The sequence below is a fragment of the Micromonospora sp. MP36 genome (assembly GCF_008119785.1).
GTDB lineage: Bacteria > Actinomycetota > Actinomycetes > Mycobacteriales > Micromonosporaceae > Micromonospora.
The window spans coordinates 1-53,432 of the sequence record NZ_VSFA01000047.1; the positions used below are offsets into that span (position 1 = coordinate 1).

At 71.3% G+C, this 53,432-nt stretch carries 45 protein-coding genes; 25 read left to right on the forward strand and 20 right to left on the reverse strand.

Features of this window, described 5'->3' with window-relative positions; genetic code table 11:
• Positions 1–591 (reverse strand): hypothetical protein (locus tag FXF52_RS42535; protein WP_222870667.1); only part of this gene is annotated, 591 nt, incomplete at its 3' end.
• Positions 592–809: 218 nt separating this feature from the next.
• On the opposite strand from FXF52_RS42535, the gene FXF52_RS25390 reads away from it, so the two are divergent.
• Complete coding sequence (locus FXF52_RS25390) at positions 810–1,580, forward strand: SDR family NAD(P)-dependent oxidoreductase (protein ID WP_148800878.1); 771 nt, start codon at positions 810–812, stop codon at positions 1,578–1,580.
• A gap of 149 nt (positions 1,581–1,729) precedes the next feature.
• Here the strand turns inward: FXF52_RS25390 and FXF52_RS25395 are convergent, their stop codons facing one another.
• From FXF52_RS25395 to FXF52_RS25425, 7 genes are all read right to left on the reverse strand, one after another.
• Positions 1,730–2,182, reverse strand: a complete 453-nt coding sequence (locus tag FXF52_RS25395; protein WP_187413681.1) for a RidA family protein — start codon at positions 2,180–2,182, stop codon at positions 1,730–1,732.
• Positions 2,175–3,785 (reverse strand): gamma-glutamyltransferase family protein, encoded by a 1,611-nt coding sequence (locus FXF52_RS25400; RefSeq protein WP_222870669.1) that lies wholly within the window; start codon positions 3,783–3,785, stop codon positions 2,175–2,177. Before FXF52_RS25400 ends, FXF52_RS25395 begins: the two co-directional genes overlap by 8 nt.
• A gap of 5 nt (positions 3,786–3,790) precedes the next feature.
• Complete coding sequence (locus FXF52_RS25405) at positions 3,791–4,201, reverse strand: non-heme iron oxygenase ferredoxin subunit (protein ID WP_148800842.1); 411 nt, start codon at positions 4,199–4,201, stop codon at positions 3,791–3,793.
• The gene (locus tag FXF52_RS25410; protein ID WP_222870670.1) at positions 4,198–5,634 is read right to left on the reverse strand and encodes an aldehyde dehydrogenase family protein; all 1,437 of its coding nucleotides are present in this window, start codon (positions 5,632–5,634) and stop codon (positions 4,198–4,200) included. Before FXF52_RS25410 ends, FXF52_RS25405 begins: the two co-directional genes overlap by 4 nt.
• Positions 5,631–6,851: an NAD(P)/FAD-dependent oxidoreductase gene (locus FXF52_RS25415; protein ID WP_148800844.1), complete on the reverse strand. Its 1,221-nt coding sequence runs from the start codon at positions 6,849–6,851 to the stop codon at positions 5,631–5,633. Before FXF52_RS25415 ends, FXF52_RS25410 begins: the two co-directional genes overlap by 4 nt.
• Before the next feature lie 7 nt (positions 6,852–6,858).
• Positions 6,859–7,236: a Rieske 2Fe-2S domain-containing protein gene (locus FXF52_RS25420; protein WP_148800845.1), complete on the reverse strand. Its 378-nt coding sequence runs from the start codon at positions 7,234–7,236 to the stop codon at positions 6,859–6,861.
• Between the two features lie 93 nt (positions 7,237–7,329).
• Positions 7,330–8,043, reverse strand: coding sequence for a TenA family transcriptional regulator (locus FXF52_RS25425; RefSeq protein WP_148800846.1), 714 nt, complete (start codon positions 8,041–8,043; stop codon positions 7,330–7,332).
• 241 nt (positions 8,044–8,284) lie between these two features.
• Here FXF52_RS25425 and FXF52_RS25430 point away from each other — a divergent pair, with 241 nt between their 5' ends.
• A complete protein-coding gene (locus tag FXF52_RS25430; protein WP_187413682.1) occupies positions 8,285–8,995 on the forward strand; it encodes a DUF1275 family protein in 711 nt (236 codons plus the stop codon).
• Positions 8,996–9,009: 14 nt separating this feature from the next.
• Entirely contained in the window at positions 9,010–9,222 is a 213-nt protein-coding gene (locus tag FXF52_RS25435) for a matrixin family metalloprotease (protein ID WP_148800848.1), read from the forward strand.
• Positions 9,223–9,297: 75 nt separating this feature from the next.
• Here FXF52_RS25435 and FXF52_RS25440 read toward each other — a convergent pair whose 3' ends face one another.
• Both FXF52_RS25440 and uxaC read right to left on the reverse strand, forming a co-directional pair.
• Positions 9,298–10,977 carry a glycosyl hydrolase family 28-related protein gene (locus tag FXF52_RS25440; protein WP_148800849.1) on the reverse strand — a complete coding sequence of 560 codons (1,680 nt, stop codon included), beginning with the start codon at positions 10,975–10,977 and terminating at the stop codon, positions 9,298–9,300.
• Positions 10,978–11,247: 270 nt separating this feature from the next.
• Positions 11,248–12,675 carry a glucuronate isomerase gene (gene uxaC, locus FXF52_RS25445; protein ID WP_148800850.1) on the reverse strand — a complete coding sequence of 476 codons (1,428 nt, stop codon included), beginning with the start codon at positions 12,673–12,675 and terminating at the stop codon, positions 11,248–11,250.
• Between the two features lie 181 nt (positions 12,676–12,856).
• Between uxaC and FXF52_RS25450 the strand changes: the two genes are divergently transcribed.
• From FXF52_RS25450 to FXF52_RS25495, 10 genes are all read left to right on the forward strand, one after another.
• A complete protein-coding gene (locus tag FXF52_RS25450) occupies positions 12,857–13,846 on the forward strand; it encodes a LacI family DNA-binding transcriptional regulator (protein ID WP_148800851.1) in 990 nt (329 codons plus the stop codon).
• 66 nt (positions 13,847–13,912) lie between these two features.
• Positions 13,913–15,133 (forward strand): ABC transporter substrate-binding protein, encoded by a 1,221-nt coding sequence (locus FXF52_RS25455; protein ID WP_148800852.1) that lies wholly within the window; start codon positions 13,913–13,915, stop codon positions 15,131–15,133.
• Positions 15,130–16,275 (forward strand): ABC transporter ATP-binding protein, encoded by a 1,146-nt coding sequence (locus tag FXF52_RS25460; RefSeq protein WP_148800853.1) that lies wholly within the window; start codon positions 15,130–15,132, stop codon positions 16,273–16,275. Before FXF52_RS25455 ends, FXF52_RS25460 begins: the two co-directional genes overlap by 4 nt.
• Positions 16,272–17,198 carry an ABC transporter permease gene (locus tag FXF52_RS25465; protein WP_148800854.1) on the forward strand — a complete coding sequence of 309 codons (927 nt, stop codon included), beginning with the start codon at positions 16,272–16,274 and terminating at the stop codon, positions 17,196–17,198. The genes FXF52_RS25460 and FXF52_RS25465 overlap by 4 nt, the downstream gene beginning before the upstream one ends.
• Entirely contained in the window at positions 17,198–18,091 is an 894-nt protein-coding gene (locus FXF52_RS25470) for an ABC transporter permease (protein WP_148800855.1), read from the forward strand. The genes FXF52_RS25465 and FXF52_RS25470 overlap by 1 nt, the downstream gene beginning before the upstream one ends.
• A complete protein-coding gene (locus FXF52_RS25475) occupies positions 18,088–18,702 on the forward strand; it encodes a bifunctional 4-hydroxy-2-oxoglutarate aldolase/2-dehydro-3-deoxy-phosphogluconate aldolase (protein ID WP_148800856.1) in 615 nt (204 codons plus the stop codon). Before FXF52_RS25470 ends, FXF52_RS25475 begins: the two co-directional genes overlap by 4 nt.
• Positions 18,699–19,907 (forward strand): D-mannonate dehydratase ManD, encoded by a 1,209-nt coding sequence (gene manD / locus FXF52_RS25480; protein ID WP_148800857.1) that lies wholly within the window; start codon positions 18,699–18,701, stop codon positions 19,905–19,907. Before FXF52_RS25475 ends, manD begins: the two co-directional genes overlap by 4 nt.
• Complete coding sequence (locus FXF52_RS25485; protein WP_148800858.1) at positions 19,901–20,854, forward strand: sugar kinase; 954 nt, start codon at positions 19,901–19,903, stop codon at positions 20,852–20,854. Before manD ends, FXF52_RS25485 begins: the two co-directional genes overlap by 7 nt.
• Complete coding sequence (locus FXF52_RS25490) at positions 20,851–22,371, forward strand: UxaA family hydrolase (protein WP_148800859.1); 1,521 nt, start codon at positions 20,851–20,853, stop codon at positions 22,369–22,371. The genes FXF52_RS25485 and FXF52_RS25490 overlap by 4 nt, the downstream gene beginning before the upstream one ends.
• Entirely contained in the window at positions 22,368–23,855 is a 1,488-nt protein-coding gene (locus FXF52_RS25495; protein WP_222870671.1) for a mannitol dehydrogenase family protein, read from the forward strand. Before FXF52_RS25490 ends, FXF52_RS25495 begins: the two co-directional genes overlap by 4 nt.
• 56 nt (positions 23,856–23,911) lie before the next feature.
• Here FXF52_RS25495 and FXF52_RS25500 read toward each other — a convergent pair whose 3' ends face one another.
• From FXF52_RS25500 to FXF52_RS25510, 3 genes are all read right to left on the reverse strand, one after another.
• Positions 23,912–25,345: a glycoside hydrolase family 28 protein gene (locus FXF52_RS25500; protein WP_148800860.1), complete on the reverse strand. Its 1,434-nt coding sequence runs from the start codon at positions 25,343–25,345 to the stop codon at positions 23,912–23,914.
• A 72-nt stretch (positions 25,346–25,417) separates the two neighbouring features.
• Positions 25,418–26,833 (reverse strand): glycoside hydrolase family 28 protein, encoded by a 1,416-nt coding sequence (locus FXF52_RS25505; RefSeq protein ID WP_222870672.1) that lies wholly within the window; start codon positions 26,831–26,833, stop codon positions 25,418–25,420.
• Positions 26,834–26,843: 10 nt separating this feature from the next.
• Positions 26,844–28,115 carry a glycoside hydrolase family 28 protein gene (locus FXF52_RS25510; protein WP_148800861.1) on the reverse strand — a complete coding sequence of 424 codons (1,272 nt, stop codon included), beginning with the start codon at positions 28,113–28,115 and terminating at the stop codon, positions 26,844–26,846.
• Positions 28,116–28,779: 664 nt separating this feature from the next.
• Here FXF52_RS25510 and FXF52_RS25515 point away from each other — a divergent pair.
• Entirely contained in the window at positions 28,780–29,793 is a 1,014-nt protein-coding gene (locus FXF52_RS25515) for a LacI family DNA-binding transcriptional regulator (RefSeq protein ID WP_148800862.1), read from the forward strand.
• 1 nt (position 29,794) lies between these two features.
• Here FXF52_RS25515 and FXF52_RS25520 read toward each other — a convergent pair whose 3' ends face one another.
• From FXF52_RS25520 to FXF52_RS25530, 3 genes are all read right to left on the reverse strand, one after another.
• Positions 29,795–30,811: a LacI family DNA-binding transcriptional regulator gene (locus FXF52_RS25520; RefSeq protein ID WP_187413683.1), complete on the reverse strand. Its 1,017-nt coding sequence runs from the start codon at positions 30,809–30,811 to the stop codon at positions 29,795–29,797.
• Between the two features lie 39 nt (positions 30,812–30,850).
• Entirely contained in the window at positions 30,851–32,296 is a 1,446-nt protein-coding gene (locus FXF52_RS25525) for a glycoside hydrolase family 28 protein (protein ID WP_148800864.1), read from the reverse strand.
• Between the two features lie 240 nt (positions 32,297–32,536).
• Positions 32,537–36,751, reverse strand: a complete 4,215-nt coding sequence (locus FXF52_RS25530; protein WP_148800865.1) for a HEAT repeat domain-containing protein — start codon at positions 36,749–36,751, stop codon at positions 32,537–32,539.
• A 303-nt stretch (positions 36,752–37,054) separates the two neighbouring features.
• Here FXF52_RS25530 and FXF52_RS25535 point away from each other — a divergent pair, with 303 nt between their 5' ends.
• Entirely contained in the window at positions 37,055–38,026 is a 972-nt protein-coding gene (locus FXF52_RS25535) for an SCO2521 family protein (RefSeq protein ID WP_148800866.1), read from the forward strand.
• On the opposite strand, the gene FXF52_RS25540 is transcribed toward FXF52_RS25535, so the two are convergent.
• From FXF52_RS25540 to FXF52_RS25555, 4 genes are all read right to left on the reverse strand, one after another.
• Entirely contained in the window at positions 38,005–38,931 is a 927-nt protein-coding gene (locus tag FXF52_RS25540) for an SCO2522 family protein (RefSeq protein ID WP_255472331.1), read from the reverse strand. The genes FXF52_RS25535 and FXF52_RS25540 overlap by 22 nt on opposite strands.
• 35 nt (positions 38,932–38,966) lie before the next feature.
• Positions 38,967–39,896 carry an SCO2523 family variant P-loop protein gene (locus FXF52_RS25545; RefSeq protein ID WP_148800867.1) on the reverse strand — a complete coding sequence of 310 codons (930 nt, stop codon included), beginning with the start codon at positions 39,894–39,896 and terminating at the stop codon, positions 38,967–38,969.
• A complete protein-coding gene (locus FXF52_RS25550) occupies positions 39,897–41,738 on the reverse strand; it encodes an SCO2524 family protein (protein WP_148800868.1) in 1,842 nt (613 codons plus the stop codon).
• A 504-nt stretch (positions 41,739–42,242) separates the two neighbouring features.
• Positions 42,243–43,088: an SMP-30/gluconolactonase/LRE family protein gene (locus FXF52_RS25555; RefSeq protein WP_148800869.1), complete on the reverse strand. Its 846-nt coding sequence runs from the start codon at positions 43,086–43,088 to the stop codon at positions 42,243–42,245.
• 129 nt (positions 43,089–43,217) lie between these two features.
• Here FXF52_RS25555 and FXF52_RS25560 point away from each other — a divergent pair, with 129 nt between their 5' ends.
• From FXF52_RS25560 to FXF52_RS25605, 10 genes are all read left to right on the forward strand, one after another.
• The gene (locus tag FXF52_RS25560; RefSeq protein WP_187413684.1) at positions 43,218–44,237 is read left to right on the forward strand and encodes a substrate-binding domain-containing protein; all 1,020 of its coding nucleotides are present in this window, start codon (positions 43,218–43,220) and stop codon (positions 44,235–44,237) included.
• A 2-nt stretch (positions 44,238–44,239) separates the two neighbouring features.
• Positions 44,240–45,835 (forward strand): sugar ABC transporter ATP-binding protein, encoded by a 1,596-nt coding sequence (locus FXF52_RS25565; RefSeq protein ID WP_148800871.1) that lies wholly within the window; start codon positions 44,240–44,242, stop codon positions 45,833–45,835.
• Positions 45,832–46,839: an ABC transporter permease gene (locus tag FXF52_RS25570; protein WP_222870673.1), complete on the forward strand. Its 1,008-nt coding sequence runs from the start codon at positions 45,832–45,834 to the stop codon at positions 46,837–46,839. The genes FXF52_RS25565 and FXF52_RS25570 overlap by 4 nt, the downstream gene beginning before the upstream one ends.
• On the forward strand, positions 46,839–47,957 hold the full coding sequence (locus FXF52_RS25575) for a zinc-binding dehydrogenase (protein WP_222870674.1): 1,119 nt from the start codon (positions 46,839–46,841) through the stop codon (positions 47,955–47,957). The genes FXF52_RS25570 and FXF52_RS25575 overlap by 1 nt, the downstream gene beginning before the upstream one ends.
• A 22-nt stretch (positions 47,958–47,979) precedes the next feature.
• On the forward strand, positions 47,980–49,248 hold the full coding sequence (locus FXF52_RS25580; protein ID WP_187413685.1) for a DUF4380 domain-containing protein: 1,269 nt from the start codon (positions 47,980–47,982) through the stop codon (positions 49,246–49,248).
• A complete protein-coding gene (locus FXF52_RS25585) occupies positions 49,245–50,000 on the forward strand; it encodes an SDR family NAD(P)-dependent oxidoreductase (RefSeq protein ID WP_222870675.1) in 756 nt (251 codons plus the stop codon). The genes FXF52_RS25580 and FXF52_RS25585 overlap by 4 nt, the downstream gene beginning before the upstream one ends.
• Positions 49,997–50,761, forward strand: a complete 765-nt coding sequence (locus FXF52_RS25590) for a FadR/GntR family transcriptional regulator (protein WP_148800874.1) — start codon at positions 49,997–49,999, stop codon at positions 50,759–50,761. Before FXF52_RS25585 ends, FXF52_RS25590 begins: the two co-directional genes overlap by 4 nt.
• A complete protein-coding gene (dgoD, locus tag FXF52_RS25595) occupies positions 50,751–51,896 on the forward strand; it encodes a galactonate dehydratase (RefSeq protein ID WP_148800875.1) in 1,146 nt (381 codons plus the stop codon). The genes FXF52_RS25590 and dgoD overlap by 11 nt, the downstream gene beginning before the upstream one ends.
• On the forward strand, positions 51,890–52,528 hold the full coding sequence (locus tag FXF52_RS25600) for a bifunctional 4-hydroxy-2-oxoglutarate aldolase/2-dehydro-3-deoxy-phosphogluconate aldolase (RefSeq protein ID WP_148800876.1): 639 nt from the start codon (positions 51,890–51,892) through the stop codon (positions 52,526–52,528). The genes dgoD and FXF52_RS25600 overlap by 7 nt, the downstream gene beginning before the upstream one ends.
• A partial coding sequence (locus FXF52_RS25605) for a sugar kinase (protein ID WP_148800877.1) occupies positions 52,525–53,432 on the forward strand: 908 nt, incomplete at its 3' end. The genes FXF52_RS25600 and FXF52_RS25605, both read left to right, overlap by 4 nt.

The window sequence follows — 53,432 nt, forward strand, 5'->3', positions numbered from 1 at the left end:
CACCCTTGGGACGCCTTCCAGCTCGAACACATCCACCGGCAGCCGCCCATTGACGGCAAGGAACCTGGCAGCCTGCCGAGTGCGGGACTTGATCATGCTGGACGGCAGATGCTCCCCGCCCGGAACCGCCTTGCGTACCTGCTCCCACTCCTGCGCGGTGCGCTGACGCGGATCGGCCGGCCACGTCGCCAGCACCCCGGCGGTCAGGTCAGCACGCCACCGCGGCGAACGAAGTGCCCGCCCGGCCTGCTCCTGCGCCATGCGCACGATCCGGTCATTGACCCTCACACCCGCCGGCGCGGTAACCGTCCAGCCCAGACGCCGCAACGCCATCCACGCGTTCGACGGAAGTTTCCGGCCACCCGGGTCCTGTCCGGAGGCCAACACCTCCACATCGCCCGCGTTCCAACGCTCCGCCAACAGGCCGGAGGCCATCCCCGCTACCAGGTCGGCACACCAGCCGATCCGTTGCGCAAGCACCGCCTGCGACAGGACCTCACCGCTCTCCTCGTCCACCGCTGATCGGAGCAAAGCGCGGGCGCAAGCGGTACGGGAAGTCTCGCCGTCGGCCAGCGGCAGCTTCCCGGTCACCGGCTCATCGCATCGACATCGAACCAGGAGAACCCGCGATCACGACCGGCCCACCTCACCGGAATCTCCCCCGAACCAGCCCAAAAGCGAGACGCCACCGTCCACACGGCTAACCTAGGATCACCGACGATTCCTAATCAAGTTGGTCAGCCTCAACGATCTGACACCGACCGCTGAGCCCACCGGCCCGACGGGGTCGCCAACCTTTGGGAGTCCAGATGCCTGTGCCTACCTACGATTTCACCGGACAGGCCGCTCTCGTGACCGGTGCGAGCGCCGGCATGGGCGCAGCCACCGCGCGCGCCTTCGCCGAAGCGGGCGCAATGGTGGCGTTGCTTGACCTCAACGGCGACGCCGTGCACGAGCTCGCGGGCGAGCTGACCGGGCAGGGGCACCAGGCGTTGGCGGTACGGTGCGACGTGTCCGACGAGGCCGAGGTCGCCAACGCGGTGCGGAAGACCGTCGAGGCATTCGGGCGGTTGGACATGGCGTTCAACAACGCAGGCATCATGCTCCCCCCGACCGATGCCGCCGACGAGCCCGTGGATGCGTTCGACGCGATCACCGGTGTGGATCTGCGTGGCGTGTGGACGTCGGTCAAGCATGAGCTGGCGCAGATGCGCACTCAGGGGTCGGGTGCGATTGTGAACTGCTCGTCGCTGGGCGGCCTGGTCGGTGGAGCCGGGCGCGCCACCTACCACGCCACCAAGCACGGCGTGCTGGGGCTCACCAAGAGCGTGGCGCTGCAGTACGCGCCGCTCGGCGTGCGGGTGAATGCGGTGTGCCCCGGCACCATCGCAACGCCGATGGTTGATCGGATGACCGCCAACGGGGAACTGGACCTCGACGACACACTCGCCGCCACCCCCATGCGCCGTCTCGGGCGCCCGGAGGAGATCGCCGACGCGGTCCTGTGGCTGTGCAGCCCGGCATCCAGCTACGTCACCGGTGTAGCGCTGCCCGTCGACGGCGGGTACACCGCCCAGTAGTTGAGCCTTCGGACAGCGCCCAACGGTGTCCGAAGGCTGACCAATTTGATCAGGAATCGTCCGTGATCATAGATGCCAAGGCGCTGACCCTCGACAATGCGCCACAGGCAGGCGGCGGCGCGGGCGGGAAGTGAACCCGACACCAAGGCTCAATCCGCGGTCACGGCGACGGTGAGCTCCACCTCGACCGGCGCGCCGGACGGCAGGCTCGCCACCCCGACGGCCGACCGCGCCACGCCGCCGCGTTCGCCCAGCCAGTTCCGCAGCGCCTCGGACGCCCCGTCGGCGACCGCCGAGTGCCGGGTGAAGTCGGGACGGCAGGCGACGTACACGGTCATCCGCAGGCAGCGGCGCACCCGGCCCAGTCCCCCGACCGCCTCGGCCACCGCGGCGAGGGCGTTGCTCGCCGCGAGGCCGGCTGCGGCCCGCGCGTCGGCCACGGTCAGATCCGCGCCCACCAGGCCACGCACGGCGAGCCGGCCGTCCACCCGCGGGGTCATACCCGCCGTGTACGCGGTGCCGCCGTGCACCACCACCGGCACGTAGTGGCCCTGCGGGGCCGGGGGCGCCGGCAGCGTCCCCCGGGCGAGTGGTTCAGCCACCGAGCGCCACCCCGTCCTGGCGGGGGTCGGCGCCACCGGCGAGGCAGCCGAGCCGCTCGTCGACCGAGACCACCAGGGCACTGCCGCCGGCGTCCCACGGCCCCACCACCCGGACCGGGTGCCCGGCGTCGCGCAGCCCCGCCAAGGTACGCCCGCCCAGCCGCGACTCGCAGATGAGTTCGTCGGGCGCCCCCACCACGTCCGCGTCGCTGCCCGGGAACACCGTGAACCGCGGCGCCGAGACCGCCTCCTGCGGATCCAGGCCGTGGTCGATCAGGTGCGACAGCACCTGCATGTTCCACTGCACCTGCCCGTCGCCGCCAGGGGTGTTGCCCACGTGCCGCAGGGCTCCCCCGGCGTCGGTCACCAGCCAGGCAAGGCAGGTGTGCAGCGGGCGGCGCCGCGGTCGTACCTGGTTGGCGTGGTCCTCGATCAGGTAGGCGCCGCGCCCCAGCCGGTTGTTGAGCATGATCCCCGTGCCCGGGATGGTGATCCGGGCGCCGAAGGTGAAGGCGAGCGAGTGGATGAAGCTGACCGCGCGGCCGTCGCCGTCGACGGCGACGGTCGTCGTGGTGTCCCCGTCCGGCGTCAGCCCGGCCGTGGCCAGAGGCTGCCCGGCGGCCAGCTTCGCCCGCACGTCCGCGACCGCCTCGGGCCGCAGCAGCGCCTGCCAGGCGTCGGTGTCGGCGCCGCACCGGTCCCACCGGTCCCGGAAGGCCTGCCGGGCCGCTCCGGCGAGCCAGCCGATCGCCTCGGCGCTCAGCCACGGCAGCCCGGCGAGCATCCCGTCGCAGACAGCCGTCTGCTGCAGCACCATCCAGCCCGGCGTGGGCGGCGGCGTCGTGTGCACGACCAGGTCGCCGTACCGCACGGCGATCGCCTCACCGTCGAGCGGTACGCCGGAGGCGGCCCACTCGTCGCCGCTGTAGGGAGCGCCGGCCGCCGCCAGTGCGGCCACCGCCCGATCGGCCAGTTCGCCGGTGTACAGGGCGCGGGGATCGGCCGCCAGCAGCCGCAGCGAGTCGGCGAGCTCCGGCTGTGGGAGCCGCTGCCCGACCTGCGGCGCCCGACCGTCGCGCAGGAACGTCCGTCGGGCCCCGTCGTCGGCGCGCAACTGCGTCTCGTGCTCCAGGATGTCCGCGCGGGTTTTCCGGGTGCAGGGCAGGCCGCGTTCGGCCGCGGCGATCGCCGGCGCCCACAACTCGGGGAGGCTGCGCGTTGCGCCGCGGGCGTGCAGTGCGGCGATCGCCGCGACCGCACCCGGAGCCGCCACGGCGAGCGCCCCGGTGAGGGGAATCGCGGGCAGGCCCTGCCCGCGGTAGTACTGCAGGTCGCCGCCGTCCGGCCCGTACCCGCTGCCGTTGATGGTCCACACCGACCCGTCCGGCTCGCGGACCAGGGCGAAGGCGTCGCCGCCGACGCCGCACTGGCCGGGCAGCGCCAACCAGGACATCGCGGCCATCGCCACCGTCGCGTCGATCGCGGTGCCGCCCTCGGCGAGCACCCGGTGGCCGACGGCGGTGACCGCCGGGTGGCTTGAGATCGCCATGTGTTCGCCGGCGAGGACCGCGTTACGGGTCGGTGCTGGCCAGTCCGCACTCATGCTCATCACCTCACCGGTTTGCGTCGGCGCGGGCCACCGGTCGCGATGTCCTCCGGCGTCACGCCCACGTAGATCTGCCCGTCCTCTTCCCGCACCGGGAAGGTCTTGATCGGTTCGGTGGCGGGCGGGCAGACCGGCTCGCCGGTCTCGAGATCGAAGACGCTGCCGTGGCAGGAGCAGCCGATGCCGTCGTCGACCAGTTTGCCCGAAGACAGCAGGCAGTCCAGGTGGGTGCAGTAGTTCGACGTGGCGTACGCCTTGCCCTCGAAGCGGGCGACGCACAGCTCCAGGCTGTCGGCGTAGAAGCGGCGGACGTAGCCGTCGGGCACCTGACCTGAGCGGGCGACGCAGACGAACGTGACGGTGCCCGGCTCCGTTCCCGCCGGCGCGGCGCCGGCGGCCTCTGGCGCGCTCATGATCCCACGTACACGGTCTTGTCGACGGTGTAGAAGTGCATCATCGTCTCCCCTGCCTGTTCCTTGAACGTCTGCGTGCTGGAGTTCTTCAGCCCACCGAAGGGCGCGTTCATCGCCATGCCCGTGGTGGGCTGGTTGACCTTGACCAGGCCACTGTCGACGCGCCGGGCGAATTCGAGCGCACGACCCAGGTCGCGGGTGACGATGCCGGCCGACAAACCGTACGCCGTGTCGTTGGCGAGGCTGATCGCGTCGTCGAAGCTGTCGACCCGAAGCACGCCCAGGACCGGGCCGAACACCTCGTCCTGCGCCAAGGGCGACGAGGGGTCGACGTCGGCGAAGACCGCCGGACGAACGAAGTTGCCGTGCTCCAGGCCCGGACCGAGCGGCTCGTCACCGGCGCGGAGACGGGCGCCGGCAGCCGCGGCGAGGTCGAGGTAGTGCCGGGTCTTGTCCAGTTGGGCGCGGGTCGCGAGGGGGCCCATCTGTACGCCGTCGGCGAGCCCGTCGCCCACGCGGCGGGCGCGGGCGAGTGCGACCACCCGCTCGACGAGCGCGTCGTGCACGGCATCGTGGACGATAAGCCGGCTGGTGCCGGTGCACGCCTGGCCGCTGAGGCCGAATGCCCCGCGGACCACGATGTCGGCCGCCCGGTCCAGGTCGGCGTCCTCCAGCACGATCACCGGGTTCTTGCCACCCATCTCCAGTTGGCAGCGCTGGCTGGGTCCGACCGTGCGGTGGATGGTCGCCCCGACGTCGTAGGAGCCGGTGAAGGTCACCGCACCCACCCGTGGATCCGCGACCAGCGCCGCGCCGGCCTCCCCGCCGCCCTGCACCAGGGCGAGCGCACCGGCCGGGACACCTGCCTCGAGCAGCGCCTCAACCAGCCGCTGCCCCATCAGCGGGGTCACCTCGCTCGGTTTGAACACCACCCCGTTGCCGGCGGCCAGGGCGGGGCCGAGCTTGCGGGACGGGATGTTCAGCGGGAAGTTCCACGGGGTGATGGCCACGACAACGCCGACCGGCTCTCGGGAGGTGTAGACGAGGCTGCCGTCGCCCGTGGCGTAGGTGCGGCCCGCGATCCGCATCGCCTCCCCCGCGTAGAAGCGGAGGTTCGACGGGGTACGGCGGGTCTCGGTGAGCGCCTCCGCAAGCGTCTTGCCCTCCTCGCGGACCAGTTCCCGGGCCAGGTCGTCGGCGCGGGCGGCGAGGATGTCCGCGGCCCGGTGCAGGACGTTCGCCCGCGCCTCCGGACCGCGCTGCGCCCATTCCCGGTGGCCGGCGGCGACCGAGGTCACGGCGTCGTGGGCGTCCTTCGCGTCGGAGTCGGGGAACACGGTGACGACGTCGCGCTCGTCCGCCGGGTTACGTCGCTCGCGGGTACGCCCGCTGGCCGAGCCCACCCACTCGCCACCGATGAAGTTGCCCTTCACAATTGCTCCTCCAATGCCGTCAGTTCCGCCAGGTCGAAGTCCTCGTCGGCGAGGACGCTGGCCTCGACGCTGATCTGCGCGGAGATCAGTTCCTTGGCGACGAGGACGTCCCCGCCGCGGTCGACGGCGAACGCCGCCCGGACCAGGCCTTCCCGCAGGTAGAACGCCGAGAAGTCGCGCTCCTCGACCGAACCGCGCACGACCAGCTCGTCCCAGACCGGGGCGTGGCCGGTGTACTGCAGGTTGTGGTCGTACTGGTCCGACCAGAACCAGTGCGGATCCGCGTACACCGTGCTCCGGCCGATCATGTTGTTGGCGGCGGCGGTCGCTTGCCGGCTGGCGTTGTCGAAGTGCTCGACCCGGATCCGCTCGCCGAAGAGCGGATGCCAGTGGTTGGCCACGTCGCCGGCGGCGTACACGTTCGGCACCGCGGTCCGGCAGTACTCGTCGACGAGGATGCCGTTGTCGACGGCGAGGCCGGACCGCTCGGCCACGGCGGTGTTCGGCGTGATACCGATGCCCACCACCACCAGGTCGCCCTCGATGCGCCCGCCGCTGGTGGTGACGACGACACCGGTCGGTGTCTCGACGACGGACTCGACGGACTCTCCCAGCCGCAGCGTGACGCCCTGCTCGCGATGGATCGCCGCGCAGGTGGTGCCGATCTCCCGGCCCAGTACGCGCTGCAGCGGCACGTCCAGCGCTTCCACCATGGTCACCTCGGCGCCCCTGCCGCGGCTGGTGGCGGCGACCTCGGCGCCGATGAAACCCGCGCCGATCACGATCACGTGCACGCCCGGGCGCAGCTCGGCGCGGAGGCGGTCCGCGTCCCGCCGGGTGCGCAGGTAGTGGACCCGCTCACCCCCGACGTCCCGGAGGCGGCGGGGGCTGCCACCGGTGGCGAGGAGAACCCCGGCGGCGGCGACTTCGGTGCCGTCGGCCAACTCGACCAGCCCGCGCTCCGGCCGGATCACCACGGCCGGCTGGCCGAGCCGCAGGTGCACGTCGTTCGCCGCGCACCACTGCTCCGACAGCAGGTCCAGGCCGCAGTCGTCGTCGCCGGCGAGGTACTCCTTCGACAGCGGTGGCCGCTGGTACGGCGCCTCCGGTTCGGCGCCGATCAGCTCGATCCGACCGTCGAAACCGCGTCGACGCAGCGCGCGAGCGGCCACGGCGGCGGCCTGACCGGCACCGACGGTGACTATGGTCGTCGTCATCGGCGGGTCACCCCGCAACCTCGACCGGGTGCCCTGCGGCGCCGGTCTGCGCGCGCCCGGTGCGCGGTCGCGGGTCAACGTAGACGTTGCCGTCCGCCACCCGGACGTCGTACGTCGGCTGGCACTCGGTCTGGTCCGCCGCCTCGCCGGTGGCCGGGTCGAAGGACCACTGGTGACCGGGGCAGATGATCCGCCCGTGCAGCACCGTCCCCTTGCTCAGGGAGCGCTGCTTGTGCACGCACACGTCGTGCAACGCGAAGACCCGGCCGTTCACGAGGAAGAGCGCTACCGGCGTACCGCCGACTACTACCTGCTTTTTCTTGCGACGCGCGAGCTCGGACAGCTCGGCGACGAGCACCCACTCGACGGGGTCAGACTCGCTCATGTGCGACTCCCTCCGGGTCTGAAGCAGCGGAACTGCGGCCGCAGCTGCCGGCGGGTGGGCCAACAGTCGACCCACCCGTCCGGCGGCTTGCGATCAGGCGGTGATCAGGTCCGGTGCCACGTAGGTGTCGTAGAGCGCCTTGGTGTAGGCGAAGCGCATCTCCGCGCCCCAGCGGACGAACTGCAACGATCGCTGCTGCAGTTCGGGCGTGTTGGCGTGGTCCAGGACGATCTGGTAGCCGCGCTCGCCGTGTACCTCGTCGGAGGTGATGTGCAGGTCGAAGAACTCGATCTCGTCCTCGGTGAAGCCGTACACCTCGCGCAGCGGGACGATCTGCTTCTTGTAGATGCTCGGCACCTGGGACTCCAGCCCCACGACCAGTGCCGCGGTCGCCACCGCGAAGTGCTCGCGCATGGCCGTGGCGTAGCACCACGCCTGCAGGCCGCGGGTCACCGCGTTCATGTTGTTCGGGTCCTCGATCCGCTCCCGCGTCGTCCCGCACGCCTCGGCGAAGCGGATCAGCAGGTCGGTGTGGCGGATGTCGGCCAGTTCCTCCTCGTACATGTTCTGCAGCAGGAAGTCCTTGGCGTCGGTGCAGGTGTCGGGGGTGTTGGCGTAGACGTAGGCCAGGTAGTCGGCGAACGGGCCCACGTAGTGGTAGTGGTTCTCCGCCCAGCGGGCGAAGTGGTGCCGCTGCAGCTTGCCGTCGGCCCAGGCCTGGCTGAACGACGCGTTCTTGGCCTCTCTGCCCTTGATCGCGTCCTCGAGGGCAGCGCGGAACTTGTCGCGGGAGAGCAGCTCGGTCATCTTGTCGCCTCTCTCTGTGATGCGTCGGGGCGGTCCCGGCAGCTCGGCGTAACGCCATGGGTGTCTGGGGTGCCACCAACGCTAGGGAGCCCACGACCAGCGCCCCACGGCCAAGGTGCACATGCTTCGCCGCGCTCTTCTGTGCAACCAGCCCACGGCTTCCCGTCGGCCGGTTTGTCATCGTGGACCAATGCCCACGATCAAGAGCACGCTTCCGCGCCGAACCAGGTGGACGCCAACCATGGGGGCGCGGAGCAGGGATCAGCAGCGCCGGTGGCGGGAGGTGCTGGCCGTCGTGCTGGCGGTGAACAGCGGAGCCACCGACGCGATCGGTTTCCTCGCCCTAGGCGGCGCCTTCACCAGCGTGATGACCGGGAACATGGTTCTGCTCGGGATCGCCGCCGCCGGGGCCGACGGTGCGCTGGCCGTGCACACCGGCGCGGCGATCGCCTGTTTCATCCTCGGCTGCTCGCTCGGCACCCGCATCGCCGGCACCCCCAGACCCGACGACCCGATCTGGCCGCCGGCGGTGACCCGCGCACTGGCCGTCGAGGGCGTGGTGCTCGGAGCGTACGCGGTGGGCTGGTGGTTGAGCGGCGCCCACCCGTCGGGGCAGCTGCAACTGTTGTTGCTGGTCCTCAACGCGATCGCGCTCGGCATCCAGAGCAGCACCGTGCAGCGCTTCGGGGTGGCGGGGCTGTCGACCACCTATCTCACCGGAACGCTCACCACGGTGATCGCGCGACTCACCTCCGGGCACCGGCTGCGCGACGTCGCGCAGAGCATCCTCACTCTGCTCGGGCTGATCGCGGGCGCGGCGCTCGGCGGGTTGCTCGCGGTACGCGCGCCGGCATGGGCGCCCCTGGTGCAGCTGGCAAGCCTCGGCATCGTGCTGGCTGCGGCCGTTGCGGTGATCCAACCGGCGCGCGACCGCGACCTCCGGGTCACGTGACCGGGCACAGCGGGATGACGGGGCTCTACTACGCCGGTGCGACGGTCCAGCTGAACACCTACTGCAGCGGCACCGAGTACGAGCGCTGGAACACCGCCTGCCACGAACTCGGGCACGTGCTCGGCCTGGGGCACAACACGTCCACCAGTAGCTGCGTGTACGCGTACCGCAGCTCGCAGCGGTATCCGAACACCGACGACTTCAACCTGTTGGAGCGCTACTACTGAGCGGTCGCGTGCGGGCCCGGCCAGACTCGGTCGGGCCCGTCGCCGTCGCGGTGCATCAGGAGCCCCGGCCCTGTATCAGCGCCGTCCGCGCTGCGCGACATACAGGTCCTCGACCGACGGCGCCGTCCCCTGGAGGGCGAGCAGCGATTCGAGATCGCCGGAGAAGTCGCGGGGCAGCCCGCTGCTGGTGTCCTCGACGCCCTGCACGCCCACCGTGACGCTGCGCGGTGCCACGTCGGCGATGGTGACCGCGTACTGGCGGCCGTTCGTGATCCGGACGTTCCAGTGCACCATCCGTGCGCCGAAGAGGGGACCTGACGCGGCGGAGCCACCGACCCGTCCGTTGTTCTCGAGCGTGATGTTGGTCCGGGCGTTCTCGAAGGGCATGGCCCGATGGGAGTCGAACGTCCCCTCCGCCATGCGCCCACTGAGGTAGACGTTGCCAGCGGACAGTCCCTCCAGGTTCAGCCCGTGATGGATGGCACCGGCGGGAACCGGGACGGTGAACCGTTCGATCTCGAAGTCTTCCACCAGGTTGTCGTTGGACTGCATGCGGCAGGCGAAGCTGTGGTGGGCGGCCCGCCCGCCGACGGTCACGCACGTGATGGTGACCGACTTGGCGGAGGTGAGCCCGAAGCCGAGGTCGCAGTTCTCCACGCGTACGTCCCGCGCCCAGCAGTCGTGGACCGCTTGGAAGCACACGCCGTTCGAGCCTGGATGCCTGTTGTGCGCGGTCTGTGGGACGAGTTCGTTCCTGATCGTGAGGTGCTCGACGCCGGCGTCGTGAACCGTGGGGCCGATGGCGCGCAGCCGGGCCGGCCATCCGGTCCGGAGGTCGTACTTGAGGGGCTGGGCCAGCCGGACGATCCGCTCGCCGAGCACCGCGTCGACCCGCACCGGCCATTGCAGGGTCGCGTACTGCACGTACTGCCCGCCGGATCCGGTGACGAGTTGGGGCGCTCCGCGTGGCCAGTCGTAGTCCCGGGTGCCGGGAACGTCGCCGGCGAGGTGCTTCAGCAGGCTCGCGTCCGGCGGGTTCTGGCACTCGAGGACGATCATGTCCCCAGGAGTCAGCCGGGTCGTGCTGGACACCATGAGGGTCCGCTGGCCGCGGGAGGCGACGCCGACGTCGGCGAGCACGTCACCGAGCAGCCACCCTTCGGTTCCCGCGTAGTCCTCGGCCTCGGACCGGGCGCGGCGCTCGGGCGAGACGAACCAGATCTGGCCGCCGGTCCAGGACCAGCGGCTGTTTCCGTTGGACTGGCGGTTCGGTCGGTAGCCGTCCTCGAGGTGACGGGTGAAGTGCAGGACGGTGGAGTCCCGACCCGCGCCGCGCAGCACCACTGCGGACCAGTGCATCCAGACCGGCCCGGAGAGCGTGTAGGTCCCCGGCGGCACGAGTACCACTCCCCCGCCGTGCTCGCCCGCGTGAGCTACGGCGGCGTTGAATGCCGCGGTGCAGTCCGTCCCGTCGGGGCGGGCGCCGAAGTCGGTGACCTTCGCGATGACCCGAGGCGCCGGCGGCCGCTCGCCGAGCCGGTAGCCGGCGGCGGAAACGTCCGGCACCAGCGGGTGGCAACCGGGGGCCTCCCGCCACTGTTGCAGCAGATCGGTGGACACGTCCCCCGGCGACCCTGCGGCCTCCGCGGCTCGCGCCGGCCGAGCGGTGCCAGCGAGCGTCGTGGCGGCGGTGGCGGCCGCCCCCAGGCCGAACAGCCCTCGTCGGGTGATGGCGGGCTGCGTGATCGGCGGCATGGCAACTCCTCCACGCGTACGGGTGAAACCGTTTGCGGTGCGAGGTTCACGACACCAAAGGGTTGGCCGACGGTCAATGCGTCACGAGACTGAAACTTGTTTCAATCTCGATCTTCCTCCGCGGCGTCGTCGGTCCGCAGGGCGGCAACGCACGGCTACGACGCCCGATCTGCCGCCCTCGCTCTCGTTGCCGCGCACCCGGCCCGGCTCACCTGAATCGCGCGAGCCGGGCCGCGCGGCGTTGAGATGCCAGGGCCCGGACGACCGCGGCTACTTCCCGAGAGCGGCAGGGGCGTACGCCTGCTGCGGCAGGCGGTACGCCAGGTCGATCGCGGTCTCCACGGCCTCGTCATCCGACAGCCGGTGCTCCAGCACGAGACGGGCCAGGTAGCCGGCGTCGATGCGCCGAGCGAGGTCGTGGCGGGCGGGGATCGAGAGGAACGCCCGGGTGTCGTCCACGAAGCCGGAGGTGTTGTAGAAGCCGGCGGTCTCGGTCACCAGCTCACGGAAGCGACGCATCCCGTCGGGGCTGTCCAGGAACCACCACGGCGCTCCGAGCCGTACCGAGGGATACACGCCGGCGATCGGGGCGAGCTCGCGGGAGTAGACGGTTTCGTCGACGGTGAACAGGATGAGCCGGAAGTTCGGGTCGCGCCCGAACGCGTTGAGCACCGGTCGCAGCGCCCGGGTGAACTCGGCGCTGACGGGGATGTCGAATCCCTTGTCGGGGCCGAAAGCGGTGTGGATGGCGGTGTCGTGGTCGCGCAGCACGCCGGGGTGGATCTGCATGACAAGGCCGTCGTCACGTGACATCCGCGCCATCTCGTACAGCATGTGGCCGGCGAAGACGGCCGCGTCGTCCTCCCGCACGCCGCCCTGGAGGGCCTCGGCGTAGATTCGCCTCGCCTCCGCTGGCGGCAGGGGTTCGGCGGCGGCGGTGAGGTGACCGTGGTCGGTGGCCCGCGCCCCGGCCTGCAGGAAGGCTTCGCGCCGGTGGCGCAGCGCGGCGACGAAGCCGTCGTAGTCGCCGGTGTCCACTCCGGAGAGCTCCTGAAGCCGCTGGACCCGGTGGGTCCAGCCGGTGGAGTCGACGTGGGTCAGGGCGTCCGGGCGGAACGTGGGGATCACCCGTGCGCCGAGGCCCGCCGCGGCGAGCCGGGCGTGGTCGTCGAGCGTCGAGGTAGCCGGGTCGGTGGTGGAGATCAGCTCGATGTTGAAGGTGTCGAGCAGCGCCTGCGGCCGGAAGCCCGGCTCGGCCAGGCGGGCTTCGATGAGGTCGTAGAGCAGATCGGCGGTGTCCGGACCGGGGGCCACGTCGATCTTGAGGACCTCGACGATCTCGTGCTCGAGCCAGTAGCGGCTGGGCGTGCCGCGGAAGAGGTGCCAGTGGGCGCAGAAGCGCCGCCAGATCTGCCGGGGGTCGCGCTCGACCGCACCCCCGTCGACCCTGGGAACGCCGAGCTCCTCCAGCCGCACGCCCTGGGACACGAGCATCCGGGTCACGTAGTGGTCCGGCACCACCAGCAGCTGTGCCGGGTCGGTGAAGGGCTCGTCGTCGGCGAAGACGGCCGCGTCGACGTGCCCGTGCATGCAGAGCAGCGGCAGTGCCTGCGTCGACTGGTAGATCCGGCGGGCGACGGCACGGATGTCGTCTCCGGCTGGCAGGGCTCGGTCGGGGTGCAGACGCAGCTGTGCCACGCAGGTCTCCTCGGGCGGCTAGGGCTGAACAACTCTTGCAAAGGATTGCATTGACCTCGTCCGCCTTCAAGGGGAAGGTGCGTCGGTCTCCTGGAAACATTCACGTAACCGAGTATTGACACAGAACTGCAATCGGTTTCAGACTGCGAGGCACGCGCTTCACGGAGCAGGGAGGTGAGCCGTGCGAGCGACGATCCGCGAGGTGGCCCGCGAGGCGGGTGTCTCGGCATCGACCGTGTCGCGGGCGTTGTCGACGCCCGAGATGGTCAACGCCGCCACCCGGGAACGGGTCCTGCGAGCAGCCGAACGACTGGGCTACGCGCCCAACCGCGCTGCGCGTGGTCTGATCACCGGCCGCACCGGCAACCTGGGACTGATCGTCCCGGACCTGACCAACCCCTTCTTCCCCAGCGTGGTCAAGGGGGTGCAGGCCAAGGCGCGCGAGGCGGACTACGCAGTCTTCCTCGCCGACACCGACGAGGACCCGGCTGCCGAGATCGGGCTGGTGCGGGTCCTCGCCAAGCAGGTCGACGGGCTCATCCTCTGCTCCCCTCGGGCCCGCGAGGAGGAGATCCGCGAGCTGACCGAGCACACGACGCTCGTCATGGTCAACCGCCGCTTCGGCAACCTTCCGTCCGTCGTCTTCGACAACGCGGAGGGCATCCGGCAGGCGATCGCCCATCTCCAGGCACTCGGCCACCAGCGGGTCGCCTGGGTCGGGGGGCCGCGGACCTCATGGTCCACCCGGGACCGGATGCGTGCCCTGCGCGCGGCGACCGGCGCCGCCGGCATGGAACTGTACGTGGCCGGTCACTTCCCGCCCTACTTCGAGGGCGGGGTCGCGGCGGCCGATCTCGTCATCGCCTCCGGCGTCACGTCGGTCATCGCCTACAACGACGTCATGGCCCTCGGCCTGCTCAGCCGGCTACGGGACCGTGGCGTCGACGTGCCGGGTGACATCAGCGTGATCGGCATCGACAACATCCAGATGTCGGCGATGTCCTCCCCGGCCCTCACCACCGTTTCGCTCACCAAGGAGCAGGCCGGCCGCGCCGCGGTCGACCTGTTGCTCGCCCTGCTGTTGCAGCCCGACAGCGTGCGCAACACGCGTCGGGAGCTGCCCGCTCAACTTCTCGTGCGCGGCTCCACCGGGGTTGCGCGGACCACCTGACCACCACCTCCCCGACTGCAGGGCCACGGCCGCGACCTTCGGGGTGACCGAGGAAGGGATGTTTTCATGGGTATCACCCGGCGCAGTGCCTTGATCGCCACCGCATCGTCCGTACTCACGTTCGCCATCGGCTGCGGGGCGCCGAGCGGCCCCGGCGGGGACAGCGGCGACAGCAGCGGGCCCGTGCCCGACAAGCCGAAGAAGGCCGTCACGCTCAACGTCCTGGACGTGGCGGGCAACCTGCAACTGACGCAGGGGATGATCGACGAGTTCGTGCAGAAGAACCCGGACGTCATCTCGCGGGTCACCTACTCCAAGTCGCCCGCCCCCGAGCTGGCTGGCAAGATCAAGGCGCAGCAGAACGCCAACCGGGTCGACATCGGCCTGGTCCTGACCGGCGTGGACGGCCTCGCGGCCGGCATCGATCAGAACCTGTGGATGGACCTGCTGCCCACGTACGCGGACCGGCTGCCGGGGATGAACGACTACCTGGAACCGGCCGCCGCGATGCAGAAGTTGGCCGGCAACGCGGGCGTGACGGTCACCTACTACCCGTCCGGCCCCCTTCTGGAGTATCTGCCGGCGAAGGTGCCCAACCCGCCGACCAGCGCCGAGCAGCTTCTCGCCTACGCCAAGGCGCACCCGGGCAAGGTCCAGTACGCCCGCCCCTCCAACTCGGGCCCCGCCCGGACCTTCCTGATGGGACTGCCCTACATCCTCGGTGACAAGGACCCCAAGGACCCGGTGAACGGGTGGGACAAGACCTGGGCCTACCTCAAGGAGCTCAACCAGTACGTCGAGTACTACCCGAGCGGCACCAGCGAGACGATGAAGAACCTCGCCAACGGGTCCGTCGAGGTGATCGCCTCGACCACCGGGTGGGACATCAACCCGCGGGTGCTCGGCACGGTGCCCAAGGAGGCGAAGGTCAGCTCGCTGCAGGGCTTCCACTGGGTCACCGACGCCCACTACGCGGTCATCCCCAAGGGCGTCTCCACCGACACCCAGGCCGCGGTGCTGGCCCTGCTGAAGTTCATGCTCACCCCCGAGCAGCAGGCCAAGGCGTTCGACCAGGGCTACTTCTACCCCGGGCCGGCGGTGAAGGGCGTCGACCTGTCGATGGCGCCGCAGAAGAGCCAGGACGCCATCAAGGAGTTCGGCCGCCCGGAGTACGAGCAGCTCATCGCCAGCAACCCGACCGAGGTGCCGCTGGACGCGAAGGCTCTCGTCGCGGCGTTCGACCGCTGGGACCGCGAGATCGGCAGCGGAAAGGTGAAGCAGGGATGAGCACCGCGACCGCAGGCTTCTCCGAGCTGCGGCTGGACGGCGTGTCCCGCCGCTTCGGTAGCCAGGACGCGCTCAGCGACCTCGACCTGACCATCCGGGCGGGCGAGTTCATCGCCCTGCTCGGCCCATCCGGTTGCGGCAAGTCCACCGCGCTGAACTGCCTCGCCGGGCTGCTGCCCCTGACCGCCGGCAGCATCTGGCAGGACGAACGCCGGGTCGACACCCTGCCGCCCGAACGCCGCGGGTTCGGGATGGTGTTCCAGAGCTACGCGCTGTTCCCGCACATGTCCGTCCGCGGCAACATCGCCTTCGGTCTGCGGATGCGGCGGCTGCCGAAGGACGAGATCCGCCGGCGTACCGCGGAGGCGGTCCGCCTCGTGCGACTGGAGGAGCACGCCGACAAGCTGCCCGGGCAACTCTCCGGGGGACAGCAGCAGCGGGTGGCGATCGCCCGCGCGGTCGTGCTCGAACCGTCGCTGGTGCTCATGGACGAGCCGCTGAGCAACCTGGACGCGAAGCTCCGCCTGGAGATGCGCACCGAGATCCGCCGACTGCACCAGTCGCTGGGGCTGACCACGGTCTACGTGACGCACGACCAGGAGGAGGCGTTGTCCCTGGCCGACCGCCTGGTCGTGCTCCGGGGCGGCCGGGTGCAGCAGATCGGGTCGCCCGAGGAACTGCACACCCGGCCGGGCAACTGGCACGTCGCGGACTTCATGGGCTACCGCAACCTCTGGCCGATGCGGGCGCAGTCCGTACGCGACGGCCTGGTCACGGTGGAGGCCGACGGGCTGCGGCTCGTCGGCGACCCGGTCGGTGAGATCGCCCCGGGCGACGCGGTGGTCGCCGGGGTGCGCCCGGAGGACGTCCAGGTCGACCAGCCGGGCACGCCGGACGGGGTGCCCGCCGAGATCGAGGTGGTCGAGTACCAGGGCCGGGAACTGGCGGCCGAGGCCCGCACCGCCTCGGGGCTGCAGGTCCACGTCCGCACCGAGAAGCGGCTCGCCCCCGGCGACGCGGTCTCGTTGCGCGTGTCACCACGGCGGCTGCTGATCTTCCCGACCGACCCGCACGAGCGGCCCCCCGCCGCCCCCGGCGACCCGGCGGACGCGGTGGTCAAGGAACCGGGGCTGGTCGGATGAGCGTCACGGCAACCCGCCCCACGGCGTCCGCCGGTGCGCCGCAGTCTCCTCGGGCGCACTGGCGGCACCGCCTGGCCGAACGGGGCGTCGACGCGCAGCTGTGGCTGCTCGCGCCGGCGGTGCTCTTCGTCGTCCTGCTGTTCCTGTACCCGTTCTTCTACGGCCTCGGCCTCTCCTTCCAACCCACCGAGGGCGGCCCGTTCAACGACTACGCCCGCTTCTTCGGCGACGCCTACCAGCGGGACACGATGTGGATCACGCTGCGCCTCGCCCTGCCCGCGGCCCTGCTGAACGTGCTCGCCTCGGTGCCCATCGCCTACCGGATGCGGGGGCGGTTCCGCGGCAAGCGGCTGGTCACCATCCTGCTGGTCGTACCCATCACGCTCGGGACCGTGCTGACCGCCCAGGGGCTGCTCAACTTCCTCGGTCCCACCGGCTGGTTCAACCGCGTGCTGCTGGCACTGCACCTCACGGATGAGCCGGTACGGCTCGTGCACAACTACTGGGGCGTCTTCTTATCCCTGGTCATCACCGGATTCCCGTTCGCCTTCCTGCTCGTGCTGTCGTACCTCACCGGCATCGACCCGACGCTGGAGCGGGCGGCGGCCACCCTCGGCGCGGGTTGGTGGCAGCGGTTCCGCATGATCACCCTGCCGCTGCTGGCGCCGGGGCTCGCCACCACGTTCTGCCTGACGTTCGTGCTGGCCTTCAGCGTGTTCCCGTCCGCCGTGCTGGTCGGCAACCCGGCCGGCGAGACCCGGGTCATTTCCATCGCCGCGTACCAGGCGGCCTACGAGCAGTACGACTACCCGTACGCGTCCGCGATCGCCATGATCATGGGCCTGATCGAGCTGGTCGTCATCTCGGTGGTGCTGCTGGGCCGCACCCGCCTCTACACCGGATCGACGGGAGGTAAGGGCTGATGAGCACCGTCACCGTCATCCACCACGGCGACGCGCCCGCCGCCGGCGAGACCCGGCCGCGACGGCGGCTGGTCGCGCGCCCCGCCGCCTGGCTGGTCTGGGGCGTGGTGGTCTTCTTCTTCCTCAACCTGCTCGGGGTGGTCGGCTCCGTCCTGGTCAGCTCCTTCGGCCAGCGCTGGTTCGACACCTGGCTGCCGGACGGCTACACCGGGAAGTGGTACGGGGAGGCGTGGCACGAGTTCGCGCTCTTCGACGTCATCGTCGTCACCCTGCAGGTCTCCCTGCTGGTCGTGGCGCTGTCGCTGGTGATCGGGGTGCCAGCGGCGTACGTGCTGGCCCGGCACAACTTTCCCGGCAAGCGGCTGGCGTACCTGGTCTTCCTGCTGCCGATCCTGATGCCGCCGATCACCTACGGCATTCCACTGGCGACGGTGCTCTACAAGTTCGGCCTGGCCGGTCACCTCTCCGGCGTCGTGCTGGCGAACCTCGTGCCGTCGGTGCCGTTCGTGATCCTCACCATGACGCCGTTCATCGAGCAGATCGACCCGCGGATCGAAAGCGCCGCCCGGATGTGCGGCGCCGGGCTGTGGTCGGTGTTCCTCCGGGTGCTGGCGCCGCTGCTGCTGCCCGGAATGCTCGCCTCGGCCATCCTCGTCCTGGTACGCACCGTCGGCATGTTCGAGCTGACCTTCCTCACCGCCGGCCCGGACTCCCAGACCCTGGTGGTCGCCCTGTACTACTCCATGTCCGCGGCGGGTATCCGCGCCCAGCAGTCGGTGGACGCCATGGCCGTGATCTACACCGCCATGATGCTGGTGCTGCTCGTGATCAGCCTGCGCTACGTCAACCCGACCCAACTGGTCGCCCGGGTCAAGGAGGAGCCGGACTCGTGAGCGAGCTGATCACCCTGCTGCGCGGGCAGCGGGTCCTCCCGGTGCTCCGACTGCCGACCGCGGCCGAGGCCACGGCCGCCACCGCCGCCATGTTCGGTCACGGCCTGCGGGTGGTCGAGTTGACCGCGACGACCCCGGACTGGGCCGCCGCGCTACGCGACGCGCGCCGCTTGGCGCCCGACGGCACAATGGTCGGCCTCGGCACCGTCACCAGTGGGGCGCTGGCCACGAAGGCGGTGGAGGCGGGCGCGCAGTTCCTGGTCAGCCCCTGGCCGGCGCCCGACGTCCGGGCGGTCGCGACGAGCGCCGGGCTGCCGTTCCTGGAGGGCGCGTTCACCCCTGGCGAGGTGGCGGCCGCCGCCGCGCGCGGGCCGGTGAAGGTGTTCCCCGCCCACGTCGGTGGCCCGGCCTTCCTGACCAGCCTGCGGCAGCTGCTGCCGGACGCCGAACTGGTGCCCACCGGTGGGATCGCGCTCGACGCGGTGCCGGACTGGCTACGGGCCGGCGCGTGTGCGGTCGGCGTCGGCAGCGACCTGCTGCGGCCGGGCGCGGCGGACCGGCTGCGGTCGCTGCTGGACGCATTCGAGGACGGAAACGAGGAGCCGTCATGAAGATCGTTGACGCTCGGGTGATCGTGACCTGCCCGGGCCGCAACTTCGTCACCCTGAAGATCATCACCGATGAGGGCGTCACCGGCGTCGGCGACGCCACCCTCAACGGCCGCGAGCTGGCCGTCGAGTCGTACCTGCGCGACCACGTCGTCCCGCTGCTGATCGGGCGCGACCCGGCGCGGATCGAGGACACCTGGCAGTACCTCTACCAGGGGGCGTACTGGCGGCGCGGTCCGGTGACCATGAGCGCCATCGCCGCCGTGGACACCGCCCTGTGGGACATCAAGGGCAAGGTAGCGGGGCTGCCGGTCTACCAGCTGCTCGGCGGCCGCTCCCGCGAGGGCGTGACCGTGTACGGCCACGCCAACGGCGAGACGGTCGACGAGGTGCTCACCGAGGTGGCGCGGTTCGTCGACCTCGGCTATCGGGCGGTGCGGGTGCAGTGCGGCGTCCCGGGTCTGGCCAAGACGTACGGCGTCAGCGGCGACAAGATGTTCTACGAGCCGGCCGACGCGGCGCTGCCCACCGAGGCGACCTGGTCGACCGAGCGGTACCTGGCGCACCTCCCGTCGGTCTTCGCGAAGGTGCGCGACGAGTTCGGCCCGACCCTGCGGCTGCTGCACGACGTGCACCACCGGCTGACCCCGATCGAGGCGGCCCGGCTCGGGCGCAGCCTGGAGCCCTACGCGCTGACCTGGATGGAGGACCCGATCCCCGCCGAACTGCAGGACGGCTTCCGGCTCATCCGCCAGCACACCACCACCCCGATCGCCACCGGCGAGATCTTCAACTCCGTCTGGGACGCCACCCAGCTCATCCGCGAACAGCTCATCGACTACATCCGCACCACGGTGGTCCGCGCCGGAGGCATCACCCACCTGCGGCGCATCTTCGACTACGCCGCCCTGCACCACGTCCGCAGCGGCTCCCACGGCGCCACCGACCTCTCCCCCGTCTGCCTGGCCGCCGCGCTGCAACTCGACATCGCCATCCCGAACTTCGGCCTGCAGGAATACATGCGGCACACCGCCCAGACCGACGAGGTGTTCCCGCACGACTATCACTTCGCCGACGGCTACCTGCACCCCAGCGAGGCACCGGGGCTCGGGGTGGACATCGACGAGGAGGCGGCCGCCCGCTTCCCCTACTCCCCCGCGTACCTGCCGGTGAACCGGCTCGAGGACGGCACGGTGCACCCATGGTGAGCACCACCCCGGACGTACTCGTCCTCGGCGAGATCCTCGTCGAACTGACCGCGCTCGAACCGCTACGCGACGGCGCGGCGCTGCGCCTGGGCTTCTCCGGAGACGCGCTGAACGCCGCCGCCGCGGCCGCCGCCGCCGGCGCGCACACCTGCCTGCTGGCCCGGGTGCCCGAGGACGAACTGGGCGACGAACTGGTGGCCCGGGTGGCCGCGCTCGGCATCGACACGTCGTGCCTGATCCGCACCCCCGGGCAGCACGGCCTCTACCTGCAACACGCCGACCCGGCCGGGCAGCGCGAGTTCGTCTACGTCCGGCGCGGCAGCGCCGGCTCCTGCCTGTCCCCCGCCGACGTGCCACAGGACCTCGCCGCAGGCGCGGGCGTGGTGCTCTCCAGCGGCGTCGCCTGCGCGATCTCGACCACCACCTTCGAGGCGGTACGCGTGGCCGCACACGCCGCGAACCGCTTCGTCTACGACCCCAACTGGCGGCCACGACTCGTCGACGCGGACACCGCCGCCGGCCACCTGCGAGCGCTGGCCCCGCACGCCCGGCTGGTCACACCGGCGTGGCCACGCGAAGCCGCCGCGCTGCTCGACGCCGCGGTCACGGATCCCGCCGAGGCGTGCGCCGCGTTCCGCGCGCTCGGACCGGCCGCGGTCGCCCTCACCCGGGGCGCCGACGGCGTGCTGCTGGACGACGGCGGACAGCGGACCGAGGTGCCCGCATATCCCGCCGAGCGGATCGTCGACCAGACCGGCGCCGGGGACGTGCTGGCCGGCACCGTCGCCGCCCGGCTCGCCCTCGGCGACGACCTGCCCGACGCGATCCGGCTGGGCGCGGCCGCGGCGGCGCTGTCGCTGGGCGGCCACGGCGGCACGGGATACCTGCCGGCGCTCGACGAGTCCCGCCGACTGGTCGCACAAACCGAAGTGGAGGTGCCGGGATGAGCCTGGTGGTGTTGCACGAGGGCGACGACGTCGCGGTGGCGACCACGGCGATGGCGCGCGGGACGTGCGTCGCGGTGCGCGGGGCCGGCGAGGTGACGCTGCGCGGCGACCTGCCCGCCGGGCACAAGGTCGCCCTGCGGGACCTGCCCGCCGGGGCGCTGGTGCGCAAGTACGGCCAGGTGATCGGACGCACCCTCGCCGAGGTCCACGCCGGGGAACACGTGCACGTGCACAACCTCGGCATGCCGGAGAACGCCGCCGTCCGGACGGCGCAGGGGGAAGCAGGTTCGGCCCCTGCGCTCCCCGCCGACCTGCGGCGGACGTTCCACGGCTACCGCCGGCCGGACGGTCGCGTGGCCACCCGCAACTACGTCGGGGTCCTGACCACCGTCAACTGCTCGGCGACCGTGGCACGAAAGGTCGCCCGGCTCACCGAGGACCTGGCCGAGGAGGTCGACGGAGTCGACGGGGTCGTCGCCCTGACCCACGGCACCGGCTGTGGCATGGCCGCCCAGGGTGACGGCTGGGAACTACTGCGCCGCACCCTGGCCGGCTACGCACGCAACCCGAACATCGGTGGGCTGGTCGTCATCGGACTCGGCTGCGAGGTCAACACGGTGACCGGCCTGATGGCGGACCTCGGCGTGGCCGACCACGTGCCGGTGTCGTCGTACACCATCCAGGAGCTGGGCGGCACGTCGTCGGCGGTGCAGCGCGGCGTGGCACTGGTCCGGGGCATGATCGACGACCTGGCCGGCGCGGCACGTACCGAGGTCGACGTGGCGGAGCTCGTCCTCGGCCTGCAGTGCGGGGGGTCCGACGGCTGGTCCGGCCTGACCGCGAACCCCGCCCTGGGCGTCGCCTCGGACCTGCTCGTCGCCGCCGGCGCGACCAGCGTCCTGGGTGAGACGCCGGAGGTGTACGGCGCGGAGCACCTGCTGGCCGCCCGCGCCACCGACCCGGCGGTGGCGGACGCGCTGATGGCCCGCATCCGCTGGTGGGAGGAGTACACCCGGCAGCAGGGCACGACGCTGGACGCGAACCCCTCACCGGGCAACAAGGCCGGCGGCATCACCACCATCCTCGAGAAGTCGCTGGGCGCGGTCGCCAAGGCAGGCCACAGCCCGCTCGCCGCCGTCCGCGAGTACGGCGAACCGATCCCCCGGCCGGGCCTGGTGTTCATGGACACCCCCGGCTACGACCCGGTCTCGGTGACCGGGATGGTCGCCGGCGGGGCGAACCTGATCTGCTTCACCACCGGCCGCGGCTCCGTCTTCGGCAGCCGCCCCGTGCCGACGGTCAAGCTGGCCACCAACGCCGAGCTGGCCACCCGGATGGCCGGCGACATCGACCTGGACTGCTCGGCGGTGGTCGAGCCGGGCGTACCGCTGCCGGAGATGGGCCGCCAGGTGTACGACCTGCTGCTCGACGTGGCGTCGGGCCGGCGCACCGCCAGCGAGGAGATGGGCCTCGGCGGCGAGGAAATCGTGCCGTGGCAACTCGGAGCGGTGCTGTGACCGCCGGGACCGCGCAGCGGCTGCGCCTCGACACGTTGGAGCGCATCACCGGACCGGGCCAGGGCTGGCGCGGCCCGCAGGTCGACCCGCGCGCGCTGCGGGTCGGCATCGTGCACCTGGGCATCGGCGCCTTCCATCGGGCCCACCAGGCCGTCTTCACCGAACTGGCCGCTGCGGCCACGGGCCGCGACGACTGGGGCATCACCGGCGTCACCCAGCGGTCGGCGTCCGTGCGCGAGCAACTGACGCCGCAGGACGGCCTCTACTCGGTGCTCGAACGGGCCGCCGACGCGGCGTCGCTGCGGGTCATCGGCAGCGTCCGGGAGGTCGTCTTCGGCGGCGCCGACCCGGCGACGGTGGTCGACCGGATCGCCGACCCCGCCGTACGCGTGGTCACGCTGACCGTGACCGAGAAGGGATACCGCCGCGACGGCGCCGGCGGCCTGGACCGCTCCGATCCACAGGTCGCGGCCGACCTCGCCGGCCGGCCGCCCGGCACCGCCGTCGGCCAGCTGGTACGCGGGCTGCAGCACCGCCGGTCGCGAAGCGGCGCACCGCTCACCATCCTGTCCTGCGACAACCTGACCGGAAACGGACAGGTGCTGCGCGCACTGGTGCACGACTTCGTGGACGCGCTGCCGCCGTCGCAGGCAGCGGGGCTCGCCGAGTGGATCGCGACGTCGGTACGTTTCCCGTCCTGCATGGTCGACCGGATCGTGCCGGCCACCACCGACCAGGACCGCGCCGACGTCCACCGGATCCTCGGCCTCGAGGACCAGGGCGTCGTGGTCGCCGAACCGTTCAGCCAGTGGGTCATCGAGGACGACTTCGCCGCCGACCGACCCGCCTGGGAACGCGCCGGCGCCGTCCTCACCACTGACGTCGCCGGGTGGGAGGCGGTGAAGCTGCGCAACCTCAACGCGAGCCACTCGCTGCTCGCCTACCTGGGCGCCCTGTCGGGACACGACACCATCGCGGGCGCGCTGTCCGACGACCGGCTCGCGGCGGCCGCCGAAGCCCTGATGGTGCAGGACGTGGCGCCCACGCTGCGGGTGCCGGACGGGCTGGATCTCGACGACTACCGGCGTCAGGTGCTGACCCGCTTCGCCAACCCGGCGCTGCGGCACCGCACCGTGCAGGTGGCGATGGACGGGTCGCAGAAGCTGCCGGTGCGGCTGCTGGGCACGGTTCGGGACCGCCTGTCCGCCGGCGAGGTGCCGAGGCACGCGGCGCTCGCGGTCGCGGCCTGGATGGTGTACGTCGCGCGGGGCCGCGACGTACGGGGACGAGAGCTGCCGCTGGACGATCCGATGGCCGACCGGCTGCGTGCCGCGGCGGCGCCGGCCGACGGTGACCCGCACCGTCTGGTCGACTCGCTGCTGCGCGTACCGGAGATCTTCGGCGCGGACCTTGCCGAGCACGACGGCTTCCGGGCGGCGCTGATCGACCACGTCGCGCGGTTGACCAAGGGCGAGGCGGTCTGACCCGACGGCGCCGCTGGTCCCTGCGGGATCCCCGGCGCCGTCGGTCGTCCGACCGCTCAGCGGAGCTGACGGGGATCGGTGATCTGGGTGCCGTTGACCCGGAAGTTGTGGAAGGCGATGTCGACGTCCTGCAGGGTGCTCGGCTGGGCGATCTCCTCGAACGTGCAGTTGACGATCCGGACATCCTCGATCGGCGAGCGGGGGTAGCCGGTCATGGAGAAGGCGTTGCGGGCCCGACCCACCCGCACGTTGCGCAGCTCGACGTTACGCACCCGCGGCGTCAACGGGCCGGTGTCCCCCTCGCCCCGGTAGAAGTTGCAGGAGATCACTTCCTTCGTCAGGTTCGAGATCTCGATGTCCTTGACAAAGATGTTCTCGGCGAAACCGCCCCGGTGGGAGTTCGTCTTGATGTACAGCCCGAAGTAGAGGTTGGGCCCGCCGATCCGGCAGTTGCGTACGAACACGTTGCGGACCCCGCCCGTCATCTCACTGCCCAGCGTGATCGCGCCGTAGCGGATGTTCATGGTGCACTGCTCGATCAGGATGTCCTCGGAGGGCACGTTGACCCGCAGCCCGTCGGCTTCCCGGCCTGACTTGATCGCGATGCAGTCGTCGCCGACGTCGAAGGTGCAGCCGCGCACGATCACATACCGGGAGGACTCGACGTCGACCCCGTCGTTGTTCGGTCCCCGGGTGTCGATGTGCAGGTCCTCGATGGTGACGTTGCGCGACAGCACCGGGTGCACCTCCCACATCGGGGAGCGGACGATCCGGACTCCGGAGATGAGCACGTTCGTGCACCGGTAGGTCTGGATGAAGCTGGACCGGAGGTAGTAGCCGGGACCAAAAACCCGCTCGGAGACGGGGACGCCCTGCTCGGCCAGCTGCCCGAGCCGGGTCACCCCCTCGCTGGCCCGGCTGCCCCAGGCCCACCAGTTGTCCCACGACGCCTGCCCGTCCAGGGTCCCGGTGCCGGTGACCGCCACGTTCGTGCAGCCGCTGGCGTAGATGAGGGGCGAGTAGTTCATCAGTTCGACGCCCTCGAACCGGGTGAGCACGACCGGGAGGTAGTCGCGGGGGTCGGTGCTGAAGAGCAGGGTCGCGCCGTCGGAGACGTACAGGTTGACGTTGTCGGCCAGGTGCACGGCACCGGTGAGGAACGAGCCGGCGGGGACCACGACGCGGCCGCCGCCGCTCGTGGTGCAGGCCTCGATCGCCGCCCGGATGGCGGCGGTGGCGGGCGTGACACCGTCGCCAACCGCCCCGTAGTCGGTGATGTCGAAGTCGCGCAGCGGAAACCGCGGCGGCTGCACGTTGCGTAGGACGCGGCCGACGTCGCTCCAGGCGTCGGCGCCGGTGCTGGCGCCCGGCCCGGACTCGGTGGTCCCGGACGCCTCCGCCGGCGCGCCGCCGGCCAGGGGCAGCAGGGTGGCGCCGGCCGCGGCCCCGGCCAGTCGCAGGAAGTCCTTACGGCTCCATCGGGTGGACACGCGCATGCTCCTTCATCTCGTGTGCTGGGGGCCGGCCGGGTCGGCGGGCGAGGCCGCCGACCCGGCTCCGGCTCAGGTGTCGATGCGGGTCCCGTTGACCCACACCTGGTCGAGTGCCAGCGCGTCGACGTCGCGGGCGACGTTAGGTTGCGTCACGCCGTCGAACCGGCAGGCGTGCAGCCGGATGCCGCGCAGCGGGTGGCCGGGGTTGCCGAGCAGGGTGTACGCCTGCGGCGTGGAGGCCGCGGTCACCTGGCTGAGCACGATGTCGTGCACGTCCGGGTGGTGGTCGCCCGTGGTGACGTTGGCGTAGTTGAGCACCATCTCGACGGCGACCCCGCGGGCCACCCCGACGTCCACCCGGTGGATGTAGATGTTCTCGATGGCGCCGCCGCGTTGCGGGTTGCTCTTGAGCCGGATGGCGCGTTCCAGGCGGGGGCTGCTCATCCGGCAGTCCCGGACGAAGACGTTGCGGATGCCGCCGGTGGTCTCGCTGCCGAAGGTCACGCCGCCGTTGCCGTCGGCCATCTCGCAGCCCAGCACGACGACGTTCTGGCAGGGCACGTTGACCCGGCGGCCGTCGGCGTCCTTGCCTGCCTTCAGTGCGATGCAGTCGTCGCCGGTGCTGATCCGGCAGTTCTCGATCACCACGTCCGTGCAGGACTCCGGGTCGATGCCGTCGTTGTTGGGCCCGTGCGGGCTGTCCACGGTGACCGAGCGAATGGTGACGTTGCGGCAGAGCACCGGGTGGATGTTCCACATCGGCGAGTCGCGTACGGTGACGCCCTCGATCAACACGTTCTGGCAGGAGTAGAGCTGCACGAGGTTGGGCCGCAGGTAGTACCCTGCGCCGAAGACCCGCTCGACCACGGGCACACCGTCGGCGGCCATCCTGGTCAGGATGGTCTTGTCCGGTCCCTCGTTAGGTGGCGGGCCGCCGGTCCAGTCCCACCAGTGCCCGGCATCGGCGCGGCCGTCGAGCACACCGCTTCCGGTGATCGCCACGTTACGCTCGTCGTAGGCGTAGACGAGAGCCGAGTAGTTGAACAACTCGACACCCTCGTAGCGGGTGTATACCACCGGCAGGTACGCCGCCGGGTCGCGGCTGAAGGCGAGCGTGGCGCCGTCGGCCAGGTGCAGGTTGACGTTGCTGAGCAGGTGGACGGCGCCGGTGGCGTAGGTCCCGGCGGGGACCACCACCCGGCCGCCGCCGGCACGGTGGCATTCGGCGATGGCGGCGCGGATGGCGGCCGTGCAGTCGCTCGTGCCGTCGCCCACCGCGCCGAAGCCCGTGATGTCGTAGTCCCGGTCCGGAAAGGTGGGCGGTTGGACGCGCCGCAGGATCCGCGCGGCTTCGTCCCAGGCGCGGTCCGCCGCGCCGGCCTGGCTCGGTACCGCCGTCGCTGCCGACGGGCGGATGAGCGCGCCTGCGGTCAGGGCGAGGCCGGTCGCGGCCAGCAGGTCCCGACGTCGGAGGTGGTGAGCCATGCTGCGGCGCCTACTTCCAGTCGAGGTTGCCGTCGACCCGGTCGCCGTTGATCATGAGGTTGTCGAAGCGGAGTCGCTCGACGTTCTCGAGGACGAACGGCTTGTCCGCCTTCTTCACCACGATGTCCTTGAGCAGGACGTCCCGCAGCGGCGCGGCCTGCGGGCCGTGGGCTTCGAGCACCTGGCCGGCGGCTTCGACGGTGATGTCGGAGAACACGATGTCGCGGTACACCGGCGGGAAGTTGCCGCCCAGTTCGCCGGGGTAGTTCAGCTGGAACCAGATGAAGGTGTCGAAGGACTCGACCGTCATGTTCCGCACGCGGATGTGCTCGACCGTGCCGCCCCGGTCGAGGTTGCCCTTGAACCGGATGGCGGAGGCGCCGGTGCGCAGCACGTTGTCGGTGAAGAAGACGTAGCGGATGTCGCCGGACATCTCACTGCCGAGGGCGATGCCGTCCTCGCCGCCCATGTCGTTGTTGCGCACGACGACGTATTCGCTCGGCCGGCCGATGGTCCGCCCGTCGAGGTCTCTGCCCGACTTCACCACCACGGAGTCGTCGCCCGTACGGAAGGTGTTCTTCTCGATGAGCACATACGTGCTCGAGTCGACGTCCACGCCGTCGTTGTTCGCCCGGTGGCTGTCCACGACGAGGTTGCGCACGATGGCGTCGTCGGTGTAAACGAGGTGGTTGATCCAGAATGGGGAGTTGTGGATCGTGTAGTCCTCCAGGAGCACCCGGGTGGCGTGGAAGAACTGGATGGCGCTGGGCCGTAGGTAGGTGCCGGCGCCGAAGATCCGCTGCTGGACCGGCACGCCGGTGAAGCCCATCTGGCGCAGCCTCAGCTGGTCGTTCTGCTGCTTCCCCGTCCAGCTGTGGAACTCGTGCTGCTCGTTGCCGTCGATGACGCCCTTGCCGGTGATCGCCACGTCGTGCACGTCATTGGCGTAGATCAGCGGTGAGTAGCCGAACAGCTCGGTGCCCTCCCAGCGGGTGTGCACGACGGGGAGGTAGTCCTTGGCGGCCGGGCTGAACAGCAGCGTGGCTCCCTCGGCCACGTGCAGGTCGATGCGGCTGGCCAGATGGATCGGCCCCTTGCTGAACCAGCGTCCGGCGGGCAGGACCACCCGCCCGCCGCCGTCGTGGGAGGCGCGCTTGATGGCGGCCATGATGGCCGGACGCGCGTCGGTGCTGCCGTCGCCCACGGCGCCGAAGTCGGTGACGACATAGTCCCGCCTCGGGATGGCGGGTGTCTCGATCTTGTCGACGATTCGCTGGATCATCGCCGAGTCGGCGTTGGCGCTGGCTCGGGGGCTAGCGTCGGCTGCGGCAGCCGCGGTGACTGTCGAAGCGAGGGCCAGGGTCAGTAGGACCAGGGCGGCACGGGGACGTCGTGGGCGTCGTGATGCTCGCCTCGATCCCGACGATGAGGTCGTCACGGCATTCCTTTCGGTTCGGGGGAACGGACAGGTGGTGACGGTGGTGCGTGTCTCGTACGGCGTCGATCCGGCCCTGCCCCTGCGGCACCGGTCGGGATCTGCTCATTGCCCGGGGGGCTCGGGAGTCCGGAGGTGACCGTCCGCCGACGATCGAGCATGCAAACGTTTGCATGGATTATTCGACCGCCACCGAGCCTTGTCAACGGTCCTGAGGCGACAGATCCGCCGGCCAGCGCGGATCAGGGCCGCCCGCCCGGGCGCCGGGGCATACGGTGCTCTTGACGGGCCGCAGCCCCTTCCGCCGATCCGTGCAAACGTTTGCAGGGAACTGAGGGTGCTCCGCACATCGGTCGCCCCGGTCGTACAGTGGCGACCAGCAACAGCCGGTTCGACGTGACCGGCGCCGACGCGGTCGACCGGAGGACCTGACGGCGCACCACATCCGGACCGGCGGCGACCGCGTCCGGATTAGCCGAAACTCGGCCGGCCACGATCAGGAGGAGCGGGTGTGACGAGCGGAAGGCGGGTACGTCTCGTCGACGTCGCACGCGAAGCGGGCACGTCGGTGTCGACAGTCTCCCGAGTCCTCAACGGCTCGGAGCAGATCTCGTTCGAGGTGCGCAACCACGTCCGCTCGGTCGCCGCGCGGCTGGGTTACCGGGCCGACGGTGCGGCGAAGGAACTCAAGCTCGGCCGGGTCCGCACCGTCGGAGTGACCGTGCCCGACCTGGCCAACCCGTTCTTTCCCGAGGTGCTCAAGGGCCTCGGCGCCGGAGCGCGCGGGGCGGGCTACCGACTGCTGATCAGCGAGAGCGGAGAGGATCCGGACGAGGAACTGCGGCTCGCTGAGGAGCTGACCAGCCATGCGAGCGCCCTGGTGCTGTGCAGCTCGCGGCTGCGACCGAAGCACCTCACCAAAATCCTCGACGGGCCGATCCCGGTCGTCTGCGTCAACCGGACGGCGGAGCAGGCCGGCGTGGTCTGCGTCGACTACCGCTCCGGCAGCCGACAACTGCTGGACCACCTGGCTACCCTCGGCCACCGGCGGATCGCGTACGTGGGTGGGCCACCCGCCTCCTGGTCGGACGGGCAGCGGCGCCGCACGTTGCGCACCCTGACCCGGAAGATGGGCATGCGGCTGGAGGAGATCACCGGGGGATGGTCCGGCGACCACGGGTACGCGGCCGGGCCGGAGGTGCTCGCCACCGGTGCGACGGCGGTGATCACCTTCAACGACCTGGTCGCGATCGGGCTGCTGAGCTGGCTGCACGACACCGGCGTCGAGGTGCCTGGCGCGGTGTCGGTGACCTCGTACGACGACATCCCCGTCGCGGCGTACGCGCGACCGCCGCTGACCTCGCTGCGCAACCAGCGCGCGCAGCTCGGCCGGCTGGCCTGGGGTCACCTGTCGGCGCGCCTGGCCGGTGACCAGTGGCCACCGCCGGTCATGCTCACCCCGACGCTGACGGTCCGCGCCAGCACCGGGCGTCCCCCGGCGGACGGCGGGCCCGATACCCGCTGAGCTACCGGCGCCCCCGCCGGGGTGGGGCGGTGGAGCCGCGGACGGCGAGCTCGACCGGCACGTTGATCGCCGTCGTCGACGCTCCGGTCCCCTCGGTGGCAAGCCGCTGCCAGGCCAGCCGCCCGACCGTCCGCTTGGGCACGGCGACCGTGGTGAGCCCGGGCGGGGTGAGGGCGCTGAGCGGGATGTCGTCGAAACCGGTCACCGAGACGTCGTCCGGCACCGCGACGCCGAGTTCGGTGAGCCGGCTCAGCACGCCCAGCGCGACGTAGTCGTTGAAGGCGACGATCGCGGTCGGCTTGTGCCCCAGTGCTTCCTCGGCCACCCGGTGGCCGTCCGGGGCCGTCGAGCCGCACGGGATCTGCACGAGGTCGAGCCCCCGGCCGGCGGCGGTACGCAGGGCCCGCCGACGCTGCCCGTCGGACCAGGCGTGGGGCGGCCCCTGCAGGTAGACGAGCCGCCGGTGCCCGAGCGACGCGAGGTGGGCGCACAGCTGGGTCATCCCCTGGTGGTAGTCCACCAGCACCGCCGCCACCGACGGGCGTCGTACCAGGCGGTTGACCAGGACGAGGGCCGGGAGCTTGGTGGCCAGTTCCCGGAGTCGGAAGGTGCTCATCCGGGGTGAGCACAGCATCACGCCGTCCACCCACCGGCCCAGTTCGCTGGCGGCCCGGTACTCGACCTCGGGGTCCTCGTCGGTGTCGGCGACGAGGGTGCGCCAGCCGTGCTCGGCGGCCGCCGGCGTCGCGCCCTTGAGCACCTCGGCGAAGTAGGGATTCGCGAGGTCCGGGACGACGACGCCGACGGTGTGCGAGCGTCCGCTGAGCAACACCTGCGCCGCGGGGTTGGGCCGGTAGTCCAGGCGCGCTGCGGCGTCGCGTACCCGTTGGGCCAGGTCGGCCGAGACCGGCTTGGCGCCGGTCAGCACCCGGGACACGGTCGCGGTGGACACCTGCGCGAGTCGGGCCACATCGTGGATGGTCGAGCGGGGCGGTGAGCTGCGGGGCGTTCGCTGCACCGCCACATTTGACCATGCGGCCGCCGGCGCTTCGGACACTCAGGCCGTGGCGGACGCGAGTTCGAGCGGCTGCCCGTTCTCGACGACGTTACGGAGTACGAGGTTGTCGACGTACTGCACCACATTGGGGCTGCTGGTGATGCCGAAGTCCACGTCGGTGAGGGTCACGTCGGTGATGTGGTCGTCGGCGTAGCCGCGCAGGTTGAGGGCGCGCCCGGCCTGGCCGACGGTCAGGTTGCGTACGTCGATGTTGCGCACGACCGGGTTGAACCCGTGGCCGGGGCCCTCCTCGTAGTAGAAGTTGACGTCGATGACCGCGCCGGCGACCTCGCCGATGCGGATGTCGCGGGCGTAGATGTCGGTGATGTACCCGCCGCGGACCGAGTTCGTCTTGAACCGCAGGGCGATGTCCAGGTTGGGGCTAGACATCTCACAGTTGCGGGCGAAGACGTTGCGTACCCCGCCGGACATCTCGCTGCCGATGGTCACTCCGCCATGGCCGTCGCGCATCAGGCAGTCCTCGATGAGGATGTCCTCGCTCGGGACGTTGACCCGGCGCCCGTCGGCGTTTCGCCCGGCCTTGATCGCGATGCAGTCGTCGCCGGTGTCGAAGGTGCAGCCGCGGATGACGACCATGCGGCTGGACTCGGGGTCGCAGCCGTCGTTGTTCGGGCCGTGGGAATTGACGGTGACGTTCTGCACCAGCACGTTCTCGGACAGGGTCGGGTGGATCTCCCACATCGGCGATCGAACGAGGGTGACTCCTTCGATGAGCACGTTCCGACAGCGGTAGGGCTCGATGAACGACGGGCGCAGGTAGTCGCCCTCGCCGAACACGCGCTGCTCGACCGGGACGCCCTGCTCGGCCATCGCCAGCAGCCGGGTTCGGGCGGCGTCCTGCTTCGGGTCGCCGGGCTTCCACCCGTACTCGGTCTTGCCCTTCCATGGCCACCAGTGGCTGTTGTCGGCCTGGCCGTCGAGCACACCCGAGCCGGTCACCCCGATGTTCTCCTGCCCGTAGGCGTAGATGAGCGGTGAGTAGTTGTAGAGTTCGACGCCCTCGAACCGGGTCAGCACGGCTGGCAGGTAGTCGGCGGGGCGCTGGCTGAACAGCACCACCGCCTCGGCGGTGACGTGCAGGTCGACGTTGCTGAGCAGGTGGATCGGCCCGGTGCGGAACCTGCCGGCCGGCACCACCACGTGCCCGCCGCCGGCGGCGTGACACGCCGCGATCGCCCGCCTGATCGCCTCCGTGTTGTCGGTGGCACCGTCACCGACGGCGCCGAACGTGCGGATGTCGAACCACCGCTGCGGGAAGTGCGGGCGGCGTACCTTCGCGCTGATGTACTCGGCACGGGCCCAGGGGTTGCCGGGAGGCGTCGGATCGGCGCTTGCTCGGCCGGCGGCCAGCGGTGCGAAGGCCGCGGCGGAGGCAGCCACCCCGGCCCATCGGAGGAAGTCACGTCTGCTGTGTTCGGTCGTCATGGAACTCTCCTGGTCTGGCCGGGACGGGTGGGTAAAGCTTTTCCTACCGGCCAGACGCATCGGCGTCAACGGATGAAGGGGACGCGAGACCTGCGACGGTGAGTGCGGGACAAGGTTCGCCTCCCGTTCGACGCGCGGGCGTACCTCGACGACCCCATCCACGGCTGCGCCGCTACCGGCAACACCTGACGCGCCACGACGATCGGTGCCGCGGCTGCCCGCCCCCGCGGGGAGTCACGGTCACGGGAAGTCGTCGGGGTTGGTACTGGGCAGCGCGGCCAGCAGTTGCCCGGCCAGCCGCCGCACGGTGCCGTCGTCCTCCTGATGGGCGAGCCGGACGAGCACCTCCCGGGTCCGGGTGTCCCCACGGTAGTGGGTGGTCAGCGCGAGCAGCGCGGTCCGGCGGATCTCCCAGTCGTCGTCGTCCGCGAGCCGCAGCAGCAGGTCCCGTACCCCCACCCGGCCGGCCAGCGTGGCGCCCAGCTGCTCCACGGCCCGGCGCCGGACCTCGAGGTCCGGGTCATCGCGGACCAGACCCACCAGCAGTACGCGGACCTCCGGATCGGCCCCGAAGTGTTCGCCGAGGGCGGCGGCGATGCGGGCGCGGATCGCCGGGTCCTGGTCGGCCAGGCGGCGCATCAGCCGCAGCGTCACCGCCATGGACGCCGAGCCCCGCTCGGTCAGGCAGCGCACCGCCGCGTCGAACACGGCCGGGTCGGTGTCCGACTCGACGCACTCGAGCAGCACATCGGTCACCACGTCGGGGCTCCCGTACGCGCACAGGCTCTGCACCGCGGCCAGCCGGATGCCGGCGTAGCTGTCCCGGCGGGCCCGCCGGCACAGCGTCTCCACCAGACCGTCGGTGTCGCCGTGGCGGGCGAGCGCCTGCGCGGCCGCGCGCAGCACGTTCGGGTCGGGGTCGCGGCTGAGCTGCTCGGCCAGGCACTCCCGCACCTCAGGGTCTGGCGGATCGGCGAGGCGGGTCAGGCTGCGGGTGACCCGCAACCGGACGATCGGGTCCCGTTCCTGGGAAGCCCGGCTGATGAGCAGGTCGCGGGTGGCGTGGTCGACCAGTGGCCGGCCGGTGAGCAGGTCGACCGCGGCGAGCCGGACGCTCGCGGTCGGGTCCCGGCGGGCCCGTTCCAGCAGCAGTTCCCCGGTGCGGTGGTCCGGGTAGGCCTCGGCGAGCGCGCGCACCGCGGCGAGGCGCACGGTCGCGTCCTCGTCGGCGCGCGCCACCTGCGCCGCCACCGTCCATCCGGTGTCGTCCACGCGGTCCTGGTCGAGCAGCGCGGTCACCGCCGCGGCCCGCACGGATGCGTCCTCGTCCTGCTCGATCTGGTCGACCAGCCGGGCTCGGCAGCGCCCCTCCGGGTCGGGTACGAGCGCCAGCCGCTGCACGGCGACCGTGCGCAGCCGCGCGGAGGAGGTGGAGCCGGCCAGCTTCAGCAGGAGTTCGGTGCTGTCCGGGCTGGGCCTGCCGGGCAGCAGCTCGGTCACCAGGCAGCGGCGTACCTCGTCCGGGGCGTCGCCGGCGACCCGCTCCAGCGCCCGCGTGCGGGCCGCCTCGGCGTGTTCCGGCAGCGCCGACAGGCCTTCCAGCGCGCACTGCACCACTGCGGGGTCGGTGTCGGTGACCAGCAGCCGCCGCAGCGTCTCGGGCGCGTCGGGCAGGTCGGCGCTGCGCGCGGCGAGCACTGCGGCGGCGGCGCGCCGCACCGCGGTGGCGGGGTCTGCGGTGGCGGCCACCAGCAGGTGCCGGACGTGCTGGGGCAGCTCGGGTCGGCCGCCGAGGGACTGCGCGGCGAGCGCGCGTACCGCGGGATCGGGTGCCTCGGCGAGGTCGGACAGCACGTCGACGAGATCGGGGTCGGCGCTGAAGTGGGCGACCAGGGCGCGTACGGCGGCCTGCCGTACCGCGGTGGAGACCTCCGCCTGGGCCTGGGCGAGCAGCAGGTCGCGCCAGCGGCGGCGGCTGCGGCTGGTGGTGTCCAGCCGGCCGGCGGCCTCGGCCAGCCCGGCGACCAGGGTGAGGTGGGCCTGTCGCTCGCGGCCCTGGCCGAGTTCCCGGACCAGCAGGTCCTCCAGTTGCTCGGCCGGGGTGGACAGCACCGCGGCGATCCGGGTGGCGAAGGCGGAGCCGGAGCGCCAGCTGGTCCGCACCCCGCGGCGGCGGTACCAGTGCAGGAAGGCGCCCCGGCCGGGCCAGTGCGGCCCGAGTGCCCGGATGGAGGACAGCAACTCCTGCTCGGTGAGCTCGACCAGGTTCGGGTCGTCGGCGGAGATACCGTGCTCGACCAGTAGCACGATCTGGCGCAGCACGGCTTCGCCCGCGCCGGCGAGCTCGGCCGGCTGCGGCGCCTCCGCCACGCACTGGGCGGCCAGCACCAGGTTCCATGGCGGGCCGGCCAGGTTCAGCGGCGGCCAGGGTTGGTTGACCTCGGTGGCGAGGAGCGTGACCAGGTCGTCGGCGGCCGGGGCGGGCAGCGCGCTGGCGACCAGGCGGAGCACCTCCCGCCAGGACGGATCGGCCCAGTGGTCGCGGAAGAGCGTGCGCAGCTGGTCGAGGCTCCAGGCGTCCGGATCGTGCTCGAACCTGTCCACGATCTCCTCGGCGCAGAAGAACTCCAGGAACGTGCGGTGCACGAACCCGAACAGTCGCAGTCCGTACCGTTCCAGGATGAAGCTTCGCTGGCGCAGTTTGTCGATCATTGAGTAGGCCATGGCGAGTGCCCGCTCGTTCTCGAAACCGTAGAAGTCCACCAGGTGGTCGCGGAAGATGCGCGCGAGCTCGTCGGATTCGATGTAGTTTCCGGCCGGGCCGGACTCCCGGAACTGCATCCAGAACGCCAGGTGGCGCAGCAGCCGTCGCTTGGCCTGGGGGTCCAGCGGCGGCACGTCGCCGTGGCTTTCCCGCAGCTGCTTGGTGACGTCCCACTCGGAGATCAGCACGTCGGTGACGTGCGCATACAGCCGGCGACGGTTGCGTGGCAGCGGGTGGCCCCGGCCGACGATCGCCATCAGCATCAGCAGCAGGGGGTTGCCGGCGATCTCGTGCATCGCCCGGGACCCACGGACCACGTCGAGGATCTGCCGCCGCTGCCGGTCCGCCTCGGGCGCCGGCGTGGGCATCACGTAGCGGTACCAGTTGCCGAGGAACCGGGCGATTCGCTCGTCGTCGAGGTCCTCAAGGGTGAAGTGGTCAAAGCCGGCGTTGGCGAAGGTGTGTCGCAGGTAGCCTGCCGCCCGGGAGGTGACCACCGTCCGCACCCCCGGGTACTCGTTGGCGAACGTGGCGATCTGCGCGGCGACCTCCTCCCGCTGCGCCGGGTCGAACACCTCGTCCAGGCCGTCGAACAGGAACAACGCCTGGCCGCCCTGTCGCAGGTACGCCTCCAGCACGTCCTGGTCGATTCCGGCCAGGCCCTGCTGGTGGCGGTGGCCGACGTAGTCCAGCAGGCCGTCGCACCGGCCGTCCCCGCAGTGTGCCGCGTACGAGCGCAGCTCGATCAGGACCGGCAGGTGGCGGTCCAACGCCGCCAGCCGGGGCTCGGCGCAGACTCCGGCCAGCGCCAGCGCCAGGTAGCGGGCGGCCGCGGACTTGCCGGAGCCGGGGTCGCCGAGCAGGACGATCGCCCGCCGGCCCGGGTCGCACACCACATCGAACAGGGCCTGCGCGTCCTTGGCCGCGTACTCCTCCCAGAGCCGCTCCACCTCCTCCGGGTCGACCACACCGGGCAAGCCGCCGGCGTCACCGTCCGGTGTGGAGCCGGCCCAGCGCCACCATGCCAGCGGCATCTCCGGCCGGGCGTCCTCGTGCACTCGCGGCTCGACGAACACCTTCGGCAGGCCGACCGTGAGGTATCCGATGGTGGGTCGCGGGGAGACGCCGTCCAGGGGTACGGCCTGGTACCTCAGCGCCAACTGCTTGTAGTAGTGGCTGCGTACGGCCTCCGGCAGGTGCGTGTCGGGGTCGGCGGGCTCGCGTGCCGGGGACCGGCCGCTGCGCACGTCGGCCAGCGCCACGGTCACCTTGGCCGACAGGTCGTCCACACTGGAGAAAAACGCGCACAGGTGGCGTTCCTTGAGTTCCCGACGCAGCGCGACGACCTGCTGCCAGTCGGCGTCCCGGTCGATCATGTCCACCGGCCACGGCGTGTCCTCGGCGAGCAGGAAGATCAAGCAGGGCTTCCCGGCCGCGAGCGCCTCGCGGTACTCCAACTCGGTGATGGAGGACTCCTGGCCGGGCGGCCGGAACCCGTACCGCCACGCGAACAGCCCCACGTAGAGGTCGCAGCGGCGCACGTCGGCCAGGCAGCGTTCCAGGGGTGGCCTGATGTCGGCCCCGTACGCCTCCATGGCCACGTCCTCGATCTCGAGACGACGGGCCACGGCGTGCACGGCGGCGCGATATTCCAGCAGGTCCTTTTGGGTGGCCGAAATATAAACCTTCATGGGACGGCAAACTCCAGGGGGTGGCTGGGGACCGCACCATCGAAAATATCAGTAGACGTCACATCCCTCTGACCCTCGAACCCCCGGGAACCCCGGCCGCACATGGGATTCCCGTCAGCGCGGGGCCTATGATGGCCACCGGACAGATACGGATCCGGTACGGGACCGAACCCCGTACTTGCAGGTATTTCGGTAATTCCATGCGGATCCGTGTCGGTGCGGGTCACGGCGGCGTACGTCAATCACCATGGGACCGGATTCGCGGGGCGACCGCGGACCGGTGGCGGCGATGCGGAGGAAGCCATGCTCACGGTGGGTGAGGTGCACACCAGCCTGCTGCAGCACAGCACGGCGCTGGCACAGGAGCAGAGCGCCGAGGTGCTCAGCCTGGTCGAGGGCGAGTCCGTGCTGACCTCCCGGCGCCCGTCGCTGTACGCGGTGTCGCCCGACGTCCGCACCGGTGTGGACTGCTGGCTACCCAGCGCCAAGAAGCGCCAGCTGCGCGGGGTGGGCGCGGTGGTCACCCGGGCCATCATCACCGGCGGCCGAATCGGGCAGGCCAGCTCCGTCATCCAGATCGTCGCCGGAGAGCGCCGCCGGCCGTGGTCGCACTACCTGGCCAATCCCGGCGTCCTGGAGACGGTCGGCAAGCTGGACGCCGCGGACCTGACGGCGGGCTTTCTGCACGGCAACGCCGCCGACGTGCTGAACCTGGAGGCGATCACCGGCCGGGTGCTCGACGGCGTGCAGATGTCCGACCTGCTGGACCGGCGCCCGCCACTGCGCGCGGCGCGCACCCGGCTGCGCTGGGCGGCGCAGGTCGACCCGGACCGGGACGCCGCGGCGGTGGTCACCGTGGAGTCCCCGACGCTGCGCACGGTCGAGCTCGTGGTCGGCCCGCAGGACGTGCCGACCGCCGTGGCCGGCCTCTGCGAGGACCTCGCCCTGCACGACTGGCTGCTCACCATGCTGTCCGCCCTGGTGGAGGCTGCGGTGACCCGATCCGTCTCCGGGCGGGAGCACGTCGAACGGCTGCGGCCGGTGCTGGAGCACCTGCTGCACCTGTGGCTGCCCGGCGCGCGGGTGGACCCGCGGCTGCGCCCGATCTGGGACCGGCTGGAGCAGGTGCCCGGGTTCAGCCGGCAGTGGAAGTCGTCGGTCAATTGGATCCGTGATCAGATCAGCGTGAGCAACATGGCCCTGCTGCGCGACCTGGCCGGCCGGGTGACGGTCAGCCAGCGCGCAGACCACGCTCACTCGCCGATGAACACGTAGCTCAACCGGTCGACCAGCTCGCTGGGCAACTGCAGGCCCTCACCGCCGGCCCGCTTGGCGACCTGCTCGGCGACCGGCGGTGGCACCGCCACCTGGCCGAGGATGGTCCGCACGGCCAGCTCCACCGGCAGGTACTGGGTGTCCATCAGGGTCAGCGTGCGGTACGCGCAGAACGGCGCGGCGACCGGGTTCAGCTGCACGACCGACGGCAGCTCGTCCCAGTCGTTGGGCAGCTCGCCGGCGAGCCGGGACGGCTGGGTGATCGTCTCACCTCGGTGCCGGAGCACGCCCAGCCGAGTCATCTGCCAGACCGAGGCGAGCAGCGCGCAGGCCCACACCCGCGTTTTCGGTTCGTCGGACCACAACTCGACGTCGACGAAGATGGAGTGGCGGGGGTCGCCGGACTGCACCGGCGGGGACCATGGCCGAGGCAGCGTCATCGCCGGCGCGTCGACATGCCCGGGCGAGCGCTTACCGTTGGACAGCCAGCCCGACTCGCTCAACGGGGGGCGACTCCCGTTCGTGTGCCGGGGCGGTTCCACCACCAGCGTGTCCACCACCAGCTGGGCCAGCTCGACACCGTCGTACCGGGCGAAGCTGGACTCCCGCGCCACGTAGTCCACCATCAGGCCGTGCTCCGCCGCGGCGCTCTGCACCTGCGGGATCACCTCACGCGGGGTGCCGAACCGGTGGAAGTAGTCGTCCACCAGGAAACAGGTGCTGATGCGCGGTTGCCGGTGCGGGGGCAGCCCCCGTCGCGCCAGCGCCGGGATCGCCCCCGCCCAGTCCGCGATCCGCTCGAACTTGCGCCGAAGCTCCTGGCACCCGTCGCCGAAGTCCTCCGCGTAGAAGTGCCCCAACTCCACCGACAGGTGCGAATACGCCACGCTCTCCGTTCGACGCACCGCAGCTGCCTCCTGGAACCTGACATCCACGCCAATCACACGGTCTCCCATGCCGTTTCATCAAAAAGCTTCTCGGTCAGATCCACGAAGGCGTCCACGGTCTTCGCGTTCGCAATCTTCGTCTGCACGTCGTGGTCCGAGATGAGCTGCTCCCGCCACTGCAGCAAGGGGTCCAGCGGCACCGCGCCGAGCAGCGTGGTGCGCCCGACCCCCCGCCGCCGGGCCAGCTCCGACAGCTCCGCGTCACACTTGCGCAGGAAGGCCTGCTGGGCGAGATCGAGGTGACCGACCTCGGGACCCCGCGAGTCGATCACCGCGGTGCGGATGAACCGCAGCGACTCGCGCAGTCGCTCCGGCTCGTGGCCGTACTCCTTGCCCATGGCCACGATCCCACCGGCCTCGAAGGCCAGGTCCGCGGCGGCCGTGACGTGCTGGGGAGTCCACCGGTGGAAGACCAACCAGCGAACGTTCACCTTCCGCAGCGTCGACGTGGCGGTAGCGGCCAACGCGATCTGGCTGGCGTAGGACCGACCGGCGCTGAGATCCACCAGCGTCAGGTCGAACTCCTCCTCCAGACGAAGGAAGAGCTCGGCGCAGCGCTTGGCGATGTCGTTGGTGAAGCCGAACTCACTGCCGTTGCGCTGCCCCGGCAGCAGCACCAGCGGACCCGACCCGATCGGCCGCTGCCGCAGGCTGGCCCGCTCCGAGGTGCCCCACACGTCCAACTGCTCCGGGGACGGGATCTCCCCGCGCAGGTACCGGTGCAGGCCACCCCCGTTCGGCCCGGCGCCCTCCACCCCGTTGACCGCCTGCGGAATCTGGAACGTGATACCCGCCGTCGGCGAGCCGAAATCGTAGTCCAGATAGCAGGTGGGACGGCCGGACAACGCGCTGCGGTAGGCGATGTTCGCCGCGGTCACCGACCGCCCGGTGCCGCCCTTGTGCGACGTGACGAAGACCAGCATTCAGATCCCCTCGCTGGCTTTCTGCTGCCCGGTGGTGACGTCGTTGAGCAGCAGCAGCAGGGTGTTCGCCAGGGCGGCCGCCGTGCCCGGACGCTCGTCCACCAGCATCTGCGCCCGGCGCAGGCTGGCCCGGATGCTGCGCATGCTGCGCTGCATCGCCTCACCGGCGAACGTGCCGCGCATCAACTCCCGGTCGAACAGGTACTCGGCCTCGTCGATGAGGTCCTGCGCGTACGCGGCGAGCCGGCCGGCCCGCGGGAACGGCCGCTCCCAGAGCAACTGACCGGCGCTGACCAGCGCCTGCACCACCCGCTCGGTCAGATACCAGGAAGGCGCTTCCGGCTTCGGCGCCAGCCCCGGGAAGGCGCCACCGGCGTGATCCCACAGCCCCCGGTGCCGGCCGTCCGGCATCCGCCGCAGCAGCAGGTGATCCCACACCTCGTCGGCCAACTCCAGCAGCTCACTGCGCCCGCGGGCGTTGCTCAGCAGACCCGCGACGGTGGCCGCCCGCTGCAGCAGCACCGTGGAGAATTCGTTGACGTTCCACGTCATGATCGGCTTCGACGTGTCGTCGTTCAACGTCACCCGCTTGCCCGGCGCGTGCACGATCAACGCCGACTCGTCAGGCGAGGCACGCCGGGTGATCCGCGCCCGCTGCGCCAACTCCACCAGCACCGCGGCGATCCGCCCGAGCTCCTCGTCGGCGCCACGCCCACCGGCGAGCAGCCCCTTCACCGCCAGCGAGGTGGCCTGCAGGGTGTAGTAGTCGGTCCGGTCACCGTCGGTGGTCCGCCACGGAATGTCCTCGATGGGCCACCGCCGCCGGTTGTCGAAGGTCGCCACCGTCGCCCAGTAGGTGCGGGTCAGCTCCCACCGCAGTTGCAGTGCCCGCGACAGCCGCTGCTGCTCCTCGTTGAGCAAACCGAGCAGGCGGGTGCGCTCGGAGTTCAGGTCCTCGATGGCGTCCATCGCGATGACCGTGAAGTAGAGGTAGGGAGCGTTCTCCGCCGCGCCCTCGCGTTGCAGGCCGATCGGTTCGCTGGTCGGGACCTCCTCGGCCCCGGCGATGACCCCCCACGACCAGCCGCACTCGAAGAGCATCTCGCTGTTGTCCAGGTCCTCGGTCACCCGGCCGGACCCGATCACCACGCTGCGCAGGCTGGCCATGGTGTCCCGCAGCTGCTCGCGCAGCGCCGCCACCAGTTCGCGGCGCGGCAGCTCGTCCTGGTTGACCATGTCGCACAGCCGCACGCCGTACTCGTCGGACGCGGTGAAGACGAAGGTACTGAAGCTGCGCAGCAGGCCCACCATGGCCGCGGTGAGCCGCGCGCTGGCCATCGCCTCCAGCGTGTCGAGTTGCGCGAGCAGGTCGCGTCGCTGGGTGGAGCCACGGTAGACCTTGACGAAACCGATCGTGGCCAGGGTGAGCGTGACGGACACCGCGAACGAGTCGACGATGTCCAGGGAGCGCTGCTCCTCGGTGAGCTCCGGACCACCCTCCACCGGGTTTAGGTAGCTGCCACCGCCGAAGAGCGGGGTGCCGGTGTCGTCGGTGTACCGGGTGAAGTAATCGATCATCACGCCGACCAGCCGGCGGGGGATCTCGATCGCCCCGCCGATCGGGTTGAGTGCCTCGATGACCTCTTCGTCGGTGCGGTCCGGGTCGTCCAGCGACAGCACCGGCACCTTGGCCGCCGGGAGCAGCAGGGTCAGCAGTTGCTCCGCGTCGCTGATCGAGTTGCTGCCGCTCCGGCCACCCCAGTGCCATTCACCGTTCTGCCAGCAACTGCGCACCGTGGCCCGCCAGATGTCGAGGATCTCCTGGCGCGGCTGTATCCGCATGATCCACCGCCGTCTGCTGTAGTCGTCGACTCGAAACTGCTGGTGTTGCCGTACGCACGATGATCCACGGTGATCCACAATGGTGTGCAACAACATCGTAGCGGCCCCGTCGAGTGCCGGTAGGTCCCCATCGATGGCCGCGTGTCGGCGACGGCCTCCGCCCCTCCAGGTGCTGCTCGCGCACTGATCCACCAGGGACGGCCCACAGCCGTCGTCTTCGGCGTCGTCGGGTGGACGGAGATGAGTGAGCCGGCCTCATGTGAGTGGGGTCGTCTTCGCCGCGTTGGCCGACGGCGATCTTCTGAAACAGTGGGGTGGCGCGGTGCGCGTCACGGTGCAGCTTGGTCAAGAAGGCAGCCGGCCGACCCTCGCCGGCAGGCGCGCCCGCTTACGACTCACTGGTGGACCGCTCCCACCCGAAGGCGATCGCCATCAGGGCGAGGGCGGGCATCGGCCGCCGGCCCGTCGATGTGCGGCGGACGGCGCACCGCATGGCGGCCGCGCTCAGCCGGCGAAGGGCCGCACGGCCTGTCCGGGTATCCCCACCGCCGCCTGGAAGAGGCAGCCGGCCAGCGGATCTTCATCGGGCCGCAGACCCTCTCGCGACGTGGTGATGATCAACTCGTCGCCGCGCGGCCCACCGAGGGCACATGCCGTGACCTGACGCGCCGCGACGGTGACCACCGCGTCCAGCCGGCGGTCGGGGGTGTACCGGCGTACGGCGGAGCCACCCCACAGCGCGATCCACACGCCGCCTTCGCTGTCGACGGTCAGCCCGTCCGGAGCACCCTCATCGGGCGGGATCTCGACGAACGTGCGCCGGTCGGTCAAACCGGTCTCCGGCGCCCAGTCGAACATGTCGATGCGACCGGTGGGCGTGTCGACGTAGTAGGCGGTGGTGCCGTCAGGACTCCAGTCGAGGCCGTTGGAGATCGTTACTGCGGTGAGTTCGGGGGTCACGGAGAGGTCGGGCGCGAGCCGGAAGAGCGTTCCCCGGCCGGGGCGCGCGTCGTAGGCCATCGATCCGCACCAGAAGCTGCCGTCCGGAGCGCAGCTGCCCTCGTTCATTCGTACGCCGGGGTCGCGCCACAGCGGGTCCAGCGGCCGCAGGCTCCCGTCGGGGTCACAGAGCGCGAAGCCACGCTCGAGCGCGACGACCGCACCGCCCGCGGCGCGGGGGCGCAGCGCGGCGGCGACCTGGCCGACGTGCCGGCGTTCGACCCGGCCGTCGCCGTCGAGGCTAAGTACGTCCCCGGCGAGCATGTCGACCCACCGCAGGGTCCCGTCGGGCCACCAGGTCGGCCCCTCGCCGTGATGGGCGACGGGTCCGGTCAACGTCTGGGCTCGCACGCCGGCCTCCAGATTTTTTCATAAATTATGTTGACCTGCTGTGTCGGTCAGGTTAACACTGGTCAGCGCCTCGCTCGAGGCGGTCGGCGAGCCCTCGGGGGCTCCTGTCTGTTGGAGGTTGGGTTGGGCATGCGTCCCCGACGCTGGGCCACGGTCGCGGCGGCCGCCGCCGCGTTCGTCGTGACCCTGTCGGCGTGCAGCAGCGGCACGTCGAACAGTGCTTCCACCGGTCCGGTCAAGCATCGGTCGCTGCGTGTCGGCGCGGTCTTCATGGACTCCCAGGGCTTCTACGGCGGAGTCAAGGCCGGATTCCAGAGCGCTGCCTCGACGTCCGGGGCCAAGCTCAAGCTCGTCGAGAGCAACCCGGGCGGCGACGTCTCGAAGGAGGCGTCGTTCGTCTCCACGCTGGTGAGCTCCAAGGTCGACGCGTTGATCATCTCGGCCAGTTCCGCGACCGGCTCGGTCCCCGCGATCCGCTCCGCCGCCAAGGCGGGCATCCCGGTTGTCTGCTACAACACCTGCGTCGGCGATGCCGACATCAGCAAGTACGTGTCCGCCTACGTACAGGGCGACCCGGTCGCCTTCGGCCGGGACACCGGCAACGCGGCGGCCGACTACTTCCTCAAGGCCGGGATCACGAACCCGAAGATCGCCGTCGTCAACTGCGAGTTCGTCGAGGTGTGCAAGCTGCGGCGGCAGGGCTTCGAAGAGGCCCTGAAGGCGAAGGTGCCCGGCTACCAGATCGTGTCGAACCAGGCCGGCACCACCCAGGACAAGGCCGTCAGCGTGGCGGGCAACCAGATCCAGGCCAACCCGGACCTCGACGCGTTCTACGGTGAGTCCGGCGGCGCCACCTACGGCGCGTACAAGGCGATCCAGGCGGCGAACAAGTCCGGCAAGATCGTGGTGTTCGGCAGCGACATGACCACCGACATCGCCAACGCCCTCGCCGACGGCACGGTGATCAAGAGCATCACCGACATCTCCGGCAAGGTCACCGGCAAGCTCGCCTGGGAGCAGGTCCAGCGGATCCTCGAGGGCGACAAGTCGCTGGGCAAGATCGTGGACGACCCGATCACCGGATACACCGCCGACGACAAGGCCACCGTGCAGGAATGGCTGAAGGTTCACGCGGACGGTCTGCCGTAACCATGGGATCGCTCAACGATCAACGCAAGGTCTGGGGCGCCGGATCGGAGCACGGATCCGACCCGGTGGCCCAGACCCGGGCAGTGGTCCGCCGCTATCCCGGCGTGCTCGCCCTCGACCACGTCGACTTCGAGATGCACGCCGGTGAGGTGCGCGCCCTGCTCGGCAAGAACGGCGCCGGCAAGTCGACCCTGATCCGGCTGCTCTCCGGCGTCGAGAAGCCCGACGAGGGGACCGTCGCGATCGGTGGCACGGTCCTCACCGGCGGCGGCAGCCGCGAGGCGAGCCGGCTCGGCGTCGCCACCGTGTACCAGGAACTCAGCCTGGTGCCACAGCTCAGCGTCGCCGAGAACTACCATCTGGGCGCGCTGCCGGTCGGCCGGGGCGGCCTGGTCCGGACCGGCTGGATGAAGGACTCGGCGGAGGCCGCGCTGGCGAAGCTCGGCGTGCGGGTCGACCCGAACGCGCCCGTCGGCGCCCTGCCGGTGGCCGAGCAGCAGATGGTCGAGATCGCGCGAGCCCTCCAGGGATCGCCGAAGCTGCTGATCCTGGATGAACCCACCAGCTCCCTCGCCGCCGCCGAGGTCGACGTCGTACTCCAGGCCGTGAACCGGATCGCCGCCGCCGGCGTCGGAATCATCTACGTCAGCCACCGGTTGGGCGAGATCAGACAGATTGCCCACAGCGCCTCGGTGATGCGGGACGGCCGCCTCGTGGAGACCGTCAGCACGAGCGGCGCGAGCAGCGACGACATCGTCGCCCTGATGCTCGGCACCGCGGCGGACGCCACGGTGTCGATGAGTCACCAGTCCCCGGCGCCGGCGACCAGCCGGCCGGTCGCGCTGGCCGTACGCGGCCTGTCGGTACCACCCAAGGTGCGCGAGGTCAGCTTTGACCTCCACGAGGGCGAGATCCTCGGCATCGCCGGGGTCCGGGGAGCCGGTCGCACGGAACTCCTCCGAGCGATCGCCGGTCTCCTGCCGCCCGCCGCCGGCACCCTCACCCTCTTCGGTGAGCAGCTGCGCCGCTGGTCGATCCGCGGCATGATCCGCCGCGGCGTCGGCCTCACCCCCGAGGAACGCAAGACCGACGGGATCGTCCCGCTGCTCGGCGTCGACGAGAACATCGTCCTCGCCGATCGCAGCACGGTACGCCGCGGACCGTTACTGTCCAGCCGACTGCAGCGCGGCGCGGCCAGGAAGCTCGTGTCCGCCCTGTCGATTCGCACCCCCGACGTGACCGTGCCGGTCGGCGCGCTGTCCGGCGGCAATCAGCAGAAGGCCGTGATCGCCCGGTGGCTGCATCGCGGTAGCCGGGTCCTGCTGCTGGACGAACCGACCCGCGGCGTCGACGTCCAAGCCAAGGCACAGATCTACGAGCTGGTACGCAAGCTGGCCGACGACGGCGTCAGCATCCTGTTCGTCTCGAGCGAACTCGAGGAGCTGCCGCTGGTCTGCAGCCGGGTCGTCGTGCTGCGCGAGGGCGCGATCACCGCCGAATTGACCGGCGACAACATCACCGAATCGGCAATCTTCGCCGCCACCCTGGCAGACGGAACCGGGAGCGCGGCCCCGTCCACAACTGGGGAGTCAGTGTGAGTTCGACCGTGCAGACGGCACCCGCGCCCACCGAGGTGCAGCAACAGGTACGCCGCATGCGACTGAGCCGTGGTGTCAACGAGCTCGGACTGCTCGCCGCCATCGTCGTGTTGTACCTCGTGCTCGGCACGCAGGCGGGCGGCTTCCTGACCGGCAGCAACCAGCTGGGGATCCTGCGCGACGCCGCGCAGATCGGGATCGCCGCGTGGGGCATGACCCTGGTCATCATCGCCGGAGACATCGACATCTCCATCGGCCCGGCCGTTGCCTTCGGCTCGGTCATGGTGGCCAAGGCCGCGACGGACTGGGGCCTGGGCATCCCGCTGGCCGTCGTCCTGACCCTGGTGATCGGCACCGCCATCGGCGCGTTCGCCGGGTTCCTGCGGGCGCAGTACAACGTGCCGGCGTTCATCGCCACCCTCGGCGTCTACAGCGCTCTACGCGGCCTCGCCCAGTTCATCAGCAACGCGCTGCCGGTCCCGCTGCCGGAGTCGCGGTTCTTCGACTTCCTGGCCGGCGAGGTGGCCGGGGTGCCGACCCCGGCGGTCGTGATGATCGTCCTGCTGGCCGTCTTCCTCGTGATCGCGCTCAAGACCCCGTACGGCCGCGCGGTCTACGCACTGGGCGGCAACGCCCGCGCGGCCGAACTGGCCGGCATCCCCGTCAAGCGGATCCGGATCTCGCTGTTCGCCGTGAACGGCCTCCTCGCCGCCATCACCGGTGTGCTCCTCGCGGCCCGCCTCGGCTCCGGCAACGGCGGCTCCGCGATGGGCCTGGAGTTCGACGTCATCGCGGCGGTGGTGATCGGTGGCACGGCGCTGGCCGGTGGGTCCGGATCCATCCTGGCCACCGCCCTCGGCGTCATCTTCATCACGCTGATCGGCAACGGCCTGGTCCTGATGGGCGTGAACCAGTTCCTCCAGGACGTGGTGCGTGGCGTGATCATCGTGCTCGCCGTCCTCATCAACGTCCTGCTCGGCCGCCGCCGGAGGTTGACCTCCTGATGGCCCTGAGCAACACCGAAACCACGGAAGGCATGAGCATGTCCGGCATCCCGCAGCGCATGCGCGGCGTCTACCTGCCCGGCGACTGCACCGCGGTCGTACGCGACGTCGAGGTCCCCGAGCCCGGGCCGGGCGAACTCCTGGTGCGCGTCGGCGCCTCGGGTATCTGCGGCAGCGACATCGGCTACATCTACCGGGGCTACAAGGGCCACCGCGGTGAGGAGGGCGCCGCCTACCGCGGCGTCGTGGCCGGGCACGAACCGGCGGGGACCGTCGTCGCCTCCGGCCCGCAGGTACGCCGCTTCGGTCCGGGCGACCGCGTCCTGGCGTACCACATCGTCGGTTGCGGGGTCTGCCACAACTGTCGGGGCGGCTGGATGATCAGTTGCACCTCCCCGGTGCGTGCCGCCTACGGGTGGCAGCGCGACGGCGGACACGCCGACTACATCCTGGTGGACGAGCGCACCGCGATCGCGCTGCCCGACGAACTGTCGTTCGTCGACGGTGCGCTGATCGCCTGCGGCTTCGGCACCGCCTACGAAGGCCTGCACCGGCTCGGCGTGACGGGCTCGGACGACGTGGTCGTGGTGGGACTGGGCCCGGTCGGCCTGGCCGCCGGGATGATCGCCCGGGGCATGGGCGCCCGACGCGTGATCGGCGTCGAGCCGAGCGCCGCTCGGCGCGGCTGGGCCGAGGGCCTGGGCCTGTTCGACGCGACAGCCCATCCGGACGACTCCGGGGCGGCGGTCGCCGAGGCGACGGCGGGTGTCGGCGCCCAGGCGGTGATCGACTGCTCGGGCAGCCGGGCGGGCCGCAGCACGGGGATCGAACTGACCGCCGAATGGGGTCGCGTCTCGCTGGTCGGCGAGGGCGGGACCCTCGAGACTGAGGTGTCCGACGCCCTGCTGCACAAGCAGCTCACGCTCTACGCGTCGTGGGTGACCTCGGTGCGGGGGATGGAGCGGATCACCGCCGACCTGGTGCGCTGGGGGCTGCGCCCGGAGGCGGTGGTCAGCGACCGGTTCGACCTCGACCAGGCCGATGAGGCGTACCGGCTCGCGGCGGGAGAGAGCCGCGGCAAGGTCGTGCTGCTCCCCGGGCACCGGGACCATGAGTGACCTGCTCCCCCACGCTGTGGAGGTGACCGTCGACGAGGCCGGACCCGACGAGGTGGTCTGGCTGCGTGCCGGCGCGGTCGAACTCGGCGCGGTGCCCGCCCTGGGCGGTCGCATCCTCGCGCTGCGTCTCGCCGGTCACGAGACGCTGTACCGCAACGACGCGTTGCTCGACGAGCGCCTGCACCGCCGGGCCGACCACGGTCCCGCGCCCGACGGGACGATGGCCACCTGGCGGAACTACGGCGGGGACAAGACCTGGCCCGCGCCTCAGGGCTGGGACGGCCCCGGGCAGTGGGCCGGCCCGCCCGACGCGGTACTGGACTCCGGCCCCTACACCTGGACGGTGGCCGAGCACGGTGGCCGGGCGCGGCTGACCATGAGCAGCGCGGCCGATCCGCGCAGCGGACTGACCATCCGGCGTCTCGTCGACGTCGTTGACGGCAGCACCACGGTCACCATCACGCACCGGCTGATCAACACCGGTCCGCATCCGGTGCGGTGGGCGCCGTGGAACGTGCTCCAGTTGCCGGGGCCGGTCGCCGGCACCGGTGACGGCTGGTATGCCGGGGTCGACGACAGCCCGGTGCCGATCCGCGGGCTGCTCGCCGGTACCGGCCTGCCGTCGTGGGCCCTCGCCGACGGCGTCGTCCACGTGACGGGCCAGGACGTCGTCGGCAAGCTCGCGGTGCCCGGCGCGTCCGGCTGGCTCGCCACGGTCAGCGGTGGCCACCTGGTCACCCAACACTTCGCCGTCGATCCGGCCGGACGGTACCCCGACGGTGGAGCGCGCGCAGAGGTGTGGCTCGAGTGCCCTCAGGAGCGGGGCATCGAGTCACTCGGGGGCCTGCGGCCGACCGCGCGGATCCTGGAGAGCGAGGTGCTGGGCCCTCTGGTCGACCTCGCCCCCGGCGAACACACCGACCTCATCGTGCGGCTGTCCGTGCTCCGCTGCGGCGCGCCGCCGCGTCGGGTCACGCCCGGCGGTGTCGTGCTGCGGCACCTGCACGCCGCGCGTACGGGCCACGGGCTGCAGCTCACCGGCGCCTTCGCCACCTTCACCGACGGCACGGTGCGCTGCCGCCTCCTCGGCAGCGACGGCGCGCCGATCGCCGACCGACCGGTCACGGCCGCCGTGGCCGGTGGCGAGCTGGCGCTGGACGTGCGCACAGAGGATCACCCGGACGCAGCCGCCGTCGAGCTGGCGGTGGTACGTCCGGGGAGCCCTGACGCGGTGCTGGACACGGCCGTGATCAGCCCGCCGCCGGTGGGCTCTGGAAGGATCTCATCGTGACATCCCCGAATCTTGATCGGCGCGTCGCCGTGGTGACCGGCGCGGCCGCAGGCATCGGAGCGGCGGCCGCACGCCACTTCGCCGCCGAGGGCGCCGCCGTACTGCTGTGCGACATCGACCCGCGCGGCGAGCAGACAGCGGCCGACATCAGGGCCGCCGGTGGCACGGCCGCCTACGTGGCCGCCGACGCCGCCGCCGAGGCGGACTGGCAGCGGGTGGTCGCCACCGCTCGCGACCGGTTCGGTGGCGTAGACGTCCTGGTCAGCAACGCGGCCACCGTGGAAGTGTCGCCGGCTGACCAGCTCAGCCTGGCATCGTGGGACCGGCAGTTGGCCGTGAACCTGACCGGAACGTTCCTCGGCGTCCGGGCCTGCCTGCCACTGCTGCGTGAGCGGCGCGGCAACGTCGTCGTCGTGTCGTCCGTACATGCCGTGGTCGGGCTGCCCGGGCATCCCGCCTACGCGGCCGCCAAGGGCGGGCTCACCGCCCTCGCCCGCCAACTGGCCGTCGAGTACGGCCCGGAGGTGCGGGTGAACTGCGTACTGCCCGGGCCGATCCTGACCGGCGCGTGGGACCGGGTGCCCAAGCCGGACCGCCAGGCGAGCGTCGAGGCGACCGTGCTGAAGCGGTTCGGGCAGCCCGAGGAGGTGGCCGATGCGATCGGTTACCTCGCGTCCACCCGAGCCTCCTACGTCACCGGCGCCACCCTCACCGTCGACGGCGGGTGGACTGTCGCAAAGGACTCGGCATGAGCGCGCACACCCCGACGCCCGACCGGGCGGACCGTGCCACGAGGCACCGCCCGGCGCGCCGCCGTGGGGTGCACGGCGAGGTCGTCGAGATCATCGGCCACCGCATCGTGAGCGGAGCGCTGCCCGAGGGCGCCACGTTGAACGTCAACGCGCTCGAGCAGGAACTCGACGTCAGCCTGACGGTGGTACGCGAGGCGCTCAAGGTGCTGGGCGCGAAGGGCCTGGTGGACGCCCGGCAGAAGCGGGGCACCTTCGTCCAGCCGCGCCGCTACTGGCATCTGCTGGACGCGGACGTCATCCGGTGGCGGTTCGTCGACGGCGTCGACCACCGCTTCCTCGCACAACTCGACGAGGTACGCGAAATCATCGAACCGGCGGCGGCCCGGCTCGCGGCCGAACGCCGCACCGACACCGACCTCGAGCATCTGGACGTCGCTCTGCAGGCGATGGCCGCAGCCGACGCACCTGAGCACGTGGTGTCGGCTGACCTGGCCTTCCACCGCGCGCTGCTGGTCGCAGCCCACAACGACCTGCTCGAGCAGATGGAGGTCGTGCTGGAGGCCGGCCTGGCCCAGCGGGACCGGATCGTGCACGCCGCCGGCCACATCGACGACCCGATCCCCAGCCACGCCGCCGTGGTGGCCGGGGTCCGGGACGGAGATCCGGACGCCGCCGAGCGGGCGGTGCGGGCACTGCTGAACAAGGCGCGCGTCGACTCGCACCGGGCAATGGCAACAAGGGAGACCCGACGTGAAGATTGAACGGATCGAGACCTTTCTCGTTCCGCCACGGTGGCTGTTCTGCCGCGTCGAGACGGACGACGGGGTGGTCGGCTGGGGCGAGCCCGTTGTCGAAGGTCGCGCCGAGGTCGTCCGCACCGCGGTCGACCTCTTCGCCCAGTACCTGATCGGCCGGGACCCGCTGCGCATCCAGGACCACTGGCAGGTGATGACCAAGGGCGGCTTCTACCGCGGCGGCCCGGAGGTCTCCAGCGCGGTCGCCGGGCTCGACCAGGCCCTGTGGGACATCGCGGGAAAGGCACTCGGCCAGCCCGTGCACGTGCTGCTCGGAGGTCACGTCCGGGACCGCGTCCGGATGTACTCGTGGGTCGGCGGCGACGAGCCGGCGGAGTTGCGCGACGCGGTCCAGGAACAGATCGAGCACGGCTTCACCGCCGTCAAGCTGAACGCCACCGGCCGCTTCCCCGCCGCGGCGTCGGCCGCCGACACCCGCGCCGTCGTCGCACGCGCCGAAGCGGTCCGCGAGGTGCTCGGACCGACGCGCGACATGGCGCTGGACTTCCACGGCCGGGTGAGCGTCGCGGACGCCAGACGACTGCTCACCGCCCTCGAGCCGCTGCATCCCCTCTTCGCCGAGGAACCCGTGCTACCCGAGCACGGCGAGCGGCTCGCCGAGGTCGTCGCCTGCAGCAGCGTGCCGGTCGCGTGCGGCGAGCGGCTCTACTCGCGGACGGACTTCCTGGGGCCACTACGTGCCGGCATCGCGGTGGCGCAGCCGGACCTGTCCCACGCCGGCGGCATCACCGAGGTCCGCCGGATCGCCGCGCTGGCCGAGACCTTCGACGTACGCCTGGCCCCGCACTGTCCACTGGGTCCCATCGCGCTGGCGGCGAGCCTGCACGTGGCCTTCACGACGCCGAACTTCCTGATCCAGGAGCAGAGCGCCGGCATCCACTACAACCGTGGCGCCGACCTGCTCGACTACGTCACCGACCGGCGGCCCTTCAACTTCGCCGGCGGATACGCATCCCTTCCCACCGGTCCCGGCCTCGGCGTCGAGATCGACGAGCAGAGCGTCCGGCTCGCTGACAAGCGCGGGCACGACTGGCGCAACCCGATCTGGCGCGACGAGGACGGAGCGTTCACAGAATGGTAGAAGCAAGTCACTTCCGGTCGGTGCTCCGGCAGGACGGGCTACTGGCGATCGTCCGCGGCACCGACCCCGACGCGTGCGTCGCGTCGGTGCGGGTTCTCGCGGAGGCAGGCATCCGCCTGGTCGAGGTGTCGCTCACGAGCACCGACGCGCTCGACATCATCGCACGACTCGCGGGCTCCGGGCTCCCGCTCACGCTCGGCGCCGGCACGGTGTTGACCGAGCAGGACGCCCGCCGCGCCCGCGACGCCGGGGCTACTTTCGCCGTCACGCCCGGCGCCGGTCCGGGCGTCGCGGAGGCCGCGCGGCTCGGCATGCCGGTACTCGCCGGATGCCTGACGCCCAGCGAGGTGATCGTCGCGGACCAGGCCGGCCACATCGTCAAACTGTTCCCGGCGTCGGTGTTCGGGCCGGCGTACCTGCGGGCGCTGCGCGACCCGCTGCCGCACACCGACGTCGTACCGGTCGGAGGGGTCGACCTCGACGCCGCCCGCCAGTACCTGGCCGCCGGAGCGGCCGCGGTCGGCGTCGGTTCGCCGCTGCTCGGCGACGCCCCGCGAGGCGGCGACCTGGCGGCGTTGGCTGACCGGGCCGCACGGTTCCGGACCGCGGTCGACGAGGCGCGCCGGCCATGACCGACGTCCTCACCGTCGGCGAGACCATGGCGTCGATGCGGGCGTCCGCCCCGCTGCGGCTCGGTGGCCCGATGTCCCTGTCGGTGGCCGGCGCGGAGAGCAACGTGGCCATCGGCCTCGCCCGGCTCGGCCACACCACGAGCTGGGTGGGCGTCGTCGGCGCCGACGAGCTCGGGGCGCTGGTCCTGCGTACGCTGCGGGCCGAGGGCGTCCGGACCGACTCGGCGCGAGTCGACGCGGACCGACCGACCGGCGTGATGGTCGTCGAGCGGCGCGTCGGCGACCTTACCCGCGTCATCTACCACCGCTCCGGATCGGCGGGGTCCACGGTGTCCCCCGACGACGTCACGGCCGGCTTCCGCACTCCCCCGTCCTGGGTTCACCTGACCGGGATCACCCCGGCGCTCGGCGCCCAGGCCCGCGAAGCCGTCGACGCCGCCGTCGCCCAGGCGCGCCACGTTGGTGCGCGCGTCTGCCTGGACGTCAACTACCGGGGCAAGCTGTGGTCAGCGGCCGCCGCGGCGGCATGCCTGCGCCAGCTCGCGCCCCACGCGAGTCTGCTGGTGGCATCCGAGGACGAGCTGCACCTTGTCGCGCCGGAAGCCGCCGGCAGCGAGGAGGACATGGTGGCATCCCTGCTCGCCGCGGGCGTCGCCGAGGTGGCCGTCAAACGTGGCGCACAGGGAGCGTCGCTCTACTCTGCGGACGGCCGGATCGACTGCCCGGCGCGCACCGTGCGGGTGACCGACACGATCGGCGCCGGTGACGCATTCGTGGCGGGGCTGCTGTCGGCGACGCTCGAGAAGCCCCCCCCCGCCGCCCCCCCCGAGCGCGCGGTCGCCTGCGGAGCGTTCGCCGTAGCGGCCGCCGGTGACTGGGAAGGTCTGCCGACCCGCGCCGAACT

Excerpts from the sequence above, each read along its gene's own strand:
- FXF52_RS25430 (WP_187413682.1), top strand. The coding sequence starts at position 8,285 with ATGGGGGCGCGGAGCAGGGATCAGCAGCGCCGGTGGCGGGAGGTGCTG.
- FXF52_RS25485 (WP_148800858.1), top strand. The coding sequence starts at position 19,901 with ATGGTGAGCACCACCCCGGACGTACTCGTCCTCGGCGAGATCCTCGTC.
- FXF52_RS25435 (WP_148800848.1), top strand. The coding sequence starts at position 9,010 with ATGACGGGGCTCTACTACGCCGGTGCGACGGTCCAGCTGAACACCTAC.
- FXF52_RS25400 (WP_222870669.1), bottom strand. The coding sequence starts at position 3,785 with ATGAGTGCGGACTGGCCAGCACCGACCCGTAACGCGGTCCTCGCCGGC.
- FXF52_RS25565 (WP_148800871.1), top strand. The coding sequence starts at position 44,240 with ATGGGATCGCTCAACGATCAACGCAAGGTCTGGGGCGCCGGATCGGAG.
- FXF52_RS25575 (WP_222870674.1), top strand. The coding sequence starts at position 46,839 with ATGGCCCTGAGCAACACCGAAACCACGGAAGGCATGAGCATGTCCGGC.
- FXF52_RS25590 (WP_148800874.1), top strand. The coding sequence starts at position 49,997 with ATGAGCGCGCACACCCCGACGCCCGACCGGGCGGACCGTGCCACGAGG.
- FXF52_RS25465 (WP_148800854.1), top strand. The coding sequence starts at position 16,272 with ATGAGCGTCACGGCAACCCGCCCCACGGCGTCCGCCGGTGCGCCGCAG.
- FXF52_RS25440 (WP_148800849.1), bottom strand. The coding sequence starts at position 10,977 with ATGCCGCCGATCACGCAGCCCGCCATCACCCGACGAGGGCTGTTCGGC.
- FXF52_RS25390 (WP_148800878.1), top strand. The coding sequence starts at position 810 with ATGCCTGTGCCTACCTACGATTTCACCGGACAGGCCGCTCTCGTGACC.
- FXF52_RS25470 (WP_148800855.1), top strand. The coding sequence starts at position 17,198 with ATGAGCACCGTCACCGTCATCCACCACGGCGACGCGCCCGCCGCCGGC.
- FXF52_RS25535 (WP_148800866.1), top strand. The coding sequence starts at position 37,055 with ATGCTCACGGTGGGTGAGGTGCACACCAGCCTGCTGCAGCACAGCACG.
- FXF52_RS25425 (WP_148800846.1), bottom strand. The coding sequence starts at position 8,043 with ATGACCGAGCTGCTCTCCCGCGACAAGTTCCGCGCTGCCCTCGAGGAC.
- FXF52_RS25405 (WP_148800842.1), bottom strand. The coding sequence starts at position 4,201 with ATGAGCGCGCCAGAGGCCGCCGGCGCCGCGCCGGCGGGAACGGAGCCG.
- FXF52_RS25490 (WP_148800859.1), top strand. The coding sequence starts at position 20,851 with ATGAGCCTGGTGGTGTTGCACGAGGGCGACGACGTCGCGGTGGCGACC.
- FXF52_RS25525 (WP_148800864.1), bottom strand. The coding sequence starts at position 32,296 with ATGACGACCGAACACAGCAGACGTGACTTCCTCCGATGGGCCGGGGTG.
- manD (WP_148800857.1), top strand. The coding sequence starts at position 18,699 with ATGAAGATCGTTGACGCTCGGGTGATCGTGACCTGCCCGGGCCGCAAC.
- FXF52_RS25550 (WP_148800868.1), bottom strand. The coding sequence starts at position 41,738 with ATGCGGATACAGCCGCGCCAGGAGATCCTCGACATCTGGCGGGCCACG.
- FXF52_RS25415 (WP_148800844.1), bottom strand. The coding sequence starts at position 6,851 with ATGACGACGACCATAGTCACCGTCGGTGCCGGTCAGGCCGCCGCCGTG.
- FXF52_RS25560 (WP_187413684.1), top strand. The coding sequence starts at position 43,218 with ATGCGTCCCCGACGCTGGGCCACGGTCGCGGCGGCCGCCGCCGCGTTC.
- FXF52_RS25600 (WP_148800876.1), top strand. The coding sequence starts at position 51,890 with ATGGTAGAAGCAAGTCACTTCCGGTCGGTGCTCCGGCAGGACGGGCTA.
- FXF52_RS25545 (WP_148800867.1), bottom strand. The coding sequence starts at position 39,896 with ATGCTGGTCTTCGTCACGTCGCACAAGGGCGGCACCGGGCGGTCGGTG.
- FXF52_RS25455 (WP_148800852.1), top strand. The coding sequence starts at position 13,913 with ATGGGTATCACCCGGCGCAGTGCCTTGATCGCCACCGCATCGTCCGTA.
- FXF52_RS25505 (WP_222870672.1), bottom strand. The coding sequence starts at position 26,833 with ATGGCTCACCACCTCCGACGTCGGGACCTGCTGGCCGCGACCGGCCTC.
- FXF52_RS25460 (WP_148800853.1), top strand. The coding sequence starts at position 15,130 with ATGAGCACCGCGACCGCAGGCTTCTCCGAGCTGCGGCTGGACGGCGTG.
- FXF52_RS25530 (WP_148800865.1), bottom strand. The coding sequence starts at position 36,751 with ATGAAGGTTTATATTTCGGCCACCCAAAAGGACCTGCTGGAATATCGC.
- FXF52_RS25420 (WP_148800845.1), bottom strand. The coding sequence starts at position 7,236 with ATGAGCGAGTCTGACCCCGTCGAGTGGGTGCTCGTCGCCGAGCTGTCC.
- FXF52_RS25510 (WP_148800861.1), bottom strand. The coding sequence starts at position 28,115 with ATGATCCAGCGAATCGTCGACAAGATCGAGACACCCGCCATCCCGAGG.